The organism is Actinoplanes sp. ATCC 53533 (assembly GCF_003947245.1).
In genome coordinates, this window is record NZ_QHHV01000044.1 from 1 (window position 1) to 45,781 (window position 45,781).

The window sequence follows — 45,781 nt, forward strand, 5'->3', positions numbered from 1 at the left end:
CGGCGACTGCCGCGATAGCACTGATTCCCATCCGTCACTGGCGCAAGCGTAGTGCGCCCGCGCGGTAAACGTCAGTCCGAGTGAATACGGCCCGGACTGCTTGTGGGTTCAGCTGACGGTCTGCTTCTCGCGCAGCTCCTTGATCTTGGCCTTCTTGCCACGGAGCTCACGCAGGTAGTAGAGCTTGGCGCGACGCACGTCGCCGCGGGTCACGACCTCGATGCGGTCGAGCTGCGGGCTGTTGATCGGGTACGTGCGCTCGACACCGACGCCGAAGCTGATCTTCCGGACCTTGAAGGTCTCGCGCAGCCCGCCGCCCTGGCGGCTGATCACGACGCCCTGGAAGATCTGGACGCGGGAACGGTTGCCCTCCACGACCCGCACGTGCACCTTGACGGTGTCGCCGGCCCGGAAGACAGGAATGTCGGTGCGCCGCGACTGGGCGTCGAGTTCGTCCAGCGTGTTCATCGCTGCATCCTCGTGTTACTCAATGCGCACCGGGAGTTCGATGCGCGAATGGGAGATTCTGACCCGCACTCGGCTGCGCTGAGCGGCCACGTGAGGGGTCCTCGTCCGGCCGGCCACGGCGTGGGGCGCGAACGGCAACCTCACTACTTTGCCACACCCGGGGGCGGGATCTGAAATCCGGCCTCGTCCAGCGCCGCCCGGTCCTTCTTGTCGAGGAGCTCGCCCGGATAGTCGGCGAACATGTCGGGGCGCCGGGCGGCGGTCCGCAGCAGGGATTCGGTACGCCGCCAGCGCGCGATCCTGCCGTGGTCGCCGGACCGGAGCACCTCGGGCACCGCCCGGTCCCGCCAGACGGCCGGCTTGGTGTAGACGGGCGCCTCCAGCAGGCCGGCCGCGTGTGACTCCTCGGTCAGCGACTCCGCGTTGCCCAGCACCCCGGGCAGCAGGCGGGTGATCGCTTCCATGATCACGATGACCGCGACCTCACCGCCGAAGAGCACGTAGTCACCGAGCGAGACCTCTCGGACCGGCATCCGGGCCGCGGCGTCGTCGAGCACCCGCTGGTCGATGCCCTCATACCGGCCGCAGGCGAAGACCAGGTGGTCGAGACCGGCGAGCTCGTGCGCCGCCGCCTGGGTGAACGGCTTGCCGACCGGCGAGGGCACGACCAGCACCGATTCCGGGCCGGCCACCGCGTCGAGCGCCGCCGCCCAGGGCTCGGGGCGCATGACCATGCCGGGGCCGCCGCCGTACGGGCTGTCGTCCACCGTGCGGTGCACGTCCGAGGTCCAGGTGCGCAGGTCGTGCACGGCCAGGTCGAGGATCCCGGTGCCACGGGCCTTGCCGATCAGCGACAGGTCCAGCGGGGCGAAGTAGTCCGGGAAGATCGAGACGATGTCGACGCGCACAAATCTCCTGGTATAAAGATCAACCCCAACGGGCGCACAGGCACCGGCTCAGAGGTCGAGCAGGCCCTCGGGCAGGTCGACGATCACCCGGCCGCCGGCCAGGTCGACGGTCGGCACCATTTGACTCACGAACGGGATGAGCGCCGTGCCCCCGGCGGCCTTCTTCAGCACGATGAGGTCGGAGGAGGGCGCATGGTCGATCCGGTCGATCTCGCCCAGGACGGTGCCGTCGACCGACTCCACGGACAGGCCGGCGAGCTGGTGGTCGTTGAACTCGTCCGGATCGTCCGGAAGGGCGATCTCCGAGCTGTCGACCTGCAACAACACGCCGCGCAGCGCCTCGGCGGTGTTGCGGTCGGCGAGGCCTTCGAACTGGGCGATGCCCTTGCCCTGGTGCCAGCGGATCGACTCCAGGACGAGCTTGGCCGGCACCTGGTAGACGATGCCCGGCACGGCGGCAGGCGCCGGGCCGGCGCTCACCCGGCGGTCCCGGGGGACCTCCGTGGTGAACACCGACCCGGCGGCGAATCTCGCCTCTGGATCATCGGTCCGCACCGTCACCAGCACTTCCCCACGGATGCCGTGGGGCTTACCGATCTGACCGACTACCAGCAGCATCAGGCGGCAGCTCAGTAGGCGTCGACGATGTCGACGCGAATGCCACGGCCACCGATCGAACCGATGACCTGACGCAGCGCCTTGGCCGTGCGCCCGCCGCGCCCGATGACCGTTCCCAGGTCCTCGGGGTGGACGCGCACCTCGAGCCGCTTGCCGCGGCGCGAGTCGACCAGCCGGACCCGGACGTCGTCCGGGTTGTCGACGATGCCCTTGACGAGGTGCTCCAGCGCGGGCCGGAGCGCCCCGTCAGTTCGCGTCGGCGCCGGCACCGGCCGGGTCCTTCGCGTCCTCGGCGACAGCCTCGCGGTTCGGCTCGGCCGCGTCGACGGCCTTGGTGTCGCTCGGGCTGGCCTCGGCGACCTCGGCCGCAGCCGGGGTCTTCTCGGCGGCCTTGTCGGCAGGCTTGTCGGCCGCCTTGGCCTTCTTGGCCGGCTTGGCGGCCGGGGTGTCAGCGACACCGGCGGCGGCCTTCGCCTCGGCCTCGTAGGTCGCCAGGCGGCTGACCTTCTCGGCCTTGACCAGCAGCGGCGGCGGGGCCGGCAGGCCCTTGAACTGCTGCCAGTCGCCCGTCTTCTCCAGCAGGCGCTGCACGGCCTCGCTCGGCTGCGCGCCGACCGAGAGCCAGTACTGAACCCGCTCGGACTTCACCTGGATGATCGAGGGATCTTCCTTGGGCTGGTAGATACCGACGTACTCGATGGCGCGGCCGTCACGCTTGGTGCGCGAGTCGGCAACGACGATGCGGTACTGCGGGTTGCGGATCTTGCCCATCCGCAGGAGCCGGATCTTTACGGCCACGGTCTTGTTCGCTCCTGTTGCGATGACGACCGGCCCTCTGGGAGCCGATACGTGGGTGAGCCGACGGAACCCACGTGGGGATATGGGACCGATGCCTCAAGGACTGGCGGCACGTGGAGGAGTTAGAGGGCACCTCACGCACGCCGGACCCGTCCATTCTGCCAGAGCCGGCGGATGGCTCCCAATCGGGCCCGATACCCGCCGCTAGCCCAAGGTCAAATTCTGGGTTCCGCGGGACGGTCCCAGCCCGCCGGCAGCGCGGCCGGGACCGGCCAGGACGGGTCCGGGCGGTAGTCCGTCCAGGTGCCGTCGAAGGGGAAATCGCCCGCCTCGGCCATTTTGATCACCCGGCGGCCCTCGGCGCGGACCGCCTGCTCGTCGTGGACCCAGTAGTGGTCGGGGTAGGCGAGACGCTCGGTGAACTCGTCCTCGTCCTTCCAGACCCAGGTGCGGTCCGGGTGGACGACGACGTCCAGGTCCTGATCGATGACGTCGACGCCGGCCACCGTGCCGTCGTCCCAGCGCAGGGCGCGTTCTTCCAGGTTGACGTACCAGCCGGTGAAGTGGCCCCGGTCGTCGCGGAAGAACCAGACCGAGTGGTCCGCGTCCGGCGGGATGAACTTGAGCAGGCCCGGGCCCTGCCAGGTGCGGACGACGGCCCGGGTCTGCTGGCCGACCCATTCGTCGAACGGCATGTCGCGGAGGCCGCGCCCGTCCCGGGTCACCTCGATCGCCACCGCCGAGCCGCGGGCCAGCCAGAGCAGCAGCCCGCGGTCGTCGTCGGAGACCACCCGGCACGGGCGGACGGACGCCAGCCGCGGGCCGTCGATGTTGCGGTAGAGGACCTCACGGCCCGGTGCGAACAGCACGCTCAGTACGAACGCGCCAGGATCGCGACCAGATCCTGCTCGTCGTCGGAGTCCGGCATGGTGCCGTCCTCGCGGAACAGGCAGCGTACGGTCACCGCCTTGCCGTTCGCCTCGGCCTCGCCCTCGGTGCCGACCGCCGACCAGGGCACCCGCGCCCAGCCGGTCTGCGCGGCCTCGATGGCGTCGCCCAGCGTCTTCACCTCGACCGTGTTCGCCTCGCGGAAGGCCAGCGCGTCGTCGTACATCCGCTGCTGGTCGGTCCGCAGCGCGGCGGTCACGTGCGCGACGACCTCGACCAGCGCCACCGGCGACTTGGTGCCGTCGACGCGGCGGGCCACCACGGCGTTGCCGGCGGCGAGGTCACGGGGGCCGACTTCGATGCGTACCGGAATGCCCTGCAGCTCGGCGTCGACGGCCCGGCGGCCGAACGGGATGTCGGCCCGCACGTCGAGCTTGACCCGTACGCCCGCGGCCTTGAGCTCGTCGGCCAGCCGCGTCGCGGCCTCCAGCACGCCCTCGCCGGCCTTGACCACCATCACCTGCGCCTGGATCGGCGCGATCCGCGGCGGCAGGCGCAGGCCGTTGTCGTCGCCGTGCACCATGATCAGGCCGCCCATCATCCGGGTGGAGGTGCCCCAGGACGTGGTCCAGGCGTGCTCGACCTTGCTCGCCGCCGACGAGTAGGTGATGTCGAACGCCTTGGCGAAGTTCTGCCCCAGCTCGTGCGAGGTGCCCATCTGCAGGGCCTTGGTGTCGCCCATCATGGCCTCGACGGTCATGGTGTTGGTCGCGCCGGCGAACCGCTCGCCCTTGGTCTTGCGACCGGGTACGACCGGCATGGCCAGCATGTTGACCATGAACTCCTCGTACACGTGCTTGTGGATCTCGCGGGCGTAGCGACGGGCGTCCTCCTCCGTCGCGTGCGCGGTGTGGCCCTCCTGCCAGAGGAACTCGGTGGTGCGCAGGAACGTGCGGGGCCGCAGCTCCCAGCGCACGATGTTGGCCCACTGGTTGAGCAGCAGCGGCAGGTCGCGGTAGGAATCGACCCACTTGGCCATGAACTCGCCGATGACCGTCTCGCTGGTCGGGCGGACCACGAGCGGCTCGGCGAGCTGCTTGCCACCCGCGTGGGTGACCACCGCGAGCTCCGGCGAGAAGCCCTCGACGTGCTCGGCCTCGCGGCGCAGGTAGCTCTCCGGGATGAAGAGCGGGAAGTACGCGTTCTGCGCGCCCGCGTCCTTGATCCGGCGATCCATGTCGGCCTGCATGTGCTCCCAGATGGCGTAACCGACGGGCCGGATCACCATCGTCCCGCGCACCGGGCCGTTGTCGGCGAGCTGCGCCTTGGCGATGAGGTCCTGGTACCAGCGGGGAAAGTCTTCCGCACGGGGAGTGAGCACGCGAGCCATGAGGCAGCATCCTAGCGAGACCGGTCCGCAACCGGCCGGGCGGCCATCCCGTGTCCATCTGGGAGGGGCGGTGGAGATGACCGACGACTTCGACGCTTTCTACCGGGACACGTCCAGGAGGCTGCTCCGCTATGCCTACGGGCTGACCGGCGACCCGGCCGAGGCACAGGACCTGGTCCAGGAGGCGTACGCGCGAGCGTGGCAGCGGTGGCGGCGACTGTCCGGCTACGAGGACCAGGAGGCCTGGCTGCGGCTGGTGGTCAACCGGCTCGCCGCGGACCGGTGGCGGCGGCTGGGCGTACGCCGGGCCCGGGCGGCAGCCGATCCCCCGCCGGCGCCCGCGGCGCCACCGTCGGAGGACACGGTTCTGCTGGTCCGGGCGATGCGAACGCTGCCGGCGACGCATCGGCGGGCGCTCACCCTCTACTACCTGCTCGACCGGTCGGTGGGTGAGATCGCCGCCGAGACGGGCGCGTCCACCGGCACGGTGAAGTCCTGGTTGTCGCGGGGACGGGCCGGTCTGGCCGCCACGCTCGGCACCCTGGAGGCCGCCGCCGACCCGGCGCTGGAAACGGGAGTACGGAAAGGAGCCGGCCATGCCCATTGATCTCGACGACATGTTCACCACGCTCGGCCGGCACGCGGACACCATCCCGCTCGCCCCGGCGGCTCGGGCCCGGCGGCGGGGACAGCAGCGCACCCGTACCCGGGCGATGATCGCCGCCGCCACCGCGGTCTGCCTGATCGCCGCCGGAACCGTCGCCGTCCGGCACGACCGGCAGGCCCCGCCGGCCACGACGAAACGCGGCCTGGCCGCGGTGGGCGCGCCGATCGAGTTCGGGGGCCAGGCCCGGGTCACCACGACCACGGGCACCGACGGCCGGCTCTACACCGCGTGGCAGGTTCTCGACGGAAAGATCAAGCTGACCGCCGTTGAGCTGCGCACCGGCGCGATCGCCTGGCCGGCCCGGGAGGTGGGCAGCCGCACCGACACCATCGGCCTGCTGCACGCGCTGCCACAGGCCCTCATTCTCGCCGTCAGCCACCGGGACAGCGCCGGCCCGGACAGCACGATGAACGTCTACGACCCGGTCGACGGCCGGCAACGGTGGAATTTGCCCTACGAGACCGGGGACAACCTCGTTGTCCACCGGTCCGCGCTGATCCGGATGTCGGCGAGGACCGGACAGACCGAGGCGTTCGACTGGGCGACCGGGGCCACCCGGTGGGCGCTGGCGGCCCCGGCGGACCGCCCGGTGCACACGGTCGGCAACTGGTTGCCGATGACCGGGGACGTGGTCTTCCCGTCCGCGGCGACGGTCGGCCGCGCCGACGACAACCTCATCCAGGTCACCGAGGCGGGCGAGGTCCAGGTTCGCGACATCACCACCGGTGAGCTGCGGCGCACGGTCACCTCCGTCCCGCCGGACAAGGACCCGCGCACCTTCTTCGGCTACGACGGCCGGCTCTACAACGACGAACACGCGTGCTGCGAGGAATTCGCGGGATATCGGGTCCGCGTGACCGATCTGCGCACCGACCGAGGCGGCTCCACCGTGCTCCTGAGCGAAGGCGCCGGGCACCAGCTCGACGCCATGCTGCCATGTGGGCCGCAACGGCTCTGCGTGCTGGACCAGGACCGGGCCGGCCGGACGACGCTGGCGGCGATCGACCTCACCAGCCATCGTCAGCTGTGGCGGATCGCCGCACCGGCGGGCGCCCTCTCGTTCTCCACGAGCGACGGCTACATCCTGGTCGGCGGGCCGGAGGGCGACAAGGTGGTCTACGACCAGGACGGCAAGCAGGTCTTCTCGACAACGGCCGCCGCGGTGGACTGGCTCGACAAGGACACCCTGCTCCTGCTTCCCGGCTTCCTGGCCGGCCCGGCCCGGAAGGTCACGATCCCGGGCGGGCGGGTCACCACGCTGGGCGACGTGCCCGCCTCGTCCGACGCGTGCACCTGGACCAGCGAACGGCTGGCCTGCCCGACCATCACCAGCCTGCGGATCTGGCGCTTCACCGGATGACGGCGCCGCGCAGCACGATCCGGCTCGGCGCGCGCACCACCCGCAGGTCCCGACGGGGGTCGGCCTCGTAGACCACCAGGTCGGCGAGGCCGCCCTCGACCAGGCCGGGGAAGCCGAGCCACGCCCGGGCCCGCCAGGACGCGGCGGCGAGCACGTCGGCGGCCGGGATGCCGGCCTCGTGCAGCAGCAGCATCTCCTCGGCGGCGAGGCCGTGCCGGACGCCGCCGCCCGCGTCGGTGCCCACGTAGATCGGCACGCCGGCCTCGTGCGCGGACGCCACCACCCGCGGGAAGCCGTCGCGCAGGGCGAGCATGTGGTCGGCGTACGCGGGGAACTTGGCCCGGGCCTGGTCGGCGATGCCGCCGAAGGTCCGAATGTTGATCATCGTGGGCACGAGCGCGGTGCCGCGGCGGGCCATCTCGTCCACCAGCTCCAGGGACAGGCCGGTGCCGTGCTCGACCGAGTCGACGCCGGCCCGGACCATCTGCGCGACGCCCTCCTCGGAGAACGTGTGCACGGCGGCCCGGACACCCGCGGCGTGGGCGGCCTCGACCGCGGCGGCCATGGTGGCCGGATCCCAGGACGGGGCGAGGTCGCCGACAGACCGGTCGATCCAGTCGCCGACCAGCTTCACCCAGCCGGTGCCCGCCTTGGCCTGGGCGGTGACCGTCGCGGCCACGTCGGCGGCGTCGACCTCGACGCCGATGTCGCGCAGGTAGCGCCGGGTGGGTGCGACGTGCTGGCCGGCGCGGACCAGGCGGGGGATGCCGGGCTCGTCGTCGAGCTCCGGATACGGGTACGGCGAGCCGGCGTCGCGCAGGGCGAGCACGCCGGCGTCCCGGTCGGTGTGGGCGAGCTCGCGCGCCTGCTCCAGGCTCTCGATCGGCCTGGCGCCGTACTGGATGCCGAGGTGACAGTGCGCGTCGACCAGGCCGGGGACGATGAACCCGGCGTCGCTGATGGTCTCGGCCCCGGCGACCGGCTCCAGGGTGACCCTGTCCCCCACCAGCCACAGATCCCGGACCTCGTCATCGGGCAGCAGAACCCCACGCACATGCAACGCCATGCGTAAGTCCTACCCGATCAACAACTCATGTGTCCTGGTGGAGGCGGCGAAGCAGGTCCTGACGGCTGGCAGTCAGGGCCGGCAGATCGATCGTCACCGGGAACGGCAGCACGGTGGTGCAGACCTCCCGGGTGCTGTCGACCATCTCGTAGCCACCGGCCGCACCGAGCCGGAGCCGGGAGAGCACGATGCCGTCGTCGAACCACGGATCGATGATCCAGTAGTCGGTCACGCCGGCTGCCGCGTAGATCTCGGTCTTGGCATACAGGTCGCGGAAGTGCGACTCTTCCATGATCACATCGATCACGAGCAGCGCGTCCGCCACCGGCACGGGACTGCGGGTGGCGTGGTCCGGTTTGATGACGACGACGTCCGGACGCAGCTCGTTGTGATGATCAACCGCGAGCGAAAGGCTGTGCACCACGAGGGAGTCGAGCGGGCCCTGGTTCTTCAGCGCCTGACAGAGATCCACTTTGAGCTTCTGATGGGCGATCCGGTAGTCCAGCAGGATCAGCCTGCCATCGATCAGCTCATAGCGCAGGTTTTCGGGCAAGGTCAGCAGGTCATCAACGGTGCGCGGCCACACGTCGGGAAATTCGCGGTCGAGACTCATCAGCATCCTCCTCACGGATGCCGATGAGCCTACTTGACACACGACTAGTTGTCGTGTGCCCGATATCAGCGCTTGTCGTCGCCTGGCTTCTTGGGGTTGTTGAGCTTGTTGAAGTCGAGCTTCGGCAGCTTGAAGCCCGGCGGCAGCCCCTGCCCGCCACCCAGCGCGCCCGGGTCGAGCCCCGGCGGCAGCTGCGGCATGCCGCCCGGGAAGCCACCGGGCATCCCGCCCACGCGCGGCCGGTTGCCGCCCTTGGTGCCCTTGCGCTTGTTCTTCGGGCTCTTGGTCGCCTTGCGCCGGCCGGCGCCGGGCAGGCCCATCATGCCGCCCATCTGCTTCATCATCTTCTGCGCGTCGGTGAAGCGGTTGAGCAGCTGGTTGACGTCCATCACCGTCACGCCGGAGCCGTTGGCGATGCGGGCGCGGCGGGAGCCGTTGATGATCTTCGGGTTGGTGCGCTCGCCGGGGGTCATCGAGCGGATGATCGCGGTGACCCGGTCGAAGTGGCTGTCGTCGAGCTCGGCGATCTGGTCCTTCATCTGGCCCATGCCGGGCATCATCGCCAGCACGTTCGCGATCGGGCCCATCCGGCGCACCGCGATCAGCTGGTCGAGGAAGTCCTCCAGGGTGAACTGCTCGCCACCGAGCAGCTTGGAGGTCATCTTCTCTTTCTGATCCTCGTCGAAGGCCTGCTCGGCCTGCTCGATGAGGGTCAGCACGTCGCCCATGCCGAGGATGCGGCTGGCCATCCGGTCGGGGTGGAAGACGTCGAAGTCCTCGAGCTTCTCGCCCGTGGACGCGAACAGGATCGGCTGGCCGGTGACGTGCCGCACGGACAGCGCCGCGCCGCCGCGGGCGTCGCCGTCGAGCTTGGAGAGGACCACGCCGGTGATGCCCACGCCGTCGCGGAAGGCCTCGGCCGTGGTGACCGCGTCCTGGCCGACCATCGCGTCGATGACGAAGATGACCTCGTCCGGGTCGACGGCGTCGCGGATGTCGCGGGCCTGCTGCATCATCTCGGTGTCGATGCCGAGCCGGCCGGCGGTGTCGACGATGACGATGTCCTTCGCCGTCCGCCGGGCGTGCTCGATCGAGTCCTTCGCGACCTGGACCGGGTTGCCCACGCCGTTGCCGGGCTCGGGCGCGTAGACGTCGACGCCGGCCCGGCCGCCGATGATCTGGAGCTGGTTGACCGCGTTGGGGCGCTGCAGGTCGGCCGCGACCAGCAGGACCTGGTGGCTCTGGCCCTTGAGGTAACGCGACAGCTTGCCGGCCAGCGTGGTCTTACCGGAACCCTGCAGGCCGGCCAGCATGATCACCGTGGGCGGCTGCTTGGCGAACTGCAGCCGGCGGCCCTCGCCGCCGAGGACGGTGATGAGCTCCTCGTGGACGATCTTGATGATCTGCTGGGCGGGGTTGAGCGCCTGCGACACCTCGGCGCCGCGGGCCCGCTCCTTGAGATTGGCGATGAACGACTTGACCACCGGCAGCGCGACGTCCGCCTCGAGCAGCGCGAGACGGATCTCGCGCGCGGTGGCGTCGATGTCGGCGTCGGTGAGCTTGCCCTTGCCGCGGAGCTTGGTGAAGATCCCGGAGAGGCGGTCGCTCAAGGTGTCAAACACGGCGCAACTTCCCGTTGGTCAGAGGTGCGGAGATGACCGCAAGCCTAGCCGCCCACCGGAATGCTCACTGGTTGCGCATCCGGTACGTCTTCGCCGCCGCCTCGATCCGCCGCTGGGTGCGGGTGCCCGGCGCCAGTGAGCGCTTCGCCTTGCCGTAGAGGTAGACGCCGCCGCCGACCACGAGCGCGCCCACGATCAGGTAGGCCAGCGCGCCGACCAGGACGTGCAGCAGGCTCACCGCGATCCAGCCCACCACGATGACGCCGGCGATCGTCGCCACCAGGTACGCGATTCCTTTACCCATGTCCGTCTCACCCGTCTCAGCCACTCAGTGAAGTTCCCACCGTCTACCACCATGCCTCGCGCACGCAAGCGGCGCATCGGGGCGGACCCGTAGGGGTGGCGCGGCGCCGATCCGCCCCGCCACCTGCGCAAATCGCGTATACCGCAGGTAACAGGCGCAACTTCAGTGATAGTACAAACGTCCGAAAAGCCGATATCGACCGCAACCTTCTGATGAATCACGCCGTTGAGGCACGAGGAACCGGGCGGCTGATCGATCGGCCCGGCGAACATCCGGCGGAAGGACTACGGCGTGCCCCTGCGGCGGATCCTGCGACTGGCGCCCTGGGGAGTCCGGGCGCGCATCCTGGGCACGGTCCAGCGTCAGGTACTGCCCCGCGTCGCGCCGGACCAGCGCCTCGGCGTGGCCCGCCGGATCGTGCACCTGTCCGCGCCGCCCCGGCTGCCGCTGATGCGCACCGCGGCGGACGCCCCGACGATGCGGGTCCGCGCCGGCCGCGGCTGGGTCACCGCCCATCGCGACCCCGCGGCCAGCCCGGCCGGCGTACGGCGGCAGAACCTCGACCGGGTCGTCGCCGCCCTGGACGCGGCCGGCATCGACTGGTTCCGGGTGCCCACCCGCGCGCTGCTGCACACCGCGGTGGCCGTACCGGTGCGGGACCGGGCCGTGGTGGTCCGCCTGCTGGAGGAGCTCACCCGGTCCCGGAACGGGCTGCTCCAGGTCGTGCGGCCGCGCGGGCGCAAGGGCCGCCAGGCCCGGCGCACCGCGGACGTCCTGCGGGTCTGCTGGCCGGTCACCGATCCCGGCGGCAGCCTGATGCTCGGCCTGGAAGTGGGTTGCGAGGTCGAGTTCTGGCGCACGGAGGACGGCACCCTGACCGGGCCGCGGGCGAACCCGATCGCCGACGTGATCCCCGCCGACGAGCCGGTGGTCCGCGCCTGCGAGCCCGCGTTCGGCGCCTTCAGCGCGCCGGACGACACCACCCGGTACCGCACCCGGGAGATCTTCACGATGCCCAGCCTGGAGCGGGTCGGCTTCCCGATCGACGCCGTGTACACCTGGGTCGACGGCGACGACCCGGCGTGGCAGGCCCGCAAGACCGCGGCGCTGGCCGCCAACGCCTGGCTGGACGGCGCCAGCAAGCTGGCCACCAACGACTCCCGGTACGCCTCCCGCGACGAGTTGCGCTACTCGCTGCGCGCCCTGCACTGCTTCGCGCCCTGGATCCGGAACATCTTCCTGGTCACCGACGATCAGGTGCCGCGCTGGCTGGACACCAGCCACCCGCGGATCACCGTGGTCAGCCACCGGGAGGTCTTCGGCGACACCGGCACCCTGCCGACCTTCAACTCGCAGGCCATCGAGTCCCGGCTGCACCGCATCCCGGGCCTGAGCGAACACTTCCTCTACCTCAACGACGACGTCTTCCTGGGCCGCCCGGTCGGGCCCGAGATGTTCTTCACCCCGGGCGGGCTGACCCGCTTCTTCCCGTCCACCGCGCTGGTCGACGCCGCGCCCCGGCGCCCGACGGACCCGCCGGCCGACTCGGCTGGCAAGAACAACCGGGAGCTGATCCGCGAGGCCTTCGGCCGGGTGCTGACCCGCAAGATGAAGCACACCCCGCACCCGTCCCGGCGCAGCGTCATCCGCGAGATCGAGGAGCGCTTCGCCGAGTACGTCAGCGCGACCGCCGACCACCAGTTCCGGCACCCGGACGACATCTCGCTGCTCTCGTCGCTGCAGCAGTACTACGCCTATCTCACCGGCCGCGCGGTGCCGGGCACCATCCGGTTCCGCTACATGGACCTGGCCGCGCCGGTGACCCCGTTCAAGCTCGCCGACCTGCTGCGGCACCGCAACCTCGACGCGTTCTGCCTCAACGACATCGACTCCGAACCGGCCGTGCTGTCCGACCAGGAGGCCATGCTCGCCGACTTCCTGCCCGCGTACCTGCCCTTCGTCTCGCCGTACGAGCTGAGCTCGCCCCGGGTCGGCACCGCACCGCCGCCGCCCCCGCTGCCGGGCCGGCAGGTGGGCCGCAAGGCCGCAGCGGCCGCCGCGGGCGCCCTGCCCGCGCAGCACGACCGCGGCACCGGAGAACCGACCTCCACCAACACACCCGTCGCCTGACCGGCGCTCGATCAAGGAGAGATCCCGTGAGCTACGACGCCGTCATCCTCGGCCTCGGCTACGTCGGCCTGCCGCTGGCGCAGCAGGCCATCCGGGCCGGCATGTCCGTACTCGGCTACGACGTCAACGCGGCGGTGGTCGAAGCGCTCGCCGCGGGCCGCTCGCACGTCGACGACCTGTCCGACGCGGACGTGGCCGACATGACCGCCGGCGGTTTCCGGACCACCGCGGACGAGTCCCTGATCGCCGCCGCGGACGTGGCGGTGATCTGCGTGCCGACGCCGCTGTCCGAGGGCGACGGGCCGGATCTGCGGGCCGTCACCGGCGCGGCCGAGGCCATCGGGCGCAACCTGCGCCCGGGCATGCTGGTCGTGCTCGAATCGACGACCTACCCGGGCACCACCGACGACGTGGTCCGGCCGCTGCTGGAGCGGCTCTCCGGCCTGGTCGCCGGGCGCGACTTCCACCTGGCGTTCTCGCCGGAGCGGATCGACCCCGGCAACGAGCGGTTCGGCGCGCGCAACACCCCGAAGGTGGTCGGCGGCTACACCGCCGCCTGCACCGACCGGGTGGCCGCGTTCTACGGGCGGTTCATCGACACGGTCGTGCGCACCCGCGGCACCCGCGAGGCCGAGACGGCGAAGCTCTTGGAGAACACGTACCGGCACGTCAACATCGCGCTGGTCAACGAGATGGCCCGGTTCTGCCACGAGCTCGACATCGACCTGTGGGACGTCATCCACGCCGCCTCGACCAAACCGTTCGGCTTCCAGGCGTTCTACCCCGGGCCGGGGGTCGGCGGGCACTGCATCCCGATCGACCCGAACTACCTGAGCCACAACGTGCGCAGCAAGCTGGGCTACCCGTTCCGGTTCGTGGAGCTGGCCCAGGAGATCAACGCGACGATGCCGGCGTACGTGGCCCGGCGGGCGCAGAACCTGCTCAACGCCGACGGGCAGGCCGTGCACGGGGCGCGGGTGCTGCTGCTCGGGGTCACCTACAAGGCGAACATCGCCGACCAGCGGGAATCGCCGGCCACCCCGCTGGCCCGGCAGCTCGCCGGGCTCGGCGCGAAGCTGAGCTACCACGACCCGCACGTGCTCCGGTGGAGCGTCGGCGCGGACGAGGTGCCCCGCACGGACGACCTGGAGGGCGCCGCCGCGTCCGCCGACCTGGTGATCCTGGTGCAGCACCACCGCGAGTACGACGCCGATCACCTGGCCGGGATCGCCAAGCGCTTCTTCGACACCCGGGGCGTGACCCACGGCGACCAGGCGCACCGCCTGTGACCGGGATGAGCACCGTGCCGGTCACGCCGGCCCCGCGGCGGCACCAGCCCACCGGGCCCGGCCCGGCTGTCCCGCCCGCCCCGGAACCGGCCCGGCACCGGCGCGACATCGAGGGGCTGCGGGCCGTCGCGGTGCTGCTGGTCGTCGCGTACCACTGCGGCCTGCCCTTCGTCGGCGGCGGTTACGTCGGCGTCGACGTCTTCTTCGTCATCTCCGGCTTCCTGATCACCGGGCTGCTGCTGCGCGAGGCGCGGCGCACCGGCCGGGTGTCGATCCCGCGGTTCTACGCCCGGCGGGCCCTGCGGCTGCTGCCCGCCTCGACCGTGGTGGTGGTCGCGACGGTGGCCGCCTCGGCCCTCTGGTTGCCGCCGCTGCGGCTGTCCGAGATCGTCTCCGACGCGCTGCACACGTCGATCTACGCGATGAACTGGCGGCTGGCCGTGGTCGGCACCGACTATCTGAGCGCGGAGTCGGCACCGTCGCCGCTGCAGCACTTCTGGTCGCTCGCCGTGGAGGAGCAGTTCTACCTGGTCTGGCCGCTGCTGGTGCTGCTCGTGATGCGCCGGGGTGGCCGCGGGCTGACCACGGTGCTGGTGCTGCTCACCGCCGGCTCGCTGGCGGTGTCGATCTGGCAGACCCGGGACAACGCCGGCTGGGCTTACTTCGGGGCGCACACCCGGGCCTGGGAGCTGGGCACCGGCGCGCTGCTCGCGGTCGGCGCCACCCGGCTGCGGCGCCTGCCGCCGCTGCCGGCGAAGCTGCTGATCGGCGGCGGGCTCGCGGCCATCGTGGTCTCGGCGCTCGGTTACACCGCGGCGACGCCGTTTCCCGGGTATGCCGCCCTGCTGCCCGTGCTCGGCACCGCGGCGGTGATCGCCGGCGGCTGCGCCCGCCCGGCCGGACTGCTGGGAGTGCCGGTGCTGCAGGGCATCGGCCGGCTCTCCTACTCCTGGTACCTGTGGCACTGGCCGGTGCTGCTCATCGCACCGTTCGCGGCCGACCGCCCGCTCGCCACCGGGGAGAACGTCGTGGTGGCGCTGGGCGCCCTGGTGCTGGCCGCGCTGACGTACGCGCTGGTGGAGAACCCGGTGCGGCACCTCGCCGCACTGCGCGACCGGCCCTGGCGCGGCCTCGGCGCCGGCGCCGCCGTCTCGGTGCTCGCCGCCGGGCTGTGTGTCCTGATCGGCTTCGCCTACACCCACGCGGCCGGCACCAGCACCTACCGCGCCCCGGTGCTGAAGCCGACCACCTTCGACGTTCGCGATCTCCCCCGCGCCATCGCCGATTCCGTCGATCTCCCGGCGGTGCCGAGCAATCTCACGCCGAGGCTGGACCGGGCCGCCAAGGACAAGCCGAGGTTCTACCGTGAGGGCTGCTCGGGCGACTTCGACGACGCCGAGGTCAAGAAGCCCTGCGTCTACGGCGACCCGGCCTCGCCCACCACGGTCGTGCTGTTCGGTGACTCGCACGCGGGGCACTGGTTCCCCGCGCTGGAGGCCGCCGCGCTGCAACGGCACTGGAAGCTCGTGGTCGTCACCAAGAGCGCGTGCACCGCGGCGGACGGCATCATCTACCTGGAGCAGCTCAAGCGGGAGTTCACCGAGTGCGGCCAGTGGCGCCGGGCGGCCTGGCGCTACACCCGCTCGCTGCGCCCGGCGATGATCGTCGTGGCGTCGACGTATCCGAGCAACGACCTGCTCGACGTGACCGGCACCCAGGACGAGGCCTGGGCCGCGGCCTGGCAGCGGTCGATCAGGCGGCTCTCCGCGCCGGGCACCAAGGTGTTCTTCATCGCCGACACTCCGTGGCAGGCGGGTTCCGCACCGGACTGTCTCTCCGCCCACCCGGACGAGCCGTCGGCCTGTGTCCGTGACCGCGAGGCCGCCGTCAACCTGCCCGGGCGCCGCAAGCTCGTCGAAGACGCGGCGCGGGCCGGGGGCGCGAGCATCATCGACCCGGCTCCGTGGTTCTGCACCGCGACCTGGTGCCCCTCGGTCATCGGCAACATCCTGGTCTACCGGGATCAGCACCACATCACGACCGCGTACAGCCGGTTGCTGGCACCGCTGCTGGCGGCGCGCCTGTCCTGACCGCACGCTCGCGAAAGGCCCGGCGGAGCCCCGCCGGGCCTTTCGTACTCCCGTACCGCAACCGGCCGGCAAGCCGCCCGCAACCCGGCTGCGGCAGGCACCCCGGCCGCAACTGAGCACTCACACCAAGGCACCTGAACAAGCATCAGCGAACCCCGCGGGTCTCCCGAAGGGAATGGCGTACCTGGCGAACAAGACGTCCAGGCGGTGTTCCCCGAAAGGTTGACCCGTGCAGAAGACCCTGGTCCGTCGCCTCGCCATCCTCGCGATGATCCCCGCCGCCCTGCTGGGCATGGTCGCGATCGCCGCCCCGGCGCAGGCCGCCACCGTCTCCTTCACCACGCTGCAGACGCAGGTCGTGAGCCTGTCCAACAAGGAGCGGGTCAAGGCCGGCTGCGCGGGCCTGCGGGTCAACGCCGAGCTGCTCTGGGCCGCCCGCGGCCACAGCAAGTACATGGCGACGACCGGCAAGTTCAGCCACACCGGCGCCGCCCGGTCCACGTTCATCGCCCGCGCCAAGGCCGCCGGCTACACCGCCGCCCGCAGCGAGAACATCGCCTGGGGTTACCGCAGCGCCGCCGAGGTCGTCAACGCGTGGATGAAGAGCCCGGGCCACCGCCGCAACCTGCTCGACTGTGGCGCCAAGACGTTCGCCGTCGGCGTTGTCTACTCCGCCAACGGCACCCCGTACTACACCCAGGACTTCGGCAGCCGCTGACCGCGGCACCGCCCCGGACACCGTCTCACCCTCCCCCGGACCGGCCGGCATGCCCCCGCATGCCGGCCGGTCATCTTTCGTGCTCCGGCTCAGACCGTGACGGCCGCACCGGTACGCGAGTACGCCAGCACCGCGTGCCGTCCGAGCAGCCCCTGCTCCTCGGTCAGCCCCGGCACCTCCTCGGTCCACCGGCGTACGGCGTCCCGCTCGTCCGGCCGGTTGGCGTCGTCCAGCACCACCGTGGCCGTACCGGCGAGCCGCTTGGCGAGCACGGACAGCGCCGGGTAGCGCGCGTCCGGGCCGGTCGCCTCGGGCGGGCCGTCGACGAGCAGCAGGTCGATGCCGGTGAGGTCGGTCAGCTTGTCGACGTCGTACCACTGATAGGTCTTGCCGTTGGCGGTGAGGTCGCGCAGCGGAGCGTGCCGGACGGAAGCGACCGCGTTGAGGCCGTGTGCCCCGAGCATCGCGCGGGTCTGCCGCGCGTAGCCGGCGTCGTGGTCGAGGGAGACGAGCCGGCCGCCGTGCTGTTCGAGCGCGTAGCCGAGCCACACCGACGAGGTGCCGCTGCCCAGCTCCACCACCAGCCGGGGCTGCCGCAGCCGCACCAGGTGCAGCAGGTCGAGCAGGTCGGTCGGGTTCAGCGCGAAGTCACCCGAGGACGGCATCGGCGCGCGCGGGGTGAACTGCTGGAAGAGCTGGACCAGCGCCTCGATCTCCCGGCTCTGCGCACGCAGCAGCAGGTCCGTGCCGTGCCCGCTCTGCCGCAGCCCACGGGTGACGGTCCGGGTCAGTTCCTGGTGCCGGTCGCCGGCGGTGAGCCGTTCCTTCTCCACCGTCGCGACGACCCGCCGCTGCAGCTGCTCCACGACCGTGCGGATCTCCCGGTGCGCGTTCTGGTGGGCCCGGTAGACCCCGCCGATCCAGCGGGACAGGTGCAGGATCCCGAGCAGCACCGCCAGCAGCAGGGTGGCCACGAACGACAGTGCGAGGCCCTGGTTTCCCGACGCCGCCGACCACCAGACTCCGGCGCACAGCGCCAGGATCGCCATGAGGACCACTGCCTGGGGGCGCGTCACGCTGCGCAGCCGCACCGCCAGCCGACCGCCGAACCGGACCAGGCTGCTCATGTCAAGGACCTCCAGAGTCGTGCGCGCCGGGCCGGCGCGGGTCACCGTTCGCCTAACGCCCGCGGCGACGCCGTCGTTACGGTCGCGCGAGCAACGCGCCGCGCTGGGCCGGGGCGACCGGATGCGATGCGGTGACGATCCCCGCGATGCGGTCGACGAAGAGCTGGGCGTGGTGCGCCTTGGCCACGACGGCGCGGGCGCGGCGGCTCTGCTCGGCGTAGAGCTCGCGGTCCGCGTGGTACCGCTTGATCGTCGCCTCGGCCTCGCCGGAGTCGCAGTAGACGGCCGCGTCGCCGAAGACGGCCGCGTGCCGCTCGGGCATCACCACGACGCAGCCCACGGCCGCCGCCTCCAGCGCCGGCCGGGAGAACGTCTCGATCCGGTCGGCGCTGGGGAAGTGCAGGTAGAAGTCGAGCTGGTGGACGAAGGTCCGCAGGTCGCAATCCGCCGCGTCGTAGACGAGCCGGCTACGCGGGCCGCCGGGGTGATATCCGGTACGCGGCCAGTCGGGCAGCCGCAACCGCACGTCCCAGTCGCCGACCTCGTCGTACACGGTCAACGCCGCCCGCACGTCCCCCGGCCAGACCGCCTCGTCGCTGAGGTCGGTGCCGACCACGGCCGGCCACTGACCGGCGCCGTCCCGGGCGGCCGACCAGCGCTCGCCGTCGACGACCACGGGCAGGTCGTACGGCGTCAGCTCGACGGCCTCGGTCCGCAGCACGGCCCGCACCTGCGGATCCTGCGGGCACCAGAGCGGCTCGGTGCCGAACATCCGCAGCGCGGCCCGGGAGCAGTCGGCGGCCACGTACCGACGGTCGGCCTCGTCCTGCCGCCCCGGCGTCTCGTCGGCGACGATCAGCACCTGGCGGCCCCGCAGCAGGCACGGGTCGCCGGGCGGAAACTGCAGCACCGCGGCGTGCCGCACGATGACCAGCTCGGCGCGGTTCTCGTCACCCGGCAGCAGCTGGTCCACCCGGCCGTCGTTGACGAGCCGCTGCAGCGCCGCGCAGAGCGGCCAGCGGCGCCGGGCCGGCGGGCGCAGCGACTCGACCTGCAGCACGGCGACCCGCAGCCCACGGGCGATCAGCGCCCGGATCTCCTGCAGCGCCGAGTGCTGCACCCCCTGCAGGAAGCGCCAGTCGGCGACCATCACGACGTCGTAGTCCGGCCGCCCGGCCGCCTCGCCGCCGGCCAGCCGCAGGTGGTCGGGGGCGGCGAACGGCCGGCGGCCGCCGTCGCGCGGGCGCAGCGGATCGGCGCCCCGGGCGGCGATCCGCGAGTGCCATTGCTGGTACGCCGACATGTACGCGGTCCGGGCCGGGTGCATCCAGTACGGGCGGATCTCCGCACGCGACAGCGAGCCCAGCGCCAGCCGGATCAGCGCGAGCGGAGGCGCGTCGAGATGCCGCACCGCGTGCTCGCCGAAGACCGCCCGCATCCGTCCGATGTACTCGGAGTCGGCGGCCTTGCGGACCGGGTCGAAGTAGCCCAGCCGACCCATCACCTGGGCCCGGCGGAACAGCAGCGACGACGGGTTGAACCTGCTGTGGCGCACCCCGGGCCGGGTGACCAGCAGCTCCTCGGAGACCCCGAGGCCGTCGGAGGTCGTGGCGACCAGGCGGCGGTTGTCCAGCAACGGCCGCACCTGCAGCTCGAGCCGGCGCGGGTGGGACCAGTCGTCGGAGTCCTGGAAGGCCACGAACTCGCCCTCGGCGGCGTCCAGGCCGGCGTTGCGGGCCTCGTAGGTGCCCCGGTTGACCGGCTGCCGGACCAGCCGGATCCGGCCGCCCAGCGCCACCGCCCGGGCCAGCACGGCGTCGTACTCCGGCGGCGACGCGTCGTCCACGATGATCACCTCGACGTTGCGCCACGACTGGTCGAGGATCGAGCGCACGGCCGTGATCAGGCCCTCGTCGGGGTGGAAGGCGGTGACGATGACCGAGATCCGCTGCGGCTCGTCGACGCCCGCGACCGCGGTGGCGACGGTGAGCCGGTCGAACGGCGGCACCCCCGCCTTGTGTTCCAGCGCGAGCGGCGGCTCGGGCAGCAGCTTGCGGAACGCGGTCAGCCAGCCGATCACCGGGCCGTCCGCGGCGAACGGGTTGGCCAGATCAAGCTCCAGATCGGCGCGCACGCTGTCGCTGACCTGCCGGTAGGCCCGCAGCAGCGGCCGCGCCCGCGCCGCGTCCTGCCAGGCCAGGGCGAGCTGAACGTGCAGGCCCTGGTGCGCGGCGGGCAGCGCGTCGGCGCCGAGCGCGGTGCGGATCAGCTCGTACAGGGCCAGCGCGTCGGTCCGGTCCTCGGGCAGCATGTCCTGCTGGGCGAGGGTCTGCGCGAGTCCGGCGAGGACGGCCGGCTGGACGGCACGCCGCCGCCGCTTGAGCCAGCGGGTGTCCCCGGCCCGGGCCGCGGCGAGCAGGTCGGCGTAGGACGCGCCGGACTCGCCCAGCCCGGAGCGGGCGAGCAGCGGGCGCGCGTCGAGCGAACGGATCCGGATCGCGGTCGGCGGCACGGCCATCCGGACGTGGTAGCGGGCGATTCTCAGATAGTCGTCGAGCAGACCGGGTGGCTCCCCCATGCGGCAACAGACCTCTTCACGTACGCCCTCAGTGTCGCTAGGCGCAACGTCGGCGACCCGATCGAGGTGACGGGTCAGACCGCCGCGAGTACGGCCGCTTCGACCCGTTCCCGCTCGGCCGCCTCCGCCCAGGGCCCGACCAGGTAGAACGCGTCCACCACGTCGCTGCCCAGGGTGGAGATGCGGGCCGCGCGCACCTCGGCGCCGGCCTCGTCGAGGGCGCTGGCCACCCGGAAGAGCAGGCCGGCCGAGTCCGCAGCCCGCAACTCCAGCACCACCGCGTCGGTGGCCGCCTCGCGGTGCCAGACCACCCGCGGGGCCGCGCCGCCGCGGGCCGACATCGCCCGGGCCCGCAGCCGCTGGGTCACCGAGACGTCCCCGGCGGCGACCCGGCGCAGGTCGGCGGCGAGCGCCACCGGATCCGCCGGGGAGCCGTACCGCGGCTGGGTGCGGAACTCGACGATCGCCCGGCCGTCCACCGTGCTGGCGTCGGCGGCGATGACGTCGAGGCGGTGCATGGCCAGGCACGCGGCCACCGAGCCGAGCAGCCCCCGGCGGTCGGCCACGGCCACCGCGACCAGGTCCCCGTCCAGATGTACGGCGGGCAGGTCGCCCAGGAGCAGCTCCGGGTCGGGCTCGGGCGGGCCGGGCAGCGCGCCGGTGTCCAGCGCGGTGTGCACCCGGCGGACGAGCTCGGCGATCAGCCGGCCCTTCCAGTCCGACCAGGCGGCCGGCCCGGTGGCGTGCGAATCGGCCCGGGCCAGGGCGTGCAGCAGGTCCAGGGTGGCCGGGTCGCCGACCGCCTCCGCGACGGTGGTGATGGTGACCGGGTCGCTCAGATCCCGGCGGGTGGCGAAGTCGGGCAGCAGCAGATGCAGCCGGACCAGCTTCGCCACGGTGGCGACCGCCGCGGGCGGCAGGCCGATCCGGGTGGCGATCTCGGCGGCGATCGGGGCGCCGACCAGGCTGTGGTCGCCGGGCAGGCCCTTGCCGACGTCGTGCAGGAAGGCACCGATCAGCAGCAGGTCGGGGCGGTCCACCTCGCGGGTGTAGGCGCTGGCCTCGTAGGCCGCCTGGACGAGGTGCCGGTCCAGGGTGAAGCGGTGGATCGGGTGGTGCTGCGGGAGGCTGCGCAGCCGGGCCCACTCCGGCAGCCACGCGTCGATCAGGCCGTACCGGTCGCATGCCTCCCAGGTGGGCAGCAGGCCCGGGCCGGAGCCGAGCAGCGAGACCAGCGCGGCGCGGGCCGCGGGCGGCCACGGCGTGGGCAGCGGCGGGCAGAACGCGGCGAGCCATTCGCAGGTGGCGCGGGCGATGGGCAGCCGCACGGTAGCGGCCGCGGCGGCGACCCGCAGCGACAGGCTGGGGTCGGGCACCGGGCCGATGGCCGTCCGGGCGAGCACCAGTTCGCCGTTCTGCTCGACCACGTCGCGGGCCACCGGACGGCGCGCCGACACACCGGCCGGCGCTCCCCGGCGGCGGCCGTTGCGCAGCCGGTCGGCGGCGCGCCAGGCGTCGTCGAGGGCGTGCGCGATGGTGCGGGCGTCGCCGGCCACCCGGCGCAGCAGGGCGTCGCCGTCGTCGACCGTCAGCAACTCGGCGACCGCGGCCCGCTCCTGGGCGACCAGCCGGTCCACCCGGCGGCCGACGGTCAGGTGCAGGGCGTCGCGGGTGTCGAGCAGCCGCAGGTTGGCCGCGCGGACGGCGGGGCGCATCGTGTCGGCGACGCCGGCCCGGCCGATGCCGCGCAGGATGGTGAGATCACGCAGCCCGCCGGCGGCTTCCTTGAGGTCGCCTTCGAGCAGGAAGGACAGCTCGCCGTGCGCGGCCCAGCGGGCCGAGGTGATCTCCTTGAGCTGCGGGAGCAGGCGTACGGCGGTGCGGCGCCACTGGTCCGACGAGGCGGCGATCAGCTCGGCGGAGAGGCCGGCATCGCCGGCGATGTGCCGGGCGTCCAGCAGGCCGAGCGAGACCTTGACGTCGTCGTGGGCGACGGAGAGCGCCTCGGGCAGGGTGCGCACGGAGTGGTCGAGACCCAGCCGCGCGTCCCAGATGGGATACCAGAGCGCGGCGGCGATCCGGTCGATGCCGGCCATGCCGCTGTGCAGCAGCACCAGGTCGAGGTCGCTGTAGGGGGCGCAGTCGCGCCGGCCCAGTCCGCCGACCGCGACGAGGCTGACGCCGGGCAGGTGGCTGGGGAACATCGACGCCAGCCACGCGTCGAGCGCTGCCGCCCGGTTGACCCGGGCGGCAGCGCCGATGTGTGCGCGCAGGGTGTCCGGCGAGCCGCCGGACGGCACCTGGGGTGCCGCCGACGGCTCACTGACCACGTAGCTCACTGGTTGGACAAATCAGAGCGCGTCTAGGCCGCGCTCGCCGGTGCGGACCCGGACGACATCCTCGACGGAGGTCACCCAGACCTTGCCGTCGCCGATCTTGCCGGTCCGCGCCGAGGTGACCACCGCGTCGACGACCTTCTCGACGTCGATCTCGTCGGTCAGCACCTCAACCTTGATCTTGGGAAGGAACTCCACCGTGTACTCGGCACCCCGGTACACCTCGGTGTGGCCCTTCTGCCGTCCGTACCCCTGTACCTCGCTCACGGTCAGGCCCGCCACGCCGAGTGCGTGCAGAGCCTCCTTCACCGCGTCGAGCTGGTACGGCTTGATGACCGCGGTCACCAGCTTCATGCTCAGTCCCTCCATCGCAGCCATCAGGCGAATTTAACCGGCGACCTTAGCGCTGACGGGAGCCTTCCCGTCAGTGCTGCCCGACGGCTTGATACCGGCCATCGCGAACGCGCCGGCCGAGCCCGTGGAGGGCGAGTTGTCGTACGCGCTCTCGGCGTGCTCGGCGACGTCGATCCCGGTGACCTCCGCCTCCTCGCTGACGCGCAGGCCCTTGGCGGCCTTGATCACGAAAGCGATGATCGCCGCGATCACCAGGGAGTAGACGGTGACGGCCGCGCTGCCGACGAACTGCCGGCCGAGCTGGGCCAGGCCGCCGCCGTAGAACAGGCCCTCGCTGGCGCCCAGGCCCGGGTCGCCGTTGATGGCGGAGTTGACCTGCGCGGTGGCGAAGAAGCCGATCGCCAGCGAGCCGATCCAACCGCCGACGAAGTGCACGCCGACCACGTCGAGCGAGTCGTCGTAGCCCAGCTTGTACTTCAGGCTCACGGCCAGGGCGCAGACCGCGCCGGCGATGAGGCCGACGACGACCGCGGGCAGCGGGGCGATGAAGCCACAGGCCGGGGTGATGGCGACCAGGCCGGCGACCGCGCCGGACGAGGCACCGACCAGGGTCGGCTTGCCGTCCCGGATCCACTCGACGATGATCCAGCCGAGCACGGCCGCACCCGTCGCCACCTGGGTGTTGACGAACGCGAAGACGGTGGTGCCGTCGACGGTCAGCTCGGAGCCGGCGTTGAAACCGAACCAGCCGAACCACAGCAGGCCGGCGCCGAGGGCGACGAACGGCACGTTGTGCGGCTTGAAGCTCTCCCGCGGCCAGCCGGCGCGCTTGCCGAGCACCAGGATCAGGCCGAGCGCGGCGGCACCGGCGTTGATGTGCACCGCCGTACCACCGGCGAAGTCGAGCGCGTGCAGCTTGCCACCGATCCAGCCGCCGCCCCACACCCAGTGCGCGACCGGGACGTAGACCAGGGTGAACCAGGCGAACGCGAAGAGCAGCCAGCCGCCGAACTTCATGCGGTCCGAGACAGCGCCGCTGATCAGGGCGACGGTGATGATGGCGAACATCATCTGGAAGACCATGATCGCGTACGTGGGGATGCCCGTGCCCGCGCCGAGGAAGAGCCACTCCTCGGTGATGGTCGCGGTGCCGGTACCGAAGTACTGGCTGAAGCTGCCGATCACGTTGTTGAGGCCGGCGTTGCCGTTGGTGCCGAACGCCAGGGTGAAGCCGTAGATGACCCACAACACGGAGATGAGCCCCATACAGGAGAAGCTCATCATCATCATGTTCAGTACGCCTTTGGACCGGTTGAGGCCACCGTAGAACAGCGCCAGGCCCGGAGTCATAAGCAGAACGAGCGCAGACGACAGGAGCAACCAGGCGGTATTGCCGGTGTTGATCTCCACGCTGCCTCCTCTCGGATAAAGGTGTCCTCCCACACGGCCCACCAGGCAGCGTCGCCATGTTGGCCGGTTCGGGCGGAAGCCTCCCGCCCCGCTGTTTCGCGCATGGTCTACGCACGATTTCCGACGCGTGACGGGTTGTTTCGTACGTGTGAAGAAACTCTCACACCGCCCCGGACGAAATCCCGTGAACTGGGGCAATGGACCCAAGCGGACGCGCGGCGAGAGTCATCGCGGGGTCAGCGGCGTGTCACCGCAGCGCGTACTCCAGGGTGTGCCGCTCGTAGTCGAGCAGCCGCAGATCACGCATCGGACGACGCAAATGGCCCTTATGCACGATTCGCACGAAGGCCGGGTCGCCGGCCGCGGCCATCCGCCGGATGCCCTCCACGTGGTCCACGATGCGCTTGCGGATCGTGCGGATCAGCCGGTGCCGGTCGCGCGGGATCAGCCCGTAGGCGTCGGCGAACAACCGCAGCCGGCGCGGCCTGTTCGGCCGCTTCCAGCCCAGCGTGTAGGAATCCCGGTCGCTGAACAGCGGCACCCAGGTCCAGGCCGCGTACGCCACGTCGTAGATGCGGGCGCCGGGCGAGGCCAGGTCGAAATCGATCAGCGCGAGGGTGCCGTCCGGGCGCCAGACCACGTTGTGCGGGGCGGCGTCGTGGTGGCAGATCACCTCGGTGTCCGGCGGCGGCGGGCCGAACGAGCGCCAGACCGCGCCCGGCGGGGGCTGGAAGCCATACTGCGCGTCGTGGAACATGCGCAGCATCGTGGCGACCGTGACCAGCGCCTCCTCGGTCGTCCAGTGCGGGGCGAGCGGATATTCGCCGCACTCGCCGTCGAGATATGACAGCACCTCGCGGCCGCGGTCGTCCATGCCCAGGGCGTGCGGCGAGCCGGTGAAGCCGACCCGCTGCAGGTGGTTGAGCAGCGAGTGCACGGCCGGGGTCCACGGGCCGGCGTTGCGGCGGACCGTGTCGCCGACCTTCGAGACCGTGCTGACGTTGCCGCCGTGGAGCGGGATCTCGCGAAGGTCGCGTTCCTGCGTCACCCACGACCTCCCCTAGAAGTGCCCCTCGGTGCGGGCCTGCCGCCCCCGAGCCTACGCGTCGGTGCCAAGCAGGGCCTCGACGAAGGCAGCGGGCTCGAACGGCGCCAGGTCGTCCGGGCCCTCGCCCAGACCGACCAGTTTCACGGGAATGCCCAGCTTGTTCTGCACGGCGATGACGATGCCGCCCTTGGCGGTGCCGTCCAGCTTGGTCAGCACGACGCCCGTGACGTCCACCACTTCGGTGAAGACCCGGGCCTGCTCCAGGCCGTTCTGGCCGGTGGTGGCGTCCAGGATGAGCAGCGTCTCGTCGACCGGGCCGTGCTTCTCCACGACCCGCTTGACCTTGCCCAGCTCGTCCATGAGGCCGACCTTGTTCTGCAGCCGGCCGGCGGTGTCGATCAGCACCGTGTCGATCCCGATGTCGATGCCGCGCTTGACGGCGTCGAACGCCACGCTGGCCGGGTCGCCACCCTCGGGGCCGCGGACCGTCTCGGCGCCGACCCGCTCACCCCAGGTGGCGAGCTGCTCGGCCGCCGCGGCCCGGAACGTGTCCGCCGCCCCGAGCAGCACCGTGCGGCCGTCCGCGATCAGCACCCGGGCGACCTTTCCGCAGGTCGTGGTCTTGCCTGCGCCGTTGACCCCGACCACCAGCACGACCGCGGGCCGGCCGTCGTGCGGCGCGGTGCGCAGGCTGCGGTCCAGCTCCGGCTCCAGCGCGGCGGTGAGCTCCTCGGCGAGCTGCTGCCGCACCTCGGCCACCGTCCGGGTGCCCAGCACCCGGACCCGCTCGCGCAGCCGCTCGACCAGCGCCTGGGTGGCCTCCACGCCGACGTCGGCGGAGATCAGGCTGTCCTCGATCTCCTCCCACGCGTCCTCGTCGAGGTGATCCCGGGAGAGCACGCTGAGCAGCCCCTTGCCGAGGACGCTCTGCGAGCGGCTGAGCCGGGCCCGCAGCCGCACCAGGCGGCCCGCGGTGGGCTCGGGCTTCTCGATCGTGGGCGGCGCCTGGACCAGCGGCGGCAGCTCCTCCGGCAGCGACGGGAGGGCGGGCTCCTCGACCGGCGCGGCCGGGGGACGCTCGATGGTGGTGGTGGCGGACCCGCCGGCCGGCGGCAGCTCGCGCCGGCGGCGCCGGGGCACGACCAGACCGATGGCCCCGACCACCAGCACGGCCAGCAGGATCAGGGAGGCGACCACGTATTCCATGACGAAATCCTGACAGACGCGCCACGGGCGCGTGGTGCCACCCGCCCTCTCCCGCCGAGCGCTGGCGGAAACATGGATCGCTGGGGAGGATGTCTGCATGCCCCGCCACCCGGTAGACCGTTGACCGCCCATCTGCTGATCGGTCCCGTGCTCCGCCGCGTCGTGGGCGACCGGGCGACGATCTGGGTCGAGACCACCGCGCCGGCCGAGGTGCGGGTCGAGGTCACCGGCGGCGGCGCCGGCTCCGCGCAGACCTTCTCGGCGTACGGGCACCACTACGCCATCGTGATCGTGGCGGGCCTGCTCCCGGGCACCGCGAACGAGTATGAGGTGTGGCTCGACGACCGGCGGGTGTGGCCGCAGGCGGACTCGCCGTACCCGCCGAGCGTGATCGCCACCCGCGAGGCCGAGGACGCCGGACAGCCGGTGAGCATGATCTTCGGCTCCTGCCGCGAGGCGACCCCGCACGCCACCGGGCGCAAGCTGCCGCCGGACGCGCTGGACGCGTACTCCCGGCGGTTGATGACCGACCCCCGCTCGCCGGAGCTGCGCCCCGACCTGATCGTGCTGCTCGGCGACCAGGTCTACGCCGACAACACCTCGGCGAAGGTCCGGCGCTTCCTGCGCCGGCGCCGGGCGGCCGGGCACCACGGGCCGGTGGACGAGGTGGTCTCGTTCGACGAATACACCAAGCTCTACCTGGAGTCCTGGCGCGATCCCGAGGTGCGCTGGCTGATGGCCACCGTGCCGAGTGTGATGATCTTCGACGACCACGAGATCATCGACGACTGGAACACCTCGGCGGACTGGCGCCGGGACGTGTCGTCCCAGCCCTGGTGGTCCGAGCGGATCGCCAGCGGCCTGGCCTCCTACTGGGTCTACCAGCACCTGGGCAACATGAGCCCGGATCAGCTCACCGCCGACCCGCTGCTCGCCAAGATCACCTCGGTCGAGGACGCCACGGCGCTGCTGCACGACTTCGGCATCTCGGTCGATTCGCCGTCCTCGGCGGAGAACACCGACCGGCCGTACCAGTGGAGCTTCGCGCTCGACGTCGGCCGGACCAGGCTGGTCATGCTCGACAACCGCTGCAACCGGGTGCTCACCCCGCGCGGCCGGGAGATCCTGCCCGCGGCCGAGTGGGGCTGGTTCGTCGACCAGGCGCACGGCGACTACGACCACCTGGTGATCGGCTCGTCCCTGCCCTGGCTGATGCCCCCGGCCATCCACCACCTCGAGGCCTGGAACGAGCGGCTCGCCGACTCGCCCGGCGCCCGGCGCGCGGCCCTCGCCGAACGGATCCGCCGGGCCTTCGACCTGGAGCACTGGGCCGCGTTCACCCGCTCCTTCGACGCCCTGACCGAGCTGTTCCGGCGTCTCGGCGAGGGCGGCCCGGAGGCGCCCGGCCACCGCGTCGGCGCCGGCGGGGCGTACGCGGGGCCGGCCTCGATCAGCGTGCTCTCCGGCGACGTGCACCACTCGTACGTCGCCCGCGCCGACCTGGGTCCCGCCGTGCTGACGCCGGTGCACCAGCTCACCTGCTCCCCGATCCACAACCAGGTGCCGATGTTCATGCGACCGCTGATGCGCCTCAGCTGGTCCCGGCTGGCGGCGAAGGCCGTGCGCGGGGTGGCTCGCAGCGCCGGGGTGCGGCGGCCGGCGCTGCGCTGGAAGCGGCTGGCGGGGCCGTATTTCGGCAACGCGGTGAGCACCCTGCGGCACACGGGGACACGGGCGGACGTCCGGGTCGAGGGAACGACACGGGACGGCGCGCTCTTCGCCGTCGCGGACGTTCACCTGCGAGACGCCTGACCAGCTCGAACATTGATCGATTAGGTTCCTTCGTCACGGCGTTGTATTGTCTCTACAACACGACGGCATGACCTTTCCCGGGAGGGTGATGTCCTTTCGTGGGTCCAGTCAGTATGATCCGAGTATGACAAGGCGGATTACCGTGAGTCTTCCCGACGATGTAGCCGAGTATCTCGACAAACATCCAAACAGTTCAGCCATCGTGACGGAGGCGGTCCGTGCCCGCATGCAGCGCGGCGCGACCACCCGGGCGATGCTCGAAGCCGCCGGCTTCGCCATCACCGACGAAGGCGTCGCCGCCTGGCGCGGCAAGCTCAAGCCGTTCACCGACGAGCAGCGCGCCGAGGCCAAGCGCTTCCAGGCGGCCCTCGAGGCCGGTCGTCTGCCGGAGCCCCGATGATGGCCCCGGCGGAGGGCACCCGCGAGATCCGCGTGGTGCTGGACCGCTCAGCGCTGGAGTCGTACACCAAGGGGCACGTCCACGTCGGTGAGGTGATCACCGAGGTGGCCGACGACGCGAACGTCGGCATCCCCGCCACGGTGTTGATGGAAGCCCAGGCCAGGGCCCTGGGCGACGAGCGCGCCAGGGCGCTGCTCCAGCTCCTCGCCGCCGCCGAGGGCGTCGTCGTGCTCGCACTGGGCGCGGCCGAGGCCGCCCGAGCGGCCGGCACAGTCCCCCTGGTCGACGGCGACCTGCCGCTGGCCCACGGGGTCTGGGCCGCCAACGCGAACGCGGCCTTCTACCTCACCACGGATCCAGACCAGGTGAAATCCGTCATCCCCGACGCCCACGTGATCCGGGTGCCCACCGAGGACGCATGATCCGCTGAGGAAAGTGTCGTAGGGGTGGTCCAGGATGTCCTCGTGACTTCCTGGACCGCGCCTGCGGCGCATCGCGTCAGCGAGCCCTTCACCGGCGACGAGCGGGCCATGCTCGAGGGCTGGCTGGATTTCCACCGGCAGACCCTGGTGGCCAAGTGCGCCGGCCTGACCGCCGAGCAGCTCAAGCTCCGCTCGGCCGAGCCGTCGAGCCTGTCCCTGCTGGGCCTGCTGCGGCACATGACCGAGGTGGAGCGCGCCTGGTTCCGCATCCGGGCCGCCGGCGAGGAGCTGTCCTACCGCTACTGCTCCGACACTAACGAGGACGGCGACTTCGACGACGTGGCCGAGGCGGACGCGGCGGCCGACCACGCCGCCTTTCTCGCCGAGATCGAGGCCGCCCGGGCCGCGGTCGCCGGGGTCTCGCTGGAGCACGAGTTTCCCACCGAGCGGCGCCCGGCGATCAGCGTCCGCTGGGTCTATCTGCACATGATCGAGGAATACGCCCGACACAACGGCCACGCCGATCTGCTGCGCGAGCGCATCGACGGCGCCACCGGCGACTGACCCCGCTCAGTCGCTCCGGGGCAGGGCCGAGACGCCCTGGTCGTCCAGCGAGAAGGTCGTGTCGGGCGGGTCGTCGCCGGATTTCACGGCGATCAGCCCGGTCCCCTCGAGCGGGTGCGACTGCAGAACGGTGTCCCGGTTACGCACCGCGTAGGTCGTGCGGCCCTCGTCATCCGTGCCGGACGGCTCGAAGGTGAAGAGTTGCGCCGGCTCATCGGCGTTACAGGCCGCGGTGACGATGGTGAGCGGCTTCGCGCCGTCGACGCGCACCTGTAGGCACAACGGCTCGCCGCCGGCGCGCAGGGTGCCGGTCTTGATGAGGCGTTCCGGCGTGCCCCGGCCCTTGGGCACGGGCACGAAGAGGGCCTCGTCGGCGTAGTTGTCGGTCACCTGGATTCGGCCGCTGGTGGTGACCGCCAACACCGAGTAGGGCAGTTCGCCGTCGTCGAGCCGGGGCAGGAAGAAGACCTGCCGCTTGCCGTCCAGCGCGCCGGCCGGTGGGGGCGCGCCGCCGAAGCCCGACGTCGCGCTCGCCGCCGCGGAAGGAACCGCGGAGGGCGCCGCCGGGCCGGAGACAGCGGTGTCACCGTCGCCGGAACAGCCCTGCAGGGCGAGCAGGCAGACCGCCGCCCCGAGCAGAGTCTTGACCATCGACATCCTCTCAGCCGGCGGCCAGCCTACGTCGCCGCGCCGCGCGGGGCCGGGCGAGCGGCGGTCAGGCCGGCAGGGCGAGGGCCTTGCGCAGGTAGGGGAGATTCTCCGGGCCGCTCCACCGCAGGGAGGGCAGCTTCGCCGCGCGGGCACCGCGGACCGAGCGGTCATCGTCGTCCACGAAGAGCACCCACGGCGCTTCGACGTTCAGGGCCGCGCAGGCGCGCTCGAAGAACTCCGGGGCCGGCTTGTGCACCTTCAGCTCGTACGAGCTGACCACCGCGTCGAACTCGCCGGTCAGGCCGAGCTGGTCCAGGTCGCCGCGGAGCAGGTCGGTCGCGTTCGTCGCCAGGCCCACCGGGCGGCCCGCCGCGCGAACCTCGCGGACGAAGGCCAGCACCTCGGGGTCGACCTCGCCGCGGTACTGCCGCCATTCGGCGATCACCTTCTTCGCCTCTTCCTCCGGCAGCGGCAGGCGGGTCGCGACGAGGTGCATCCACTCGGCGTCGGTGATCTCGCCGGCCACCGCGGGACGCAGCAGCTCCCAGGACATCGCCGTGCTGAGCAGGGTGCCCGGCTCCAGCCTGGACGAATTCTCCACCGCCGCCGGCACCGTGGGGTCCCAGCGGCGCAACACGCCGTCCAGGTCGATGAGCATGGCCTGGGCCGGTTGGCGGAGCATGGGGGTCTATTCCTCCGGTTCTCGGTTCAGCCGCTGGCTGATGACCTGGGTGACGCCGGCACGCATGGTGACGCCGTAGAGGGCGTCGGCGACCTCCATCGTGCGCTTCTGGTGCGTGATGATGAGCAGCTGGCTCTTCTCCCGCAGCTGCTGGAAGAGCGTAATCAACCGGCCCAGGTTGACGTCGTCCAGGGCGGCCTCGACCTCGTCCATGATGTAGAACGGGCTGGGCCGGGCCCGGAAGATCGCGACGAGCATGGCGACCGAGGTCAGCGAGCGCTCGCCGCCGGAGAGCAGCGACAGCCGCTTGATCTTCTTGCCCGGCGGCCGGGCCTCGACCTCGACGCCGGTGGTCAGCATGTCCTCGGGGTCGGTGAGCACCAGCCGGCCCTCGCCGCCCGGGAACAGCACCTGGAAGACGCCCTGGAACTCGCGCGCGGTGTCCTCGAAGGCCGAGGTGAAGACCTCGAGGATGCGGTCGTCGACGTCCTTGACCACGGTCAGCAGGTCCTTGCGGGTGGCCTTGAGGTCTTCGAGCTGGTCGGAGAGGAACTTGAAACGCTCCTCCAGCGCGGCGAACTCCTCCAGTGCCAGCGGGTTGACCTTGCCGAGCAGCGCCAGGTCGCGTTCGGCCTTGTTGGCCCGCTTCTCCTGGGTGGGCCGGTGGAACGGCACCGGCTCGGGGAGGTCCTTGCCGTCCTTCTCCGCCTGCGCCGACTCGGCCTGAGTGGGCGGGACGAGCTGGTCGGGGCCGTACTCGGCGACCAGGGTGTCGACGTCCAGGGAGAAGTCCTCGGCCGCCTTGGCTTCGAGCTGCTCGATGCGCAGTCGCTGCTCGGCGCGGGCCACCTCGTCGCGGTGCACCTCGTTGGTGAGCCGCTCCAGCTCGGCGACCAGGCGTTTCGCGCTGGCGCGCACCTCCTGCAGCTCGGCCTCGCGGGCCGTCCGGGCCCGGGCCAGCTCGTCGCGCGCCTCGACGGCGGTGGCCAGCGAGACCGCGACCCGGGTCATCGCGCCGGCGGCGCCCAGCGCGACGGCCTTGGCGATCTCCGCGCCGCGGGCGCGGGCGGCCCGGCGGGCGGCCGCGCGCTCGCGGGCCTGGCGTTCCTGGGTGGCCTGGCGCATCAGCGAGTCGGCCCGGCCGGCGATGGAGGAGACCCGCTCCTCGGCGGTCCGGACGGCGAGCCGGACCTCCATCTCGTTCTGCCGGGCCTGCGGCACCAGGGCGGAGAGGGTGTCGCGATCCTCGGTGGACGGTTCCTCGTCGATGGGGGTGGCCTCGGCGAGCCGCAGCCGCTCCTCCAGCTCGGTGAGCCCGGCCAGGTCCCGGTCGCGGTTGGCCTCGGCCTTCTGCCGGGAGGCGCCCAGCCGCTCCGACTCGGCCTTGGCGCCCCGGGCGGCGGCACCGAGCTCGGCGAGCCGGCGGGCGGCGGCGTTGCGCTCGCCCTCGGCGGCCCGCTTGGCGGCGGCCGCGACGCTCACCGCCTCCTTGAGCTCGGCGACCTCGGCGCGGGCGTCGGCGAGCTGGCCCTTCAGCACGCCGATGGACTCCTCGGCGGTCTCCCGGTTGGCGCGGGCCTCGTCGACCGCGGCCTGGACCTCGATATAGCTGGTGGCCTTGCCGGAACCGCCGGCGGCGGCGTGGGCGCCCAGCACGTCGCCGTCGGGCGTGACCGCGCGCAGCTCGGCGTTCTGCGCGACCAGGCGGGTCGCGGCGGCGAGGTCGGGGACCAGCACGACATCGCGCAGCGCCCGGTTGAGCGCGGGGCGGATGGTGTCGGGGCATTCGATGACGTCGGGCGCCCAGATCGCGCCCTCGGGCAGCGCCGGCCGCAGGCTGTCGAGCGAGCCCCGCATGCCCGGCGACGCCGGGCCGGCGACCACGAGCGCGGCCCGGCCGGCGTCCGCGATCTTGAGGCTCCGCATGGCCTCGACGGCCTCGTCGATGCCGGTGAGGGCCACGGCGTCGGCGAGCACGCCCAGCGCCGCCGCGAGCGCGGCCTCGTGGCCGGGGCGCACCGTGAGCATCGAGGCGAGGCTGCCGAGCAGGCCGGGAATCTGGTCGGCCCGGCCGAGCAGCGCGCCGGCGCCGTCCTTGCGGCGCAGGCCGAGGGCGAGCGCCTCCTCGCGGGCCTTCCAGCTCGCGGCGTCCTTCTCGGCGGCGCGCTCGGCGTCGGAGAATTCCTTGACGACGGCGGCCGCGCGGTCGTGCGCGGCGACGGCTTCGGCGTGCCGCTCGTCGAGCTCGGCGTTGTCGCGATCGGCCTCGGTGGACTCCGCGGACACCGCGTCGACCTCGGCCTGGGCGGCCTCGGCGCGCATGAGCGCGTCGTTGTGCGCGACGGCGAGCCGCTCGATCTCCTCGGCGGCGCTTCCGGTACGGGCCCGGGCCGCGTTCACGTTGCCGGTGAGCTTGGCCAGTCCCTCGCGCCGGTCGGCGATCGCCTTCGCGGCTGCCCGCAGCGCGCCCTCGGCCTGCAGCAGTTGCCGTTCCAGTTCCTGGCGGTGCTCGACCGCCTCGGCGAGCCGCATCTGGTCGTCGGTGAGGGCCTCGCGCAGCTCCTCCTCCTGCTCGCGGACCCGCTCGGCCTCGGCGACGAGCTGGTCCGGGTCGCGGCCCGGGCGCTCGTCGTCCGGCGCCGCGGCGAGATGCCGCAGCCGCTCGCTGGCCAGTTGCTCGGTGGAGCGGAAGCGTTCCTGCAGGGCGGAGAGTTTGTACCAGGTGTCCTGGGCGGCGGCGAGCAGCGGCGCGTCCTCGGCGTGCGCGGCCTCCAGCTCGGCGAGCCAGCGCTGGACCTCGCGGTTCTCCTCCTCGACCTGCTGGCGCCGGTCGCGCATCGCCGACTCGTCGGCGATCTCCTTGTCCAGCGTGGTGCGCAGCGTGTGCAGGTCGTCGGCGAGCAGCCGCAGCCGGGCGTCGCGCAGGTCGGCCTGGATGCCGGCGGCGCGGCGGGCGACCTCGGCCTGCTTGCCCAGCGGCTTGAGCTGGCGGCGCAACTCGGCGGTGAGGTCGTTGAGCCGGTTGAGGTTGGTCTGCATCGCGTCGAGCTTGCGGATCGCCTTCTCTTTGCGCTTGCGATGCTTGAGGACGCCGGCCGCCTCCTCGATGAAGGCGCGGCGGTCCTCGGGCTTGGCGTGCAGCATCGCGTCGAGCCGGCCCTGGCCGACGATGATGTGCATCTCCCGGCCGATGCCGGAGTCGCTGAGCAGCTCCTGGATGTCGAGCAGGCGGCAGGAGCTGCCGTTGATCTCGTACTCGCTCTCGCCGGACCGGAACATCCGGCGGGTGATCGAGACCTCGGTGTAGTCGATCGGCAGAGCGTTGTCGCCGTTGTCGATCGTCAGGGTCACCTCAGCGCGGCCGAGCGGGGCCCGCCCGGAGGTGCCCGCGAAGATGACGTCCTCCATCTTGCCGCCGCGCAGCGCCTTGGCGCCCTGCTCACCCAGGACCCACGCGATGGCGTCGACGACGTTGGACTTGCCGGAGCCGTTGGGACCCACCACACAGGTGATGCCCGGCTCCAGCCGCAGCGTCGTAGCGGAGGCGAAGGACTTGAAGCCCTTGACCGTCAGGCTCTTGAGGTGCACGGATCTCCGGGGGTCGGCGGTGTTCTGCTGGTCAGCAGGCTACCCGCAGGTGGACGCCTTGTCCGCGCACGCCGCGCGTCCCGGATCGTGCCTGTCTCTGGCCAATCAGCAGTGTTTGTCTGATTTGGCAAGCGGAGCGGGTCGCAGAAGGAGCAAAAAGACGCGCGCCGCCACTATGGGTGGAGGCGCGCTGTGCGGGGTGCGTCGCGTAGTGCTAGGGGATAAGGGGCGCCGGTTCGCAACGCCCGGGGAAGCTCAGGTCAGCGCCGGCTCGGTAAGCCGCAGAAGATCGTCTGCCTCCGCGGCGGCAGCCGCGAGACGATCATTCTCCGCCCGGAGGCGGGTGATCTCGAACTCCAGAGCCTGCACCCTGGAACGCAGTCGGGTGACCTCGTCGAGCAGCCGCCGGTCGGGCGCCGCACCTACGTGGCCATAGAGGGCCTTCGCCATGACTTTCTCCTTGTGAGACACCGCGTCTCCTTGTGAAGCGCTGCCGGAACAGCCGGCCACACGCGCGCTCAGTGGTTCCGCACACCTCTCATACCCACGGACACGCGTGAGCACAAAATCCTGCACCCGGAACGTGCTGTGGATGCAGATTTACCCATGCCCAGGACTCGACTGGACACAGTTGGGCGCGACTGGCGACACCTCCATGGTGCGCCGATACCCACAGTCCGTCAAGCCGTGGGAACCGCGTTGCACCCGCCTGACCAGTGAATCACGCCACGCCCCGGGTCTTATCCAGGACTTATTTCTTCCTTAGGCGGTTTGCCCGGCCTTTCCGCGGCTGCTTACCGTCACCCGGGTCGAAACCTCTCGATCCTTTGCGGACCGCGGAGGCACGACGTGCAGGGCGAAGCAGACCAGATGCCGACCGGGCGACGCCGTGACCGACGGACGATGCCGTCACCGGTGACCTTCGGCGTCACCGTGACCGCCCTGCTCGCCCTCTTCGGCACCGGCGCGGCACTACTGCCCTCGAGCTTCACCGGCCCGGGCACCGCAGCCGAGCTGCCCGAAGCCGCCGTCGCCGCCCTGGTACCGGGTGCCGGTGGCGGGGCACCCGGCACCGGGGCGGCGCGGCCTTCGACCCCACCGCCGCCGGCCGCGGCACCCGCCACGGCGGCACCGGCGCCCACCAGGACCGCCGCGAAGAAGCCGGCCACCAGGAAGCCCACGCCGAAGAAGACTCCGACCCGCAAGCCCACGACCAGCGCCCCCAAGGTCGGCGCCGGCCTGGCCGCCCAGGAGACCGAGGTCATCCGGCTGGTCAACGTCGAGCGGGGCAAGGCCGGCTGCGGGTCCGTGCGGCTGAACACGAAGCTGCGGACGGCCATCCGGCTGCACGTCCAGGAGCTGGGCACGCACGGCGATCTCTACATCAGCCACGTCAGCGACGACGGCCGGGACTTCGTCGCCCGCGCCAAGGAGCAGGGCTACGACGATCCGGGCGGCGAGAACGTGGCCCGGGGCCAGCGCGACGCCGCGGACGTGATGACCAGCTGGATGAACAGCGACGGCCACCGGGCCAACATCCTGAACTGCGACTTCAAGGCGCTGGGTGCGGGCGCGGTCAAGGGCGTCGACGGCACGATCGTATGGGGCCAACTTTTCGGACGTTCTTGAGCAATTAAGGCGGAAAAACAGACAAATAGTGCGCCAAGCTGTCGCCTAGGCGACAGGATCCCGTTACTTTTCCCCGCTGTGTCGTTGCAGCCATCGTGATATCACCCCCGTCGCGCTCGTGGTGCTGACCGCATGCGCATCTGTCTGCTCACCGGGGGCGGCTACCCGTTCCGCCGGGACGCCCTCGGCGGCTGGTGCCGCACGCTCGTCGACGGCCTCGGCCGATTCACCTTCGACCTGCTGACGGTCACCGACCGCGAGCCGCCCGGCGGGCCGGCGTACGCGCTGCCCGGCCACGTCGCCTCCGCCACCGCCGCCACGCTGAGCCGGGCACCCCGGGAGCGCGAGGGCGGCGACGACAACGCGACCGCCGCCGCCGTCCTGCTGTGCCGCGGACTGCTCAGCGAACCCGATCCCGCGGTGGCGGACGACCTTTTCGCCCAGGGGCTGCTCGGGCTCGCTGTGCTGGCCGAGTCCGCCGCACACCCGCTGCACGCTGTACCGCTGACCGAGGTGTTGCTGGACACGTGGCGGGTCGGCCGGGCGGCCGAGGGTGAGGAGCGGCTGCCGCGGCTCAGCCTGCGCGACGCCCGGACCGCCGCGACGCTGCTGCGGCACGTGGCCCGGGCGCTGTCCGTACCGGTGCCGGGGGTTGACCTGGTGCACTGCGTCGGCGGCACGACGCCGCTGCTCGCCGCCCTGGCGGGTCGCTGGCGGACCGGGATGCCGCTGCTGCTCACCGAGGCGCGGGCACCCGTGGCCCGGCCCCGGGCCGGCGAGGAGCGCCTGTCCCCCGCGGTCCGCACGGTGCTGCGCCGGTTCCGGCGGGCGGTCGCCCGCACCGGGTACGCCGAGGCCGGTCTCATCGCGCCGCTGAGCGCGTACCACCACTCGTGGGCGCTCGGGCACGGCGCCGAGCCCGGCCGGCTGGTGCCGGTGCCGGCGGGCGTGGATCCGGTCGACTTCCCGTCCGCGCCCGAGGCCAGGACCCAGCCGGCCATCGTCTGGGCCGGCAACGGCGGCCCGGACAGCGGCCTGCGCGGCCTGCTGGAGGCGTTCGCGACCGTGGCCACCGCCGTGCCCGGGACCGTCCTGCACCTCGTCGGCGTCACCGCGGCCCACGAGGACCACTGCGCCGAGCAGGTCGAACGCACCGGGCTGGGCCGGGCGATCCGGCTGCACCCGCTGCCCGCCGACCCCCGCGACCGGTACGCCTCCGGCCACCTCGTGGTGCACGTCCCGGGACCGGCCGACCCGCCGTACCGCCTGATCGAGGCCATGATGTCCGGTCGCGCCGTGGTCGGGGTCGACGTGGGCCCGGTCGCCGAGACCCTCGGCGACGCCGGCACGATCGTCGCCGGGAACGACCCGGCGCTCCTCGCCGAGGCCTGCATCAACCTGCTGCGCGCGCCGGCCCGCCGCCGCGCGCTGGGAGACGCGGCCCGGCGCCGCGCGCTGGCCTACTTCACCGCCGACCGGGTCGTCCGGGTCTACGGCGCGCTCTACACCGACCTGGCCGGCCCGCCGCCGGCGCCCTCCTACGAGCTCGCGCTGGCCGTGCCCGCGCCGCGCGACGCCCGGCCGGCCACCGTGCGCTGGCTCGCCGAGGCCGGGGAGGACCGGTGATCGGAGTGGCCGTACCGCCCGCCACCCGGCGCGCACCCGCCCTGAGCCGCACGTTGCTGCTGCGCTGCGCGCTCTATCTCGGACCGCTCAGCGTCGTGATCGCCGCCGCCGGTCTCCTCGGCGGCCTCCCGTGGCAGGTGCCGGCCGGCACGCTGGTGCTCGGCTGGAGCGCCGCCCAGGCTCTCGCCGCGGCCGGCACCGCCGTCGCCCGGCGCGGCGGAGCAGGTGCCGGGGCGCGCCTGGTCGGAATCGGCTTTCTGGGCGCTGCCGGGCTGTGGGTCACGCTCGTGCTGCTCGCCCCGGCCTCGGTCGCCGGGGCCGCGCCGGGGCGGGCCGTCGCTGTCGGCGTGTGCGGGCTGCTGAGCCTGGCCACGGTCACCGCGGCGCTGGTGAACCGCACCGAGGTGGCGGTCGTGCGGTGGAGCCTGCCGTGCTGGCTGCTCGCCGCGATCGCGGTCGCCGGGGCGATCGGTGACACCTGGGCCGCCCGGGTGCCGGTCACGCTGCTGCTGCCCCTCGCCGTCGCCGCCGCGGCCGGCCGCGCCTTCCGGCCCGCGTTCCGGGGCGCTTCCCGGTTCTCTTTCCGGGACGCTTCCCGGTTCTCTTTCCGGGACGCTTCCCGGGGCGGGCCCTGGGCCKCCTCCCGGGCCGACTCCCGGAGCGGGCCCTCGGCCTCCTCCCGGGCCGACTCCCGGAGCGGGCCCTCGGCCTCCTCCCGGGCCGACTCCCGGAGCGGGCCCTCGGCCTCCTCCCGGGCCGACTCCCGGAGCGGGCCCTCGGCCGCCTCCCGAGGCGACTCCCGGGGCGGGATCTGGGCCGCTTTCCGGGGCACTGTGATGTTGAGCACGCGGCGTGCCGATTTGCGGGGAGCGGCCGGGCGGGCGGTGCTCGGGGCTGCTCAGGCGGCCTGCGCCGTGCTGCTGTGGCGGGCCGGGCCGCCGGCGGCGACGTCGCCCGCCGTGCTGCCGTTGCTGGCCGCCGGGCCGGTGCTGGAGGCGCTGATCGGCTGGCACCGCCGGCAGGTCGAGACCAGCCTCGACGTCGCCGAGAGCGACGCGGAACACCGGGTGCACCTCGGCGGCGTAGCCACGGTGACCGTCGCCGCGCTGCTGCCGCCGCTCGCCGCCGGGATCGCTCTCGCGCTGGCCGCGTACCGGCTGCCGGGCGGTGTCGTGGGCGCGCGGGAGCCGGTGCTCGCCGTGGCCGGCGGGATCCTGCTCAGCGGCGTACTCGCCATCACCCTGCTGCTCGCCGCGCACGGCCGGACCGGCACGGCCGCCGTGCTCGCCGCCGCGCCGCCGCTTGCGGCGATCTTGACACCGCTGGTCCCGGCGCTGCCGCCGGATCCGCTCCGCACCGTCGTCGCGCTCCTGGCGGCGACCCACCTCATCGGACTGCTGACCGTCGCATACACCGCCGCAGACCCCCGGAGGACGTCGTGAAGACCTTGTTCCCCCCGTACGCGCAGCCCTCGCCAGGGCTGGTTCCCGACGCCGACACCTGGGTCGTGCAGGAACGGCCGGGCTCGCGCCGCTCGGCGCACCGGCTGCTCGGCCGCGTCGACCTGGACTGGGGCGGGCGCTCGCTGGCCGACGTGCTCGCCGACGTCGACGAGTGGCGCAAGGACGGCGCGGAAGGGCTGTTCCTGGACCGGGCGCCGGCCGGCTCCGGCGGGGTCGGCCCGGTGGCGCTGACCGTCCGGCTCGCCGCGCGGCGCGGGCTGCACCGGGTCGTGCTCAACCCGGGGGTGCCGACCCACCCGCTCTATCGCGACCTGGGCGTACGGATCTGCACCTTCGACGGGCCCTGGTCGGCCTACCAGGGCTGGGCCGGCGACGGGGTGGAGCCCGGCGACGGGCACCTGGTGCACGGCGTTCCCACGCCGCTGCTGACCGCGGCCCGGCGGCTGCTGGGCCGCCGGGGAGCCGGCTTCGGGCTGGCCACCGACGCCAGCCCGTACGTCAGCGCTGCGGCAGGCGGGGGCGCGGCTGGCACCGCGGACAGCTGTAGGACGAGCGGTTCATGAACTGCTCGCGGCGCATGATCGTGCCGCACCGGTGGCAGGGCTGCCCCTCCCGCCCGTACGCGTTCAGCGACCGGTCGAAGTAGCCGCTCTCGCCGTTGACGTTCACGTAGAGCGCGTCGAAGGTGGTGCCGCCCGCGACGATCGCCTCGCCGAGCACGTCCCGGACGTGGGCGAGCAGCCGGCGCACCGCGGGCCGGGTGAGCGCGTCGGTGGGTCGCACACCGTGCAGCTGGGCCCGCCACAGCGCCTCGTCGGCATAGATGTTGCCGATGCCGGAGATCAGCGTCTGGTCCAGCAGCGCCCGTTTGATCTCCGTGTGCTTGGCACGCAGCCGGGCGACGAACAGCTCATCGTCGAAGAGCGGGTCGATCGGGTCGCGGGCGATGTGCGCGATCTCGTCCGGCAGCTCGGCACCGCCCTCGGAGACCGACAGCCCGCCGAACGTGCGCTGGTCCACGAAGCGCAGTTGCGGGCCGTCGTCGGCGAAGGTGACCCGGACCCGCAGGTGCACCTCGTCCTCGGCCTCGGCCGGCTGCATCAGCAGCTGCCCGCTCATGCCGAGGTGGGCGATGATCGCGTCGCCGGAGTCGAGGGGGAGCCACAGGTATTTGCCGCGCCGGGCGGCGTCGGTGATCGTCCGTCCCTTGAGGACGGCGGCGAAGTGCACGTCGCCGGGCAGGTGGCGGCGGATCGCCCGGGGGTGGCGCACCTCGACGGTGTCGATGCGCCGACCGGTCACCCACTTGGCCAGCCCCTGGCGGACGGTCTCGACCTCGGGAAGCTCGGGCACGGTGGTCCTTAGAAGTCGGGTCAGATCGTGTAGGGCCAGACGGCGACCAGGTAGGCGCCGTACCAGAGCCCGAACGCCGCCCAGGCCGCGATCGCGAGCACCGCGACCCGGGGGCGGGCGCGGGCCGCGGCGAAGACCGAGGGCAACAGCGTCAAGAGTACGGGGAGCAGCAGCCGCGGTTTGGAGTGGTAAAAACCGGCCTGCCCGTAGGCCAGCACCATCGCGACGAGCCCGTAGACGGCCAACGGCGCCCAGGGCCGGCCGGCCAGCGCGACCCCGGCCGCGGCCAGCGCGGCGAGCAGGATCAGCGCGACACTCATCGGCACCCAGCCCTCGCCGACGGTCAGCGTGTCGCCGAGGAAGTCGATCGTGCTGGCGCCGAAGTCGAAGGACGTGCCCCAGCCCGCTGTCTGGATCTTGAACCAGGCGTCGAGGTCGCCGACCCGCCACGCGACCCAGCCGAGGTAGGCCGGCACCCCGGCGAGCGCGACGGCGGCCGCGGTCAGCGGCGGCCACTTGCGGTCGGGGTCGCGGCGGACCGCAATGACCGCCGCCACGGCCAGGGCCACCGCGGCGGCGGCGCCGGTCGGCCGGGTCAGTGCGGCGCCGAGGCCGAGCAGCCCGGCCGCCCACCAGAGCCGGCGATGGGCGGCGACGAACATGCCCGCGACCAGCGCCAGGAAGAGACTCTCCGAGTACGCCATCGACAGCACCACCGACATCGGCGCGCCGCAGCAGATCCCGACCAGCGCCCAGCCGGCCCGGCGGCTGTGCAGCGAGGTGCCGAGCAGGTGCAGGGCGACCGCCGCGCCGATCGAGGCGAGCCAGCTCACCGTGATCGCGGCGGTGCCGGCTTCGAGGCCGAGGGTGGACAGCAACCGGATCAGCATCGGGTACAGCGGGAAGAACGCCAGCTCGTTGCCCTGCAGCGTGCCGTCGCTGCCGAACGTGTAGCCGCTCGGATAGCCCTCGGCGACCTTCAGGAACCAGCCACCGTCCCAGATCAGCAGGTTGCCGCGGAGCCCGGTGGGCTCCGCGGTGGCGTGGTCCAGCCCGACCAACAGCAGCAGCTGGACGATCCGGGTCAGCGCCAGGATGCCGACCGCGATCCCGGCACCACGCCAGCGGCCGGCCTTGTCCCAGAGCCCTTCCGCGCTCGCTACCACCTCCGGGCCGGGCTCCCGCAATGTCACGCTCACCGCTCGGCGGCCTCGGGCAGCTCGGTGTGCCCGCTCCCGGCCACCGCGGGCTTCTCAGCCTCGGACACTTCGGTGTCCCCACCACCGGCCACCGCGGGCTTCCCGGCCTCGGACACTTCGGTGTCCCCACCACCGATCACCGCGGGCTTCTCAGCCTCGGGCAGCTCGGTGTGCCCGCCGCCGGCCACCGCCGGTGGCGGGGTCTGCTCCTCGGTCCGCTCGGTCAGGGTGCGCCAGGCGGCCGCGGCCGCGCGCTGCTCGGCCTGCTTCTTGCTGCGCCCGTCCGAGCCGCCGTACCGCTCGCCGGCCACCACGACCCAGGCGGTGAAGGTCTTCGCGTGGTCCGGGCCGGCGTCGTCGATCACGTAGTCCGGCACGCCCAGGCCCAGCGCCGCGGTCAGCTCCTGCAGGCTCGTCTTCCAGTCCAGCGCGGCGCCGCGCCCCGCGGACTCCGCCATCAGCGGGTCGAACAGCCGGTGGATCACCTCGCCGGCCACGTCCAGGCCGTGTTCCAGGTAGATCGCGCCGAGCAGCGCCTCCAGCGTGTCCGCCAGGATGCTGGCCTTGTCGCGACCGCCGGTGGTCTCCTCGCCCTTGCCGAGCAGCAGGTGCGGGCCGAGACCCAGCGGGCCGAGGGTACGGGCGACGTCGGCGAGCGCGTGCATGTTGACCACGCTGGCCCGCAGCTTGGCGAGCTGGCCCTCGGGCAGGTCGGGGTGGTTGTGGAAGAGCGCCGAGGTGATCACCACGCCCAGCACCGAGTCGCCGAGGAACTCCAGGCGCTCGTTGGTCGGCAGGCCGCCGTTCTCGTACGCGTACGAGCGGTGGGTCAGGGCGCGCCGAAGCAGACCGGGCTCGATGGGGATGCCGAACGCCTCTTCCAATGGCTCGGTCGAGGGCCGCCGACGCTTGTCGTTAATGCTCATGAACCACCTCGGGAGTCTTCGTGCGCTGCGGGGCCCGGTTGCTCCCCCGGAAACTGCATCAGGTCGGTGATGACCGGCACCGCGGCGCGGCGGTGCAGGTCGGCGGCGAGGGCGATGCCGGCGGCGATGTCCGCGCCGGCGGCGGCGCCGTGGCAGACCACGACGGTGCCGCCGACGCCGAGCAGGATGGCCGCGCGGGGCGGCGCGGCGCCGCTGCCCGGGGTCCGGATCACGGCGTACGCCGTCTCCAGCCCCTTGAGCAGCACGTTGCCGGTGAAACCGTCGGTCACCACGACGTCGGCCGTGGCCCCGGTCACCACGTCGCTGCCCTCGACCAGCCCGATGTAGCGGCCGCCGCCCGGCAGGTCGAGCTCCGCGAGCGCGGCGGGGGCGGCGCGGCGCAGGCGATCGCCCTTGCCGCGCTCGGTGCCGATGGTGAGCAGGCCGACGCGGGGCGCGACGAGGCCGTGCACGGCGACGGCGTACGCGGCGCCGAGCCGGGCGTGCGTGGCGAGGGTGTGCTCGTCGGGGTCGACGGACGAGCCGACGTCGAGCAGAACGAGCCGGCCGGAGATCGTGGGCAGCACGGCGGCCAGCGCGGGGCGGCGCACACCGGGCCAGCGGCCGAGCCCGAGCGCGGCGGAGGTGACGGTGGCGCCGGTGCTGCCGGCGGAGACGACCGCGTCGGCGTGGCCCTGAGCGACGGCCAAAACGGCGGTGCGGACGCCGGACTCGACGCGGCTCAGCGCCTGATCCGCTCCCGCGGCGCGGCTGACCGCGCGGTCCGATCGGGAAGGGCGGCTGTCTCCGTGGTCCGGCCGGGAAGGACGGCTGTCCCCGCGGTCCACGCCGGCGGGGTCGCTGTTACCGCGGTCCGGCCGGGAAGAGCGGCTGTCCCCGCGGTCCGGCCGGGAAGAGCGGCTGTCTCCGTGGTCCACGCCGGCGGGGTCGCTGTTACCGCGGTCCGGCCGGGCGGCGTTGTGCTCGGCGGGGCCGGTGGGGCCGGCCGGGGCCGTGATTGTGCTCACCCGGTGGCGTTCGGCCGGGTCGAGGGCGTGCAGAAGCGCGTCGGCAGCCTCAACGGGGCCGACGAGAAGCAGCTTGAGGGCCGGATCGGCCTGGCAGGCGCGCAGAGCGCCGTCAACCACGACGGCGGGAGCATGGTCCCCGCCGAGGAGGTCGACGGCGATCCGCGCGGCGCCCGGCTCCGGCACAGCACCGGCCGAGATGACTCGGCCGGACTGCTCCGGAGCCTGGGCACCGGACGTTCGCCGCCGCTCAGGTGCGACCCGCCCGATATTCGGGCGTGTCACTCCGTGGTGCTCAGACCTCGAGGACCTGACGGCCGTTGTAGGTGCCGCAGACCCCGCAGGCGGTGTGCGGCAGCTTCGGCGACTTGCACTGGGGGCAGGCCACGGTCGAGACCGCGGTCGCCTTCCAGTTCGCCCGGCGGGACCGGGTGTTGCTGCGCGACATCTTGCGCTTCGGGACGGCCACGGTACCTACTCCTCAGTTTTTGACAGATTACGCAAAGCGGCCCAGCGGAGATCGACGTCGTCGTGGCTGTGGTCAGCCGGAAGATCGTCGAGATGCACCCCACACTCGGAGCACAACCCTGGGCAGTCCGGCCGGCAGACCGGATTGGGCGGCAGTGCCAAGACCACCGCGTCTCGTACCACCGGCTCCAGGTCGAGCAGGTCGCCCTGCATCCGGCCCACCTCGTCCTCGTCCGTCGTCTCCTCCGTGGTGCTGTCCACGTATGCGAACAGCTCCGCGATGTGCACGTCGAACGGTTCCGAGATCTCGTTGAGGCAGCGACCGCACTCGCCGGACAGCAAGCCGCGGACGCCGCCGCTGATATAGACACCCTCGGAGACCGACGTCATGCTCAGATCGAGCTCGAGGTCGGATCCCGTGGGCACCGAGATCAGTTCCAAGCCGAGGTCCGCCGGTGCCGGCACCACCCGTTTCAGGGCGCGCGTCGCCCCGGGCTGGCGCGGGAGCTTCGTCGTGTCGACGACCAGCGGCTGCCTGGGATCGAGGTGATTCTGCGTGTGCTTGGGCATCATGAACTCTCAGCCTGTAGGTAGGCCGACTGGAAAGGTTACCTGAGCAGCGGGCTCAGCGTCGAATCGGGTGAGAAACTCAGAACGGCAGCGGCCGCTCGTTGTCCTCGCCCTGGAACGTGCCGATCTCCCGCAGCGCGTGCATCTTGTCGCGGCCACGCTCTATCGACGACAACGCCCTGGTCAGGAACTGTTCGAAGTTGGCCAGCGCGGTGTCGACGTAGTCGTCGACCTCCTCGCGCAGTCGCTGCGCCTCGGAGCGGGCCTCGGCGACGATCCGGGCACCCTCGTGCTCCGCCGAGACGGTGATCTCGTTGACCGAGACCAGCCGGGCGTGCTCCGTCTCACCTTCGCCGATGATCCGGTCCGCTTCGCGCTTGCCCGCGTCGATGATCTTGTCACGCTCCTCGAG

At 72.4% G+C, this 45,781-nt stretch carries 43 protein-coding genes; 14 read left to right on the forward strand and 29 right to left on the reverse strand.

Annotation, left to right across the window (positions count from 1 at the left end; all coding sequences use genetic code 11):
• Window positions 1-108: 108 nt before the first annotated feature.
• The 7 genes from rplS to proS form a co-directional block, all read right to left on the reverse strand.
• The gene (gene rplS, locus DMB66_RS15605) at window positions 109-468 is read right to left on the reverse strand and encodes a 50S ribosomal protein L19 (RefSeq protein WP_125804809.1); all 360 of its coding nucleotides are present in this window, start codon (window positions 466-468) and stop codon (window positions 109-111) included.
• A gap of 143 nt (window positions 469-611) precedes the next feature.
• Window positions 612-1,376 carry a tRNA (guanosine(37)-N1)-methyltransferase TrmD gene (gene trmD, locus DMB66_RS15610; protein ID WP_125804810.1) on the reverse strand — a complete coding sequence of 255 codons (765 nt, stop codon included), beginning with the start codon at window positions 1,374-1,376 and terminating at the stop codon, window positions 612-614.
• Window positions 1,377-1,424: 48 nt separating this feature from the next.
• A complete protein-coding gene (rimM, locus tag DMB66_RS15615) occupies window positions 1,425-1,991 on the reverse strand; it encodes a ribosome maturation factor RimM (RefSeq protein ID WP_199752379.1) in 567 nt (188 codons plus the stop codon).
• A gap of 14 nt (window positions 1,992-2,005) precedes the next feature.
• A complete protein-coding gene (locus DMB66_RS15620) occupies window positions 2,006-2,263 on the reverse strand; it encodes an RNA-binding protein (protein WP_023561857.1) in 258 nt (85 codons plus the stop codon).
• Window positions 2,241-2,792, reverse strand: coding sequence for a 30S ribosomal protein S16 (gene rpsP / locus DMB66_RS15625; protein WP_125804812.1), 552 nt, complete (start codon window positions 2,790-2,792; stop codon window positions 2,241-2,243). Before rpsP ends, DMB66_RS15620 begins: the two co-directional genes overlap by 23 nt.
• Window positions 2,793-3,007: 215 nt before the next feature.
• A complete protein-coding gene (locus DMB66_RS15630; protein ID WP_125804813.1) occupies window positions 3,008-3,661 on the reverse strand; it encodes a DUF402 domain-containing protein in 654 nt (217 codons plus the stop codon).
• Window positions 3,662-3,663: 2 nt separating this feature from the next.
• A complete protein-coding gene (proS, locus tag DMB66_RS15635; RefSeq protein ID WP_125804814.1) occupies window positions 3,664-5,070 on the reverse strand; it encodes a proline--tRNA ligase in 1,407 nt (468 codons plus the stop codon).
• A 76-nt stretch (window positions 5,071-5,146) separates the two neighbouring features.
• Between proS and DMB66_RS15640 the strand changes: the two genes are divergently transcribed.
• Window positions 5,147-5,677 (forward strand): SigE family RNA polymerase sigma factor, encoded by a 531-nt coding sequence (locus tag DMB66_RS15640; RefSeq protein ID WP_199752380.1) that lies wholly within the window; start codon window positions 5,147-5,149, stop codon window positions 5,675-5,677.
• On the forward strand, window positions 5,667-7,097 hold the full coding sequence (locus DMB66_RS15645) for a hypothetical protein (protein ID WP_125804816.1): 1,431 nt from the start codon (window positions 5,667-5,669) through the stop codon (window positions 7,095-7,097). The genes DMB66_RS15640 and DMB66_RS15645 overlap by 11 nt, the downstream gene beginning before the upstream one ends.
• Here DMB66_RS15645 and DMB66_RS15650 read toward each other — a convergent pair.
• From DMB66_RS15650 to DMB66_RS15665, 4 genes are all read right to left on the reverse strand, one after another.
• Window positions 7,087-8,163 carry an amidohydrolase family protein gene (locus tag DMB66_RS15650; RefSeq protein ID WP_125804817.1) on the reverse strand — a complete coding sequence of 359 codons (1,077 nt, stop codon included), beginning with the start codon at window positions 8,161-8,163 and terminating at the stop codon, window positions 7,087-7,089. The two genes, DMB66_RS15645 and DMB66_RS15650, sit on opposite strands and share 11 nt — an antisense overlap.
• 25 nt (window positions 8,164-8,188) lie before the next feature.
• Window positions 8,189-8,776, reverse strand: a complete 588-nt coding sequence (locus DMB66_RS15655) for a Uma2 family endonuclease (protein ID WP_125804818.1) — start codon at window positions 8,774-8,776, stop codon at window positions 8,189-8,191.
• A 65-nt stretch (window positions 8,777-8,841) separates the two neighbouring features.
• Window positions 8,842-10,398 (reverse strand): signal recognition particle protein, encoded by a 1,557-nt coding sequence (ffh, locus tag DMB66_RS15660; RefSeq protein ID WP_125804819.1) that lies wholly within the window; start codon window positions 10,396-10,398, stop codon window positions 8,842-8,844.
• Between the two features lie 64 nt (window positions 10,399-10,462).
• Window positions 10,463-10,702: a hypothetical protein gene (locus tag DMB66_RS15665; protein WP_125804820.1), complete on the reverse strand. Its 240-nt coding sequence runs from the start codon at window positions 10,700-10,702 to the stop codon at window positions 10,463-10,465.
• A gap of 291 nt (window positions 10,703-10,993) precedes the next feature.
• On the opposite strand from DMB66_RS15665, the gene DMB66_RS15670 reads away from it, so the two are divergent.
• The 4 genes from DMB66_RS15670 (at window position 10,994) to DMB66_RS15685 (ending at window position 16,929) form a co-directional block, all read left to right on the forward strand.
• Window positions 10,994-12,832, forward strand: coding sequence for a stealth family protein (locus DMB66_RS15670; protein WP_125804821.1), 1,839 nt, complete (start codon window positions 10,994-10,996; stop codon window positions 12,830-12,832).
• 26 nt (window positions 12,833-12,858) lie between these two features.
• Window positions 12,859-14,121 (forward strand): nucleotide sugar dehydrogenase, encoded by a 1,263-nt coding sequence (locus DMB66_RS15675; RefSeq protein WP_125804822.1) that lies wholly within the window; start codon window positions 12,859-12,861, stop codon window positions 14,119-14,121.
• Window positions 14,122-14,126: 5 nt separating this feature from the next.
• A complete protein-coding gene (locus DMB66_RS15680; RefSeq protein WP_125804823.1) occupies window positions 14,127-16,211 on the forward strand; it encodes an acyltransferase family protein in 2,085 nt (694 codons plus the stop codon).
• Window positions 16,212-16,440: 229 nt separating this feature from the next.
• Complete coding sequence (locus DMB66_RS15685; protein WP_233624582.1) at window positions 16,441-16,929, forward strand: CAP domain-containing protein; 489 nt, start codon at window positions 16,441-16,443, stop codon at window positions 16,927-16,929.
• Between the two features lie 89 nt (window positions 16,930-17,018).
• Here DMB66_RS15685 and DMB66_RS15690 read toward each other — a convergent pair whose 3' ends face one another.
• The 7 genes from DMB66_RS15690 to ftsY form a co-directional block, all read right to left on the reverse strand.
• The gene (locus DMB66_RS15690) at window positions 17,019-18,056 is read right to left on the reverse strand and encodes a class I SAM-dependent methyltransferase (RefSeq protein ID WP_125804824.1); all 1,038 of its coding nucleotides are present in this window, start codon (window positions 18,054-18,056) and stop codon (window positions 17,019-17,021) included.
• A 76-nt stretch (window positions 18,057-18,132) separates the two neighbouring features.
• Window positions 18,133-20,634, reverse strand: a complete 2,502-nt coding sequence (locus tag DMB66_RS15695) for a glycosyltransferase family A protein (protein ID WP_125804825.1) — start codon at window positions 20,632-20,634, stop codon at window positions 18,133-18,135.
• Window positions 20,635-20,708: 74 nt separating this feature from the next.
• Window positions 20,709-22,934 (reverse strand): [protein-PII] uridylyltransferase, encoded by a 2,226-nt coding sequence (locus tag DMB66_RS15700; protein WP_233624588.1) that lies wholly within the window; start codon window positions 22,932-22,934, stop codon window positions 20,709-20,711.
• Between the two features lie 51 nt (window positions 22,935-22,985).
• The gene (locus DMB66_RS15705; protein WP_199752384.1) at window positions 22,986-23,324 is read right to left on the reverse strand and encodes a P-II family nitrogen regulator; all 339 of its coding nucleotides are present in this window, start codon (window positions 23,322-23,324) and stop codon (window positions 22,986-22,988) included.
• A 33-nt stretch (window positions 23,325-23,357) separates the two neighbouring features.
• Window positions 23,358-24,734 carry an ammonium transporter gene (locus DMB66_RS15710; RefSeq protein WP_125804827.1) on the reverse strand — a complete coding sequence of 459 codons (1,377 nt, stop codon included), beginning with the start codon at window positions 24,732-24,734 and terminating at the stop codon, window positions 23,358-23,360.
• Between the two features lie 247 nt (window positions 24,735-24,981).
• Window positions 24,982-25,782 carry an aminoglycoside phosphotransferase family protein gene (locus tag DMB66_RS15715; RefSeq protein WP_125804828.1) on the reverse strand — a complete coding sequence of 267 codons (801 nt, stop codon included), beginning with the start codon at window positions 25,780-25,782 and terminating at the stop codon, window positions 24,982-24,984.
• A 51-nt stretch (window positions 25,783-25,833) separates the two neighbouring features.
• Entirely contained in the window at window positions 25,834-26,988 is a 1,155-nt protein-coding gene (gene ftsY / locus DMB66_RS15720) for a signal recognition particle-docking protein FtsY (protein ID WP_125804829.1), read from the reverse strand.
• A gap of 120 nt (window positions 26,989-27,108) precedes the next feature.
• On the opposite strand from ftsY, the gene DMB66_RS15725 reads away from it, so the two are divergent.
• The 4 genes from DMB66_RS15725 to DMB66_RS15740 all read left to right on the forward strand — a co-directional run bounded on the left by DMB66_RS15725 (window position 27,109) and on the right by DMB66_RS15740 (window position 30,186).
• Window positions 27,109-28,800: an alkaline phosphatase D family protein gene (locus DMB66_RS15725; protein WP_233624583.1), complete on the forward strand. Its 1,692-nt coding sequence runs from the start codon at window positions 27,109-27,111 to the stop codon at window positions 28,798-28,800.
• Window positions 28,801-28,942: 142 nt separating this feature from the next.
• On the forward strand, window positions 28,943-29,200 hold the full coding sequence (locus tag DMB66_RS15730; RefSeq protein ID WP_125804831.1) for a hypothetical protein: 258 nt from the start codon (window positions 28,943-28,945) through the stop codon (window positions 29,198-29,200).
• Window positions 29,197-29,622 (forward strand): hypothetical protein, encoded by a 426-nt coding sequence (locus DMB66_RS15735; protein WP_125804832.1) that lies wholly within the window; start codon window positions 29,197-29,199, stop codon window positions 29,620-29,622. The genes DMB66_RS15730 and DMB66_RS15735 overlap by 4 nt, the downstream gene beginning before the upstream one ends.
• A gap of 108 nt (window positions 29,623-29,730) precedes the next feature.
• Complete coding sequence (locus DMB66_RS15740; RefSeq protein WP_199752386.1) at window positions 29,731-30,186, forward strand: DinB family protein; 456 nt, start codon at window positions 29,731-29,733, stop codon at window positions 30,184-30,186.
• Between the two features lie 6 nt (window positions 30,187-30,192).
• Here the strand turns inward: DMB66_RS15740 and DMB66_RS15745 are convergent, their stop codons facing one another.
• From DMB66_RS15745 to DMB66_RS15760, 4 genes are all read right to left on the reverse strand, one after another.
• Window positions 30,193-30,837: an RICIN domain-containing protein gene (locus DMB66_RS15745; RefSeq protein WP_125804834.1), complete on the reverse strand. Its 645-nt coding sequence runs from the start codon at window positions 30,835-30,837 to the stop codon at window positions 30,193-30,195.
• Window positions 30,838-30,901: 64 nt separating this feature from the next.
• Window positions 30,902-31,519 (reverse strand): HAD family hydrolase, encoded by a 618-nt coding sequence (locus DMB66_RS15750; protein WP_125804835.1) that lies wholly within the window; start codon window positions 31,517-31,519, stop codon window positions 30,902-30,904.
• A 6-nt stretch (window positions 31,520-31,525) separates the two neighbouring features.
• Entirely contained in the window at window positions 31,526-35,107 is a 3,582-nt protein-coding gene (smc, locus tag DMB66_RS15755) for a chromosome segregation protein SMC (RefSeq protein ID WP_125804836.1), read from the reverse strand.
• 255 nt (window positions 35,108-35,362) lie between these two features.
• Complete coding sequence (locus DMB66_RS15760; protein WP_125804837.1) at window positions 35,363-35,557, reverse strand: hypothetical protein; 195 nt, start codon at window positions 35,555-35,557, stop codon at window positions 35,363-35,365.
• A 453-nt stretch (window positions 35,558-36,010) separates the two neighbouring features.
• On the opposite strand from DMB66_RS15760, the gene DMB66_RS65555 reads away from it, so the two are divergent.
• The 4 genes from DMB66_RS65555 to DMB66_RS15780 all read left to right on the forward strand — a co-directional run bounded on the left by DMB66_RS65555 (window position 36,011) and on the right by DMB66_RS15780 (window position 40,388).
• Window positions 36,011-36,736 carry a CAP domain-containing protein gene (locus DMB66_RS65555; RefSeq protein ID WP_125804838.1) on the forward strand — a complete coding sequence of 242 codons (726 nt, stop codon included), beginning with the start codon at window positions 36,011-36,013 and terminating at the stop codon, window positions 36,734-36,736.
• Window positions 36,737-36,868: 132 nt separating this feature from the next.
• Entirely contained in the window at window positions 36,869-38,362 is a 1,494-nt protein-coding gene (locus DMB66_RS15770) for a DUF3492 domain-containing protein (RefSeq protein ID WP_125804839.1), read from the forward strand.
• Entirely contained in the window at window positions 38,359-39,804 is a 1,446-nt protein-coding gene (locus DMB66_RS15775) for a hypothetical protein (protein ID WP_125804840.1), read from the forward strand. The genes DMB66_RS15770 and DMB66_RS15775 overlap by 4 nt, the downstream gene beginning before the upstream one ends.
• The gene (locus DMB66_RS15780; RefSeq protein ID WP_125804841.1) at window positions 39,801-40,388 is read left to right on the forward strand and encodes a Spherulin-4; all 588 of its coding nucleotides are present in this window, start codon (window positions 39,801-39,803) and stop codon (window positions 40,386-40,388) included. The genes DMB66_RS15775 and DMB66_RS15780 overlap by 4 nt, the downstream gene beginning before the upstream one ends.
• Here the strand turns inward: DMB66_RS15780 and mutM are convergent.
• The 7 genes from mutM to DMB66_RS15820 form a co-directional block, all read right to left on the reverse strand.
• Window positions 40,324-41,178 carry a bifunctional DNA-formamidopyrimidine glycosylase/DNA-(apurinic or apyrimidinic site) lyase gene (gene mutM, locus DMB66_RS15785; protein ID WP_125804842.1) on the reverse strand — a complete coding sequence of 285 codons (855 nt, stop codon included), beginning with the start codon at window positions 41,176-41,178 and terminating at the stop codon, window positions 40,324-40,326. The genes DMB66_RS15780 and mutM overlap by 65 nt on opposite strands.
• A 20-nt stretch (window positions 41,179-41,198) precedes the next feature.
• Window positions 41,199-42,377, reverse strand: a complete 1,179-nt coding sequence (locus tag DMB66_RS15790; protein ID WP_125804843.1) for a mannosyltransferase family protein — start codon at window positions 42,375-42,377, stop codon at window positions 41,199-41,201.
• The gene (rnc, locus tag DMB66_RS15795; RefSeq protein WP_233624586.1) at window positions 42,374-43,303 is read right to left on the reverse strand and encodes a ribonuclease III; all 930 of its coding nucleotides are present in this window, start codon (window positions 43,301-43,303) and stop codon (window positions 42,374-42,376) included. Before rnc ends, DMB66_RS15790 begins: the two co-directional genes overlap by 4 nt.
• Window positions 43,300-44,517, reverse strand: a complete 1,218-nt coding sequence (locus tag DMB66_RS15800) for a hypothetical protein (protein ID WP_233624587.1) — start codon at window positions 44,515-44,517, stop codon at window positions 43,300-43,302. Before DMB66_RS15800 ends, rnc begins: the two co-directional genes overlap by 4 nt.
• A 109-nt stretch (window positions 44,518-44,626) precedes the next feature.
• Window positions 44,627-44,800 carry a 50S ribosomal protein L32 gene (gene rpmF / locus DMB66_RS15810; RefSeq protein WP_023561899.1) on the reverse strand — a complete coding sequence of 58 codons (174 nt, stop codon included), beginning with the start codon at window positions 44,798-44,800 and terminating at the stop codon, window positions 44,627-44,629.
• Window positions 44,801-44,805: 5 nt separating this feature from the next.
• Window positions 44,806-45,369: a DUF177 domain-containing protein gene (locus DMB66_RS15815; RefSeq protein ID WP_125804848.1), complete on the reverse strand. Its 564-nt coding sequence runs from the start codon at window positions 45,367-45,369 to the stop codon at window positions 44,806-44,808.
• A gap of 79 nt (window positions 45,370-45,448) precedes the next feature.
• On the reverse strand, window positions 45,449-45,781 hold a 333-nt coding region (locus DMB66_RS15820; protein ID WP_125804844.1), incomplete at its 5' end, for a hypothetical protein.

Bases quoted from the DNA above. Each gene is read 5' to 3' on its own strand.
- DMB66_RS15815 (WP_125804848.1), bottom strand. From the start codon at position 45,369: ATGCCCAAGCACACGCAGAATCACCTCGATCCCAGGCAGCCGCTGGTC.
- DMB66_RS15740 (WP_199752386.1), top strand. From the start codon at position 29,731: ATGCTCGAGGGCTGGCTGGATTTCCACCGGCAGACCCTGGTGGCCAAG.
- rplS (WP_125804809.1), bottom strand. From the start codon at position 468: ATGAACACGCTGGACGAACTCGACGCCCAGTCGCGGCGCACCGACATT.
- DMB66_RS15695 (WP_125804825.1), bottom strand. From the start codon at position 20,634: ATGGGGGAGCCACCCGGTCTGCTCGACGACTATCTGAGAATCGCCCGC.
- DMB66_RS15680 (WP_125804823.1), top strand. From the start codon at position 14,127: ATGAGCACCGTGCCGGTCACGCCGGCCCCGCGGCGGCACCAGCCCACC.
- rnc (WP_233624586.1), bottom strand. From the start codon at position 43,303: ATGAGCATTAACGACAAGCGTCGGCGGCCCTCGACCGAGCCATTGGAA.
- DMB66_RS15650 (WP_125804817.1), bottom strand. From the start codon at position 8,163: ATGGCGTTGCATGTGCGTGGGGTTCTGCTGCCCGATGACGAGGTCCGG.
- DMB66_RS65555 (WP_125804838.1), top strand. From the start codon at position 36,011: ATGCCGTCACCGGTGACCTTCGGCGTCACCGTGACCGCCCTGCTCGCC.
- proS (WP_125804814.1), bottom strand. From the start codon at position 5,070: ATGGCTCGCGTGCTCACTCCCCGTGCGGAAGACTTTCCCCGCTGGTAC.
- DMB66_RS15705 (WP_199752384.1), bottom strand. From the start codon at position 23,324: ATGAAGCTGGTGACCGCGGTCATCAAGCCGTACCAGCTCGACGCGGTG.
- DMB66_RS15750 (WP_125804835.1), bottom strand. From the start codon at position 31,519: ATGCTCCGCCAACCGGCCCAGGCCATGCTCATCGACCTGGACGGCGTG.
- DMB66_RS15640 (WP_199752380.1), top strand. From the start codon at position 5,147: ATGACCGACGACTTCGACGCTTTCTACCGGGACACGTCCAGGAGGCTG.
- DMB66_RS15645 (WP_125804816.1), top strand. From the start codon at position 5,667: ATGCCCATTGATCTCGACGACATGTTCACCACGCTCGGCCGGCACGCG.
- DMB66_RS15735 (WP_125804832.1), top strand. From the start codon at position 29,197: ATGATGGCCCCGGCGGAGGGCACCCGCGAGATCCGCGTGGTGCTGGAC.
- DMB66_RS15770 (WP_125804839.1), top strand. From the start codon at position 36,869: ATGCGCATCTGTCTGCTCACCGGGGGCGGCTACCCGTTCCGCCGGGAC.
- DMB66_RS15745 (WP_125804834.1), bottom strand. From the start codon at position 30,837: ATGGTCAAGACTCTGCTCGGGGCGGCGGTCTGCCTGCTCGCCCTGCAG.
- DMB66_RS15690 (WP_125804824.1), bottom strand. From the start codon at position 18,056: ATGAGCAGCCTGGTCCGGTTCGGCGGTCGGCTGGCGGTGCGGCTGCGC.
- DMB66_RS15760 (WP_125804837.1), bottom strand. From the start codon at position 35,557: ATGGCGAAGGCCCTCTATGGCCACGTAGGTGCGGCGCCCGACCGGCGG.
- DMB66_RS15665 (WP_125804820.1), bottom strand. From the start codon at position 10,702: ATGGGTAAAGGAATCGCGTACCTGGTGGCGACGATCGCCGGCGTCATC.
- ftsY (WP_125804829.1), bottom strand. From the start codon at position 26,988: ATGGAATACGTGGTCGCCTCCCTGATCCTGCTGGCCGTGCTGGTGGTC.
- DMB66_RS15655 (WP_125804818.1), bottom strand. From the start codon at position 8,776: ATGAGTCTCGACCGCGAATTTCCCGACGTGTGGCCGCGCACCGTTGAT.